Annotated in this window: 55 protein-coding genes, 3 pseudogenes and 1 riboswitch (1 of these 59 running past the window's edge); of the genes and pseudogenes, 52 read left to right on the top strand and 6 right to left on the bottom strand. The window is 42.0% G+C overall.

Features of this window, described 5'->3' with window-relative positions; translation table 11 throughout:
- The 32 genes and pseudogenes from ACWJAF_RS03450 to ACWJAF_RS03605 form a co-directional block, all read left to right on the top strand.
- Positions 1 to 304, top strand: a 304-nt coding sequence (locus ACWJAF_RS03450) for a zinc ribbon domain-containing protein (protein WP_448862237.1), incomplete at its 5' end; no start/stop codon positions are given.
- 189 nt (positions 305 to 493) lie between these two features.
- The gene (locus ACWJAF_RS03455; protein WP_448862239.1) at positions 494 to 634 is read left to right on the top strand and encodes a hypothetical protein; all 141 of its coding nucleotides are present in this window, start codon (positions 494 to 496) and stop codon (positions 632 to 634) included.
- A gap of 56 nt (positions 635 to 690) precedes the next feature.
- Entirely contained in the window at positions 691 to 1,563 is an 873-nt protein-coding gene (locus tag ACWJAF_RS03460) for a YitT family protein (RefSeq protein WP_448862241.1), read from the top strand.
- A gap of 146 nt (positions 1,564 to 1,709) precedes the next feature.
- Complete coding sequence (locus tag ACWJAF_RS03465) at positions 1,710 to 1,919, top strand: DUF6219 family protein (RefSeq protein WP_296033678.1); 210 nt, start codon at positions 1,710 to 1,712, stop codon at positions 1,917 to 1,919.
- Positions 1,920 to 2,097: 178 nt separating this feature from the next.
- Positions 2,098 to 2,562, top strand: coding sequence for a YaiI/YqxD family protein (locus ACWJAF_RS03470; protein WP_448862242.1), 465 nt, complete (start codon positions 2,098 to 2,100; stop codon positions 2,560 to 2,562).
- A 108-nt stretch (positions 2,563 to 2,670) separates the two neighbouring features.
- Positions 2,671 to 3,273, top strand: coding sequence for an SAM-dependent methyltransferase (locus ACWJAF_RS03475; RefSeq protein ID WP_296033676.1), 603 nt, complete (start codon positions 2,671 to 2,673; stop codon positions 3,271 to 3,273).
- Between the two features lie 36 nt (positions 3,274 to 3,309).
- Positions 3,310 to 3,837, top strand: a complete 528-nt coding sequence (locus ACWJAF_RS03480) for a DUF1653 domain-containing protein (protein WP_448862244.1) — start codon at positions 3,310 to 3,312, stop codon at positions 3,835 to 3,837.
- 96 nt (positions 3,838 to 3,933) lie between these two features.
- Entirely contained in the window at positions 3,934 to 4,524 is a 591-nt protein-coding gene (locus tag ACWJAF_RS03485) for an HAD family hydrolase (RefSeq protein WP_448862246.1), read from the top strand.
- 299 nt (positions 4,525 to 4,823) lie between these two features.
- The gene (locus tag ACWJAF_RS03490; protein ID WP_296091972.1) at positions 4,824 to 4,985 is read left to right on the top strand and encodes a hypothetical protein; all 162 of its coding nucleotides are present in this window, start codon (positions 4,824 to 4,826) and stop codon (positions 4,983 to 4,985) included.
- Positions 4,951 to 5,172: pseudogene (locus ACWJAF_RS03495) on the top strand (L-ascorbate 6-phosphate lactonase); the annotation flags it as partial. The gene ACWJAF_RS03490 and the pseudogene ACWJAF_RS03495, both read left to right, overlap by 35 nt.
- A 27-nt stretch (positions 5,173 to 5,199) precedes the next feature.
- Positions 5,200 to 5,487 (top strand): PTS sugar transporter subunit IIA, encoded by a 288-nt coding sequence (locus tag ACWJAF_RS03500; protein ID WP_296091967.1) that lies wholly within the window; start codon positions 5,200 to 5,202, stop codon positions 5,485 to 5,487.
- Positions 5,488 to 5,508: 21 nt separating this feature from the next.
- Complete coding sequence (locus ACWJAF_RS03505) at positions 5,509 to 6,303, top strand: PTS transporter subunit IIC (protein WP_448862249.1); 795 nt, start codon at positions 5,509 to 5,511, stop codon at positions 6,301 to 6,303.
- A 410-nt stretch (positions 6,304 to 6,713) separates the two neighbouring features.
- Entirely contained in the window at positions 6,714 to 7,490 is a 777-nt protein-coding gene (locus tag ACWJAF_RS03510) for a DeoR/GlpR family DNA-binding transcription regulator (RefSeq protein WP_448862250.1), read from the top strand.
- 123 nt (positions 7,491 to 7,613) lie between these two features.
- On the top strand, positions 7,614 to 7,871 hold the full coding sequence (locus ACWJAF_RS03515) for an HPr family phosphocarrier protein (RefSeq protein ID WP_296033667.1): 258 nt from the start codon (positions 7,614 to 7,616) through the stop codon (positions 7,869 to 7,871).
- Between the two features lie 299 nt (positions 7,872 to 8,170).
- Positions 8,171 to 8,386, top strand: a complete 216-nt coding sequence (locus ACWJAF_RS03520; protein WP_296033665.1) for a hypothetical protein — start codon at positions 8,171 to 8,173, stop codon at positions 8,384 to 8,386.
- A gap of 100 nt (positions 8,387 to 8,486) precedes the next feature.
- Positions 8,487 to 9,062, top strand: coding sequence for a DUF4230 domain-containing protein (locus ACWJAF_RS03525; protein WP_448862252.1), 576 nt, complete (start codon positions 8,487 to 8,489; stop codon positions 9,060 to 9,062).
- 20 nt (positions 9,063 to 9,082) lie between these two features.
- Positions 9,083 to 9,895 (top strand): AIM24 family protein, encoded by an 813-nt coding sequence (locus ACWJAF_RS03530; RefSeq protein WP_448862254.1) that lies wholly within the window; start codon positions 9,083 to 9,085, stop codon positions 9,893 to 9,895.
- Positions 9,896 to 10,064: 169 nt separating this feature from the next.
- Positions 10,065 to 10,140: riboswitch (cyclic di-GMP riboswitch) on the top strand.
- 205 nt (positions 10,141 to 10,345) lie between these two features.
- Positions 10,346 to 12,553, top strand: a complete 2,208-nt coding sequence (locus ACWJAF_RS03535; protein WP_448862256.1) for a hybrid sensor histidine kinase/response regulator — start codon at positions 10,346 to 10,348, stop codon at positions 12,551 to 12,553.
- A gap of 170 nt (positions 12,554 to 12,723) precedes the next feature.
- Positions 12,724 to 13,149: pseudogene (locus ACWJAF_RS03540) on the top strand (ABC transporter substrate-binding protein); the annotation flags it as partial.
- Between the two features lie 180 nt (positions 13,150 to 13,329).
- Positions 13,330 to 13,914 (top strand): annotated as a pseudogene (locus ACWJAF_RS03545) (ABC transporter ATP-binding protein); the annotation flags it as partial.
- 174 nt (positions 13,915 to 14,088) lie between these two features.
- Complete coding sequence (locus ACWJAF_RS03550; RefSeq protein WP_448862258.1) at positions 14,089 to 14,445, top strand: Hpt domain-containing protein; 357 nt, start codon at positions 14,089 to 14,091, stop codon at positions 14,443 to 14,445.
- A 232-nt stretch (positions 14,446 to 14,677) separates the two neighbouring features.
- Positions 14,678 to 16,213, top strand: a complete 1,536-nt coding sequence (locus tag ACWJAF_RS03555) for a D-alanyl-D-alanine carboxypeptidase family protein (RefSeq protein WP_448862260.1) — start codon at positions 14,678 to 14,680, stop codon at positions 16,211 to 16,213.
- 463 nt (positions 16,214 to 16,676) lie between these two features.
- Positions 16,677 to 19,826, top strand: coding sequence for an isoleucine--tRNA ligase (ileS, locus tag ACWJAF_RS03560; protein WP_448862262.1), 3,150 nt, complete (start codon positions 16,677 to 16,679; stop codon positions 19,824 to 19,826).
- A 35-nt stretch (positions 19,827 to 19,861) separates the two neighbouring features.
- The gene (locus ACWJAF_RS03565) at positions 19,862 to 22,339 is read left to right on the top strand and encodes a glycogen/starch/alpha-glucan phosphorylase (protein ID WP_448862264.1); all 2,478 of its coding nucleotides are present in this window, start codon (positions 19,862 to 19,864) and stop codon (positions 22,337 to 22,339) included.
- 188 nt (positions 22,340 to 22,527) lie between these two features.
- Entirely contained in the window at positions 22,528 to 23,472 is a 945-nt protein-coding gene (locus ACWJAF_RS03570; protein WP_448862266.1) for a SpoIID/LytB domain-containing protein, read from the top strand.
- Between the two features lie 164 nt (positions 23,473 to 23,636).
- Positions 23,637 to 24,503, top strand: coding sequence for a M23 family metallopeptidase (locus ACWJAF_RS03575; RefSeq protein WP_296030499.1), 867 nt, complete (start codon positions 23,637 to 23,639; stop codon positions 24,501 to 24,503).
- Between the two features lie 161 nt (positions 24,504 to 24,664).
- Positions 24,665 to 24,934 (top strand): GIY-YIG nuclease family protein, encoded by a 270-nt coding sequence (locus ACWJAF_RS03580; RefSeq protein WP_296030494.1) that lies wholly within the window; start codon positions 24,665 to 24,667, stop codon positions 24,932 to 24,934.
- Between the two features lie 9 nt (positions 24,935 to 24,943).
- A complete protein-coding gene (locus ACWJAF_RS03585) occupies positions 24,944 to 25,660 on the top strand; it encodes a FadR/GntR family transcriptional regulator (protein WP_296030492.1) in 717 nt (238 codons plus the stop codon).
- 270 nt (positions 25,661 to 25,930) lie between these two features.
- Positions 25,931 to 27,298, top strand: coding sequence for a GntP family permease (locus ACWJAF_RS03590; protein WP_448862269.1), 1,368 nt, complete (start codon positions 25,931 to 25,933; stop codon positions 27,296 to 27,298).
- A 73-nt stretch (positions 27,299 to 27,371) separates the two neighbouring features.
- Positions 27,372 to 29,117 (top strand): dihydroxy-acid dehydratase, encoded by a 1,746-nt coding sequence (gene ilvD / locus ACWJAF_RS03595; RefSeq protein WP_448862272.1) that lies wholly within the window; start codon positions 27,372 to 27,374, stop codon positions 29,115 to 29,117.
- A 123-nt stretch (positions 29,118 to 29,240) separates the two neighbouring features.
- Entirely contained in the window at positions 29,241 to 30,272 is a 1,032-nt protein-coding gene (locus tag ACWJAF_RS03600; protein ID WP_448862274.1) for a sugar kinase, read from the top strand.
- Positions 30,273 to 30,406: 134 nt separating this feature from the next.
- Positions 30,407 to 31,033, top strand: a complete 627-nt coding sequence (locus tag ACWJAF_RS03605) for a bifunctional 4-hydroxy-2-oxoglutarate aldolase/2-dehydro-3-deoxy-phosphogluconate aldolase (protein WP_448862276.1) — start codon at positions 30,407 to 30,409, stop codon at positions 31,031 to 31,033.
- Positions 31,034 to 31,138: 105 nt separating this feature from the next.
- Here ACWJAF_RS03605 and trhA read toward each other — a convergent pair whose 3' ends face one another.
- From trhA to ACWJAF_RS03620, 3 genes are all read right to left on the bottom strand, one after another.
- Entirely contained in the window at positions 31,139 to 31,801 is a 663-nt protein-coding gene (trhA, locus tag ACWJAF_RS03610; protein ID WP_296091945.1) for a PAQR family membrane homeostasis protein TrhA, read from the bottom strand.
- Positions 31,802 to 31,991: 190 nt separating this feature from the next.
- A complete protein-coding gene (locus ACWJAF_RS03615) occupies positions 31,992 to 34,004 on the bottom strand; it encodes a diguanylate cyclase domain-containing protein (protein WP_448862278.1) in 2,013 nt (670 codons plus the stop codon).
- Between the two features lie 12 nt (positions 34,005 to 34,016).
- The gene (locus ACWJAF_RS03620; RefSeq protein WP_448862280.1) at positions 34,017 to 34,886 is read right to left on the bottom strand and encodes an AraC family transcriptional regulator; all 870 of its coding nucleotides are present in this window, start codon (positions 34,884 to 34,886) and stop codon (positions 34,017 to 34,019) included.
- A gap of 234 nt (positions 34,887 to 35,120) precedes the next feature.
- On the opposite strand from ACWJAF_RS03620, the gene ACWJAF_RS03625 reads away from it, so the two are divergent.
- From ACWJAF_RS03625 to ACWJAF_RS03650, 6 genes are all read left to right on the top strand, one after another.
- Positions 35,121 to 36,404 (top strand): ABC transporter substrate-binding protein, encoded by a 1,284-nt coding sequence (locus ACWJAF_RS03625; RefSeq protein WP_448862281.1) that lies wholly within the window; start codon positions 35,121 to 35,123, stop codon positions 36,402 to 36,404.
- A 45-nt stretch (positions 36,405 to 36,449) separates the two neighbouring features.
- Positions 36,450 to 37,328, top strand: coding sequence for a carbohydrate ABC transporter permease (locus ACWJAF_RS03630; RefSeq protein WP_448862283.1), 879 nt, complete (start codon positions 36,450 to 36,452; stop codon positions 37,326 to 37,328).
- Positions 37,328 to 38,170: a carbohydrate ABC transporter permease gene (locus ACWJAF_RS03635; RefSeq protein ID WP_055283300.1), complete on the top strand. Its 843-nt coding sequence runs from the start codon at positions 37,328 to 37,330 to the stop codon at positions 38,168 to 38,170. The genes ACWJAF_RS03630 and ACWJAF_RS03635 overlap by 1 nt, the downstream gene beginning before the upstream one ends.
- Positions 38,171 to 38,214: 44 nt before the next feature.
- A complete protein-coding gene (locus ACWJAF_RS03640) occupies positions 38,215 to 40,401 on the top strand; it encodes an alpha-galactosidase (RefSeq protein ID WP_448862285.1) in 2,187 nt (728 codons plus the stop codon).
- A gap of 9 nt (positions 40,402 to 40,410) precedes the next feature.
- Entirely contained in the window at positions 40,411 to 42,255 is a 1,845-nt protein-coding gene (locus ACWJAF_RS03645) for an alpha-amylase family glycosyl hydrolase (protein WP_448862287.1), read from the top strand.
- A 113-nt stretch (positions 42,256 to 42,368) separates the two neighbouring features.
- Positions 42,369 to 42,956 carry an ECF transporter S component gene (locus ACWJAF_RS03650; RefSeq protein WP_296091938.1) on the top strand — a complete coding sequence of 196 codons (588 nt, stop codon included), beginning with the start codon at positions 42,369 to 42,371 and terminating at the stop codon, positions 42,954 to 42,956.
- A 94-nt stretch (positions 42,957 to 43,050) separates the two neighbouring features.
- On the opposite strand, the gene ACWJAF_RS03655 is transcribed toward ACWJAF_RS03650, so the two are convergent.
- Both ACWJAF_RS03655 and ACWJAF_RS03660 read right to left on the bottom strand, forming a co-directional pair.
- Positions 43,051 to 43,593, bottom strand: coding sequence for an NADH peroxidase (locus ACWJAF_RS03655; protein WP_296030451.1), 543 nt, complete (start codon positions 43,591 to 43,593; stop codon positions 43,051 to 43,053).
- A 169-nt stretch (positions 43,594 to 43,762) separates the two neighbouring features.
- Positions 43,763 to 44,170, bottom strand: coding sequence for a Fur family transcriptional regulator (locus tag ACWJAF_RS03660; protein WP_448862290.1), 408 nt, complete (start codon positions 44,168 to 44,170; stop codon positions 43,763 to 43,765).
- A 257-nt stretch (positions 44,171 to 44,427) separates the two neighbouring features.
- On the opposite strand from ACWJAF_RS03660, the gene ACWJAF_RS03665 reads away from it, so the two are divergent.
- Together ACWJAF_RS03665 and ACWJAF_RS03670 are read left to right on the top strand one after the other, a co-directional pair.
- Positions 44,428 to 45,201 carry a C40 family peptidase gene (locus ACWJAF_RS03665; protein WP_448862292.1) on the top strand — a complete coding sequence of 258 codons (774 nt, stop codon included), beginning with the start codon at positions 44,428 to 44,430 and terminating at the stop codon, positions 45,199 to 45,201.
- Positions 45,202 to 45,649: 448 nt separating this feature from the next.
- The gene (locus tag ACWJAF_RS03670; protein WP_006427234.1) at positions 45,650 to 45,871 is read left to right on the top strand and encodes a DUF1858 domain-containing protein; all 222 of its coding nucleotides are present in this window, start codon (positions 45,650 to 45,652) and stop codon (positions 45,869 to 45,871) included.
- 222 nt (positions 45,872 to 46,093) lie between these two features.
- On the opposite strand, the gene ACWJAF_RS03675 is transcribed toward ACWJAF_RS03670, so the two are convergent.
- Positions 46,094 to 46,840, bottom strand: coding sequence for an adaptor protein MecA (locus tag ACWJAF_RS03675; protein ID WP_296030441.1), 747 nt, complete (start codon positions 46,838 to 46,840; stop codon positions 46,094 to 46,096).
- Positions 46,841 to 47,408: 568 nt separating this feature from the next.
- Between ACWJAF_RS03675 and ACWJAF_RS03680 the strand changes: the two genes are divergently transcribed.
- The 12 genes from ACWJAF_RS03680 to ACWJAF_RS03735 all read left to right on the top strand — a co-directional run.
- Complete coding sequence (locus ACWJAF_RS03680) at positions 47,409 to 47,624, top strand: hypothetical protein (protein ID WP_296030439.1); 216 nt, start codon at positions 47,409 to 47,411, stop codon at positions 47,622 to 47,624.
- Between the two features lie 168 nt (positions 47,625 to 47,792).
- Positions 47,793 to 49,721 (top strand): glycosyl hydrolase family 18 protein, encoded by a 1,929-nt coding sequence (locus ACWJAF_RS03685; protein WP_296091933.1) that lies wholly within the window; start codon positions 47,793 to 47,795, stop codon positions 49,719 to 49,721.
- A 76-nt stretch (positions 49,722 to 49,797) separates the two neighbouring features.
- The gene (locus ACWJAF_RS03690; protein ID WP_296091931.1) at positions 49,798 to 50,478 is read left to right on the top strand and encodes an N-acetylmuramoyl-L-alanine amidase; all 681 of its coding nucleotides are present in this window, start codon (positions 49,798 to 49,800) and stop codon (positions 50,476 to 50,478) included.
- A 20-nt stretch (positions 50,479 to 50,498) separates the two neighbouring features.
- Positions 50,499 to 51,551 (top strand): L-threonylcarbamoyladenylate synthase, encoded by a 1,053-nt coding sequence (locus tag ACWJAF_RS03695; protein ID WP_296030514.1) that lies wholly within the window; start codon positions 50,499 to 50,501, stop codon positions 51,549 to 51,551.
- Positions 51,552 to 51,575: 24 nt separating this feature from the next.
- Entirely contained in the window at positions 51,576 to 52,205 is a 630-nt protein-coding gene (upp, locus tag ACWJAF_RS03700; protein ID WP_296030432.1) for a uracil phosphoribosyltransferase, read from the top strand.
- 28 nt (positions 52,206 to 52,233) lie between these two features.
- A complete protein-coding gene (locus tag ACWJAF_RS03705) occupies positions 52,234 to 52,722 on the top strand; it encodes a deoxycytidylate deaminase (RefSeq protein ID WP_296030430.1) in 489 nt (162 codons plus the stop codon).
- Positions 52,723 to 52,821: 99 nt separating this feature from the next.
- Positions 52,822 to 52,977, top strand: coding sequence for a hypothetical protein (locus ACWJAF_RS03710; RefSeq protein ID WP_296091930.1), 156 nt, complete (start codon positions 52,822 to 52,824; stop codon positions 52,975 to 52,977).
- A gap of 166 nt (positions 52,978 to 53,143) precedes the next feature.
- On the top strand, positions 53,144 to 53,353 hold the full coding sequence (locus ACWJAF_RS03715) for a pro-sigmaK processing inhibitor BofA family protein (RefSeq protein ID WP_448862296.1): 210 nt from the start codon (positions 53,144 to 53,146) through the stop codon (positions 53,351 to 53,353).
- A gap of 202 nt (positions 53,354 to 53,555) precedes the next feature.
- Positions 53,556 to 54,473, top strand: coding sequence for a hypothetical protein (locus ACWJAF_RS03720; RefSeq protein WP_296091926.1), 918 nt, complete (start codon positions 53,556 to 53,558; stop codon positions 54,471 to 54,473).
- 28 nt (positions 54,474 to 54,501) lie between these two features.
- Entirely contained in the window at positions 54,502 to 55,866 is a 1,365-nt protein-coding gene (locus ACWJAF_RS03725) for a CpaF family protein (RefSeq protein WP_448862298.1), read from the top strand.
- A complete protein-coding gene (locus tag ACWJAF_RS03730) occupies positions 55,763 to 56,440 on the top strand; it encodes a type II secretion system F family protein (protein WP_330645858.1) in 678 nt (225 codons plus the stop codon). Before ACWJAF_RS03725 ends, ACWJAF_RS03730 begins: the two co-directional genes overlap by 104 nt.
- Positions 56,437 to 57,671 carry the 5' portion of a hypothetical protein gene (locus tag ACWJAF_RS03735; protein WP_448862300.1) on the top strand. It continues 1 nt past the right edge of the window, so only the first 1,235 of its 1,236 coding nucleotides appear in the window; its start codon is at positions 56,437 to 56,439; only part of the stop codon is in view: it crosses the right edge, with 2 bases visible at positions 57,670 to 57,671. Before ACWJAF_RS03730 ends, ACWJAF_RS03735 begins: the two co-directional genes overlap by 4 nt.

The raw sequence follows: 57,671 nt of genomic DNA on the forward strand, positions 1-57,671 counted from the left end.
AGAAGATATTGACATGAAAGCAATGAGCCAGTGTATGCATTTTGGGAAAAGTGTCATGGACAACAGTTATGGAAAGTTCCGGGAATTGCTGGAATATAAGCTGACATGGAGAGGAAAGAGACTGGTACGTGTAGACCGTTTTTTCCCTTCCAGTAAAAAATGCTGTAAATGTGGCAATATAAAGAAAGAACTGAAACTTTCGGACAGAGTATATCTTTGTACATGTGGAAATCGGATAGATCGGGATCTGAATGCGGCAATCAATATACGTGAAGAAGCACGCCGTATGTTGTTGGCAGGATAAATGGGAAGTGTCTGTATCCAGACAATGAAAATATTCCATAACTGGGTAAAAATGAATCGCGGGGCACGCGAGGATAGCTTGTAGATACTTGGCTCAGTAGAGCCATTGAGCAAGAAGCCCTCACTTCAAAATCTGTGATTTAAGTGGTGGGAGCATGTCACAGCAAATCTGATCTCAGATGAGACATGGATGGAAATGTTGAAAGTGAGAAATCAATTAGCACATGATTATGATTGCGATATTGTAAAAGAACATTGTAATACAATTATCGGAACATATATTGATTTACTTTATGAATTTGAGAGGGCAGTAAAAGAACTGTTGGCATAATAGCTGAATAAGTACTAATATAAAAATTGGACTAAAAAAAAAGTGGGGAATGAAAAATGAACGAAAAAAAGAAAGTAGTCTGCACCCCGGAAAAGGTAAGAGAAGTAGCAGTCATGACGATAGCAGTGGGGATTATCGCAGCGGCTGTGTATTTTTTCTTAATCCCGAGTCAGACGTCTATCAGCAGTATATCTGCACTGGCGATCATTATGGCGCATTATGTGCCGCTACATGTGTCTACGATTACGATGATTCTGAATGTGGTGCTGCTTGTGATCGGATTCCTGACGTGCGGAACAGACTTTGGGGCGAAGACGGTATATACGAGTATTCTGCTGCCGGTATATCTTGCGGTGTTTGAACATGTATTTCCGGACTTTCAATCACTGACGAACAGCACAGAGCTGGATGTGTTGTGTTACATTCTGGTGGTCAGTGTCGGACTCAGTATATTATTCAATATGAATGCATCGTCAGGCGGGCTGGATATTGTGGCGAAGGTCATGAATAAGTATCTGCACATTGAACTTGGAAAAGCAATGTCGATCTCAGGGATGTGTGTGGCACTTTCGTCAGCACTGATCTATGATAAAAAGGCAGTGGTTTTAAGTGTACTTGGTACTTACTTTAATGGAATTGTGCTGGATCATTTCATTTTCGGTCAGAATGTAAAGAGACGTGTCTGCATCATTACGAAATACGAAGAAGAGGTGCGGCAGTTCATATTGCATGAATTACATAGTGGTGCGACATTCTACGAGGCAATCGGTGCTTATAACATGAAAAAATATAGAGAGATTATTACGATCGTGGATAAGAGTGAGTATCAGAAGCTGATGAACTATATCGTCCAGAAGGATCCGGACGCGTTTGTGACGGTATATACGGTATCAGATATGCGGTACCGGCCGAAGACGAGAGGATTTTAGCAATAAGAAAAATTCAGAAATAAGAGTTTTGCGGAGTGGTTTTAAACACCATGCATTCGGAAGAAGCTGGGAATATTGAAAAATGTATTTGCTTTCATGGAAGAAAGCGGTAAGATAGAATAAAATATATAACAGGGGGTATGGCAATGAAGGCACATAAAAGATGGTCAGTTGGAGCGTTGATCGCAATGATCGGAGCGATGTATACAGGATATCGTAATTCAAAAGAGGCACATAAGTATTTTGCTTTTGGTGCGCTGGTTTGTATGATTATGGCGGTGTATTCCGGTCACAAGATGATAGGCGGAAAGAGCAAGGCTAAGAAAGCTTTGGAGACGGAAGAGACAGCAGAATAAAGAAAATTATGTGATATACGAAAAGGCCATTAAGTGAAAACTTAGTGGCTTTTGAGTATATCAAAGCAAGTAAGAAAATGGTAAACTTAAAGAGATTCATCGAAAAAAGCTTGTGAAAATGAGTTATAAAAATAGGTTATAAAAAGAAAAAAGGAAGTACGAGGCTGATTAAGAGAATATGAAAATATATGTAGATGCAGATGCCTGCCCTGTAGTAGGTATCGTAGAACAGCTTGCAAAAGAATATGAACTTCCGGTAACACTTCTGTGCGATACGAACCATGTCCTGCACTCGGATTACAGTGAAGTGATTACTGTTGGTGCCGGGGCAGATGCAGTAGACTTCAAACTGGTGAGCCTGTGCCGGAAAGGGGATATTGTTGTGACGCAGGATTACGGCGTTGCGGCTATGATTCTGGGAAAAGGAGCCTGCGGAATCCATCAAAACGGTAAATGGTATACGAATGAAAATATTGACCGGATGCTGATGGAGCGTCATCTGGCAAAGAAGGCAAGAAACACAAAGAAGAAACATCACTTAAAAGGTCCGGCAAAAAGGACGGAAGAAGATGATAAGCGCTTTAAAGAATCATTTGAGAAGCTTATTTTGAAACGAATAAAGGAAGAAAATATTGCAGAGTAGAATCAAATACAGGTAGTAAAATAATAAAAAATGTAAATAGCAAAAAGCAGCAAAAGAGCAAAGAAAGCTGTAAATAGCAAAAGTAACGAAAGAGTATAGAGTAACAAGATGAAAGAAGATAAAAATGAATCAAGATGGGATAAGCTTCTGCATATCCACACAATGGGAAGAGACGACACACATGCAGACCAGTACCGCTATCCATATGAGCCAACACCATACTCTGTACTGGAGCGGCTTGCGAATTCAGGATATATCCGGAAAGGAAATATATTACTGGATTATGGCTGTGGAAAAGGACGGGTAGATATGTTTCTCTCTTATCAGACGAGATGCAGATCCATCGGAATCGAATATGATGAAAGAATATACGAGAAGGCTGTAGAAAATAAAAAAGATGCAGTATCATCAGCGAGAGTCGATATAAAGCTTGCGAACGCAGAGCTGTTTGAGATACCGGAGAGTGTAGACAGAATTTACTTTTTTAATCCATTTTCAGTGGAGATACTTCGAAAAGTGATGGCAAGAATCCTGAAATCGTATTACGTGAAACCAAGGCAGATCCAGATGTTCTTTTACTATCCGTCAGACGAATATATTTCGTATCTGATGACGGTGGAAGCGCTGATGTTTACAGATGAGATTACGTGTATGGATCTGTTCCCGGGAGAAGATCCAAGGGAGCGGATTGCTGTATTTGAAATACAGTAGTGGAAAGCATAAATTAAGGAAGAACAGGAGAATCATATGGCTAAGATTAAGATTATAAAAAAGAATGACGAATACACACAGGAATATGATATTGATGACATCTTTGAAACGACAGGTACCTGGTACGGCGGAGTGCATATTACAGGGAAGACAGGCATTCCGGTATCGCTTGATAAGGATGAGTATGTGGAATTAGATGTGGAGAAAACAAAACAGGAAGAGATGCCGGATACGGTTATAAAAGAAGATGAAGAACCTGCAAAGCAGGATACAGAAGAGGAAAATGTAAATGACACAGTGACCGTCGAACGTGACATACACGTAGGAGACATTGTACGCCATTTTAAGCGCGAATGGGTAGAAGAGGGTACATCTCAATACATTTATAAAGTTCTGGCCTTTGCGGAGCATACAGAGACGGGAGAGAGGCTGGTAGTCTATCAGGCAATGTATGCACCATTTAAAATCTGTGCCAGACCGTATGATATGTTCATGAGTGAAGTGAACAGGGTGAAGTATCCGGATGTGAAGCAGAAGTACCGGTTTGAAAAGGTGGAAATGTAAAAGAGAAAAAAGTCATTGGTAATGTGAAATGCAATGAATGTTATACTCGTAAGAAAGCAACTCGTGAGTTGCTTCTTTACGAGTATATTTTTTTGAATGTTAAAGCATGCAAGAGAAGAGATGGAGAATTATTATAAAACAGCAGGAAAGATCATGAATAAGAGAATTGGAAGCGATACAGCGGCGATTCATAACCGTCTTTTAAGAATACAATGTATGCTGGAGTTGATGAAACAACCTTTGTTTCCACATGCATTTAATATGTATCATACATATTGGGATACATTGATCCAAAGAGCCCGTCCATCTAAGGGAGCTGTTGATTTTATAAAGGAATTAAAAAAGCGAGGTATACGCATCGGAATTGGAACGGATATGACAGCTTATATTCAGTACAAAAAACTGGAAGCGTTAGGAGTAGCACCCTATGTAGACTTTATTGTTACCAGCGAGGAAGCTGGTGTAGAAAAACCGCATCCTCACTTTTTTGAACTTTGTGTGCAGAAGGCAGATGTTAAGGCTTATGAATGTGCATTTATCGGGGACAGCCTTACAAAAGATGTTGAAGGTGCTTGTAATAACGGACTAAATGGAATCCTGTATACGCAGGAGCAAAGTTTGGATGCTAAAATAGATTATTTGAAAATACGATCGTTTGATGATATAAATATGGATTATTTTGATTAAAAATCATAATTATATGAACTTTGAAAACTGAAAAGAAAAGAAAAAAGAGAGAATTCAAGATTGCCTGCAAAAGCAGATATTTTGAATTCTTTTTTTGTGAGTACAAAATAGAGGTGAAAATGCACAAAACAGATAATTTGAAATTATGCATTATGTACGAAAATAACAGAATAGTCATATAAATAATAAACGGTCATATAAAAGCCTTGATATGATTCATAAAAGGTGTTATAACACATATAAAGAAACAAATAAATCACGAAAATAAAATTATATGAATTATTTAGAGGAGGATTTAAATGAGCAAAATTAGTGAAATGACAAGAGAAAGCTGGATCAACAGTACATTTCCTGAGTGGGGAACATGGTTAGTAGAGGATATTGAAAATGAAGTAGTTGCTCCTGGAAATGTAGCTATGTGGTGGCTGGGATGTATGGACAAACTTCCAGGCAGACTGTGATGAGATCAAAGTTCTGTATGACTTCAAAAAGGACCGTAACGAATATAAATTCCACCCATTCTTCTGGCAGGTAGGTGGAAAATATACTTATCCGGCAGACAAAGATAAGATTTACTATCATCACAGAAGAGGATTTGAGGATTGCTTCGAGGCTCCGCAGAACATTCCGTTCCGCTCATGCCTGTAAGAGAAGACGAATAAATAGGAGAAGACCATGTTAAAAGAATTTGTTGAGAGTAAGCATTATAAATTTGCAGAGAGTGCAAAGGACTGGAAAGATGCCATCCGTATGAGTTGTGAATCACTGGAAGCAGATGGTACAGTGGAAGCAAATTATAAGGATGCAACATTATTTTTTACACTTGCATCCTGTAATCCGGAACAGCATCTGGATAACATGTCAAGACTGGCAGAGATGTTGTCTAACGAGGAACTGATTGAAGATCTCAAAAAAGTAAAAGGACCTGAAGACCTTCTGAAGCTTCAGGAAAAATATCTGTAAGAAAATTAAGAGGAAAGAAAAATGAATATTTTAATGAATGTATGGTCGTATTTTGCGACAAATATTTTGGAACAGCCAGCATTCATGATCGGTTTGATTGTTATGATCGGTTATATCTTATTAAAGAAACCTTGGTACGATGTACTGGCCGGTGTGATCAAAGCGATCGTTGGATATCTGATCCTGACGGTTGGTTCATCCGGACTGGTAAGTAACTTCCGTCCTGTATTAGTAGGGTTGAAAGATGTATTTAAGATAGACGCAATGGTTATTGATCCGTATTTTGGGCAGAATGCAGTAACAGCGGGTGTGGAAGAAGTATTTGGTAAAGGATTTGGTGATGCGATGATCCTTCTTCTTATCGCATTTATCGTTAACATTTTACTGGTTCGTTTTAGTAAGTTTACGAAATTGTGTGCGCTGTTTACAACCGGTCATGTGCAGGTACAGCAGGCAGCAACTGCTTACTGGCTGATCATGTTTGCATTGCCAGGACTGCTTACGCATAATGTGGCACTGATCATAGTGATGGCAGTTATCCTTGGTGCCTACTGGGCAGTTGGTGCGAATATTATGATCAAACCTTGTCAGGAAGTTACAGATGGAGCAGGATTTACGCTGGCTCATCAGCAGATGTTTGGTGTCGCATTTAACTACTGGCTGGCAGAGAAACTTTTTGGAAAGAAGAAAGACGGTAAAGAAGTTAAGAAGATTGATGATGTTGAACTTCCGGGATTCATGTCTATCTTCAATGAGAATATGGTATGTACATCACTGTGCATTATCAGAAGGAAAAACGGCAGCTGCTCAGTATGATGTAGTATTCTGTGCACAGAACTTTGCAAATATGTTCAAAGATGCAGAGAAAAAAGGAACGCAGGTAATTGGACTGAGAAATATTATGTCTGCGCAGGAAATCGAGCAGAAAATGAGAGAACACGGCATTATTGATTAATTATGATTGTTTCAGCATAATAACAAAATCCGGGGGTGCTCAGCAAAGGAGCGGAGCACCATTTTTGTAAAAAATTATGCAGAAGAAGTTGCAGGAGGCAGGTCCTTCTGTATTTGGAAAAATCACTTAAAATGCCTGGGCTTATTTTTTTAACCTTTTTACGACAAATAATCAAAAAAAATAATGACAAAGTTCATAAAAGATGGAATAATGATAACGGAGCGGAACTCTAAAAATGAACTTAAAAAACAGAAAAATGAGGTTATGAATTATGAAAAGAGAAAAGGCATATGTAGACAGCAGACGGCAACAGATTTTTGATATACTTACCAAAAATCCGGAGATAAAGGCGGATGAATTGGCAGAGCTTTTGGGAGTATCGGTAGTAACGATCCGACGTGATCTGAGAGTGTTAGAAGAGGAACGTAAGATCAAAAGATTTTACGGTGGAGCAGCTGTGACAGATAAAAAAGAAGCACAGATGGACGAAGTAACACTGTACCGCGATCTGATTGCCCGTTATGCGGCAACACTTGTTGAGTCGGGAGACACTATTTTTATCAACACCAGTAGAAATGCACTGGAACTGATCAAATATGTACACGCTGAGAATGTGACAGTTATTACGAATAATGGAAAAGCCATTAATCATGATAAAGCCAGTGGTGTAAATATTATTCTTACCGGAGGGGAACTTAGATATCCGAAAGAGGCTATGGTAGGAGATTTTGCAGTAAGGACTCTGCAGAATATTTTCGCAAGAAAGACTTTTGTGGGATGTTCCGGTATCAGTGCAAAAACAGGGATGACTACAGAGATTATCAATGAAGTGAATATTAATCAGCTGATGATTGATCATGCGGCTCAGGAAGTATATATTCTGGCTGATCATACCAAGATTGGAAAGAATAGTAGTTTTACAAGCTGTGGAATAGAGAAGGTACAACATCTGATCACGGATGAACTGACTTCGGAAGAGGAACTGGAAAAACTCCGGGCATGTGGAGTACAGATACATATAGTAAGAAAAAGCGATTTCTGGAAATAAGAGTATAGGATTTTGAATTGTGCTGAATGCTGTAAAACAGGAGGAAGACAGCATGAAGGCATATTCGTTAGGATTGTATGAAAAATCCATGCCATCGGATCTGACCTGGAGGAACCACAGATTATGAAATCTTTTAATTATACAATCAATGACGAATTAGGACTGCATGCAAGACCAGCGGGACTTTTTGTAAAAGAGGCAAAAAAATATCAGAGTAAGATCACCCTGACAAAAGAAGGAAAAACTGTTTCCGCAACACAGCTTATGATGATCATGGGACTTGGAGTAAAGAAAGGTGCAGAAGTTACCATTACTGTAGAGGGTCCAGATGAAGAGGAAGCTTATGCAGCAATGGTAACATTCTTCAGGGAGAACCTGTAAGGGGGAGTCGGAAATGGAACGATATACAGGAAAGTCGAGATGAATTATCGGCATCTCCGACATTTATCTATCCTCTTAGAAAAATAATCCGGGAAATGGATTAATATGGATTTATATAGATAAAATAGCGAGACAGTGTTGGCTGCCTCGCTATTTTATTAAATTTCTCGAAAATTGAGAATTATGTCATATTATTTCAATAAATTTGTTGTATATTTATAGCTTGAAACTAAGTATAGTAGATTCAGACTATACAGAAAGAATAACAGTATAAGTGTAGAGAATAGGAGACGAAGATTATGTTAACGTTATTATTTATGATCTGTATGTTTGGAATATTTGGTAAACTGCTTGTGTTTGGATTAAAAGCCACGTGGGGATTATCGAAGTTACTTCTGACGGTGATATTCTTCCCTCTGATCTTAGTAGGAATGGTAGTTGGCGGACTGATCCATCTGGCGTTCCCGATTCTGATTATTGTAGGTATCGTATCATTGTTAAGCAGGAATTATTAATCAGGAAAAGCCACATAGAAGGTAAGGAAAAACGGATATAAAAGAGTACTTAACAGTAAGATGACAATAAAACGAACTACAAAAGAAAAGGGGGATGTCTGTGAAGACAAAGCTAAAAGTAATACTTGTGGTTATTCTTGCATTGGTTATCAGCATTGGTTCCATATCAGCGTATAAGTATATTATAACTCCAAAAGAGGAAAGTATCCCGCTGGAGACGACGCTTGAAGATGCGGCGGAGCTGACAACACAGAAGATGATCATCTCGGATGTATTCAAAAGCACGAAGGGAAACATTCCGCTGATCAACAAGAATAAAATCCTGGTACAGTATAAGACAACTGTGACCGCAGGGCTTGATGTGAAAGAAGCCCAGATAAAAGAGACCGATGATCAGATAAAAATTACGATTCCACATTGTACGATCAATGAGGATTCCATCAAGATCAAATCCAGTGACCTGAAGATCTATGATACGAATTTTGCAATTATGAGTATTGATAAGGAACAGATGCTGGAGATTGTCGGAGAGGCTGAGAAAAAAGCAAAAAAAAGAGCCGAATCCGATGAATACGGATTTCTTGAAAATGCAGATGAAAATGCAAAGAAGGTCATGAAGGGGATGTTTGAAAATGTAGCAGATGGCCGCAAGGTTATTGTAGAATTTCAAAAGTAAATAACAAGGAGGAAACCACAATGAGAATCGTGAATATGCAGAATGAAAACAGAAAATATATCAGTACAAAGGATAATTTCCACGTACTTGAGTACGAAAAAGATGCCAGCGTATCGCCGTTTAATGCAACGGATGAATTCTTCATGAGTAAGATGAATGTAAGAAGAAGACAGGTAGTAATCGATATCAATAAAGAGCATTCTGCAGTGATCCAGGCAGGTGCAATGCAGTGGATGGGCGGAGATGTAAGAGCTACGACAGGAGTAAAAGGTATCGGCGATCTGTTCGGCAAAGCAATCAAAGGTGCAGTGACAAAGGAAGCGGCAGTAAAGCCGGAATACGTTGGAGCCGGAATACTGGTGCTGGAGCCTACATATAAGTATATTATTCTGGAAGATGTATCTAAGTGGGGAGCAGAAGGAATGACGATCGAAGATGGCATGTTCCTTGCATGTGACGGGAACGTAAAAAGTAAAGTCGTAGCCAGAAAGAACGTATCGTCTGCGGTATTAGGTGGAGAAGGATTGTTCAACTTAAGTCTCCGTGGTAATGGTATCGTGGCGCTGGAAAGTAATGTGCCGGAAGAAGAATTGATCGAGATCGAACTTGAAAATGATGAGTTAAAGATTGATGGAAGTATGGCTGTATGCTGGTCTTCGAATCTTGAATTTACGGTAGAGAGAACAACGAAGACGCTGGTTGGTTCAGCGGTCAGCGGGGAAGGCCTGGTTAATGTATACAGAGGAACCGGAAGGGTACTGATGAGTCCGGTGGCTCTGACTGATTCCTTATATGATGCAACCAGCGAACTGGATGCAAAACCAGGAAGATAAATGATTATTGCTCACTGGTAGGAATTTTCTGAATTGAAAATTCCGTATGATGGGGTAATGGATGTGGATTTTGCCAATTTGAGTTAACTGACTTTATGCTGACTTTATTAACGCTCGTTCTTGACATGAATTTTAGGATAACGTTATAATAAAAGGCAGGAGAAAAGGAACATATTTACGGCAAAGCATCCGAAAGGTTGTGACGCAAAGCTATAGGACCTGTAAAATGGTAGCCAGTTGCAATAATAAATAGCAGGAAATGTTATAGTCGTCAAGTATCCGAAGGAAACCGCCGGTGGCGGTGGATGTAGGAGGTATGTCTATAGCATGGCCTGCTTTTTTTATCGGTATGCGTTCGGAAGAAAAATTGCCGGTGGCAGGTTTTCTGTATGATATAAAGGTTTTTGCATGGATATCAGAGGAGCGTAATTCCAGTTCTTGGAGGTGCACATGAGATTATCAATACGAAGAAAAAGACAACAACAGACAGAAGAATATAGACAAATGCAGATTGTTCAGGATGCGGTTGATGATGTGTTGGACAACATCTCGATACTGGATAACATTTCCAGTAAGGAGGAGTTAAATGAAGCGATGCCAAAGCTTCTGGCTTTCCTTGGAAAGTATTCGTTGTCAGACAGATCCTACATGTTTACATGGACAGAGGAAGACAGAAGCGTTATGAAGATGACGCATGAATGGTGTGCTGAGGGAGTTGAACCGACAATAGACAAGATGCAGAATGTGCGGATTGAGGATATGCCAAACTGGGCACCGCGGCTGCGGGCAGGAGAAGCAATCGTATCTGCGGACTGGGAAGAAGAGCGCAGGCAGACACCGGAAGAGTTTGAATTATTTGACGGACAGGATATTCATTCACTGATTGTGATCCCGATCCTTTCGAATAAGAAGTTAAATGGCTATATTGGATTCGACAATCCGGAGCAGAGTAAGACGGCACTTTCGCTGCGGCTTTTAAAAGCAGTGGGGGGTCACATCGGCGGTTTACAAGAGAATCTTCTTATGATGGAAGAGCAGGAAAGACAGAAAATAAAGCTTGAAAATGCACTGGCAGAGGCTACGCTAAACAGTGAGATCGTAGGATCAATCAGTAAAATCTACTGGCTGATCTACCGTATGGATCTGGTGCGGGGGACATACGACGAGGTGTCTTCCGGACAGGAGATGCACCGGCTGACGGGAAAAAGAGGGACAATCGCAGATGTATTTAAAAATGTAAGAGAAACGATCGTGGATGAGGAACATCAGGAACTTATGAGGGAATTCCTGGATACGTCTACACTGGCACTGCGCCTTAAGGATACGGAAAGCATTGCGGCAGAATACAGGGCTGCGAACGGATCGTGGCATCTGGGGCGGTTCATTGTAAAGAAGAGGGATAAGAACGGTGTAGTCACGAATGTATTATATGTTGTGTGCAAGATCGATAAGCAGAAACAGCTGGAGATTGAGTACAGGCAGAAACTTCTTGAGACTGCAGACGAAGCAAGGAGAGCGAATATCGCAAAGACTGATTTTCTGCGGAGAATGAGTCATGATATCCGGACACCGATCAACGGGATTCAGGGTATGATCGAGATTGCAGAGCATTATGCAGATGATAAAGACAAGCAAAAAGAGTGCCGGGAAAAAGTAAGAGAGGCAACGGGATTCCTTATGGAGATTGTGAACAGTGTCCTGGATATGAACAAGCTGGAATCCGGTGCGATCGAGCTTGAGCATGAGCCGTTTGACATTCTTAAAGTACTGGAAGAGACGAACAGTATTACAAAAATGAGTGCGCAGATGAAGGGGCTGACAGTGAACTTTAATCACAGTACCGTAGTCCACCGGCATGTAATCGGAAGTCCGGTGCATTTAAAACAGATCTTGCAGAATATTGCAGGAAATGCGGTGAAGTACAACCGGGAAGGCGGAGAGATACGGCTGTCCTGCGAGGAACTGAAAGGTGAAGAAAGGCAGGCCGTTTATTGCTTTCGGTGTACGGATACGGGACGCGGTATGAGCGAAGAATTCATCAAGCATGCGTTTGAACCATTTGCGCAGGAAGAACAAAGTGCGAGAACGGCATATATGGGAACCGGGCTTGGACTTGCCATTGCAAAACAGCTGACAGAGATGATGAATGGTAAGATCGAAGTAAAAAGTGTGGTAAATGTTGGGACAACATTTACGATTACGATACCGTTTGATCTTCATGTATCATATGAGGAAGAAGAACGGAAAGAAGAGGTCACAGGAACAGAACTGGCCGGCAAGAAAGTCCTTCTGGTAGAGGACAATGATCTGAATATGGAGATTGCGGAATTTCTTCTTGAAAAGGCAGGCATGGAAGTAACAAAAGCGCAGAACGGGGAGATTGCGGTCGAGATATTTAAGATATCGGAGGAAGGATATTTTGACGTTATTTTGATGGATGTCATGATGCCGGTGATGGACGGATTGACGGCAACGAAAAAAATAAGAGAGCTTGAAAGAAAGGATGCAAAAGTAATACCTGTCTTTGCGATGACAGCCAATACATTTGTCAGTGACCGGAAGAACTGCCGCGATGCGGGAATGAACGGGTATATACCGAAGCCTGTAAGTATCCAGACAATTACGGATACGCTGAACTGTGATGTGAATAAGTTGTAGAATGCAACGAATTTTGTAATTTTAAAATGCTTGCGTTATACTAAGAACAGTTCAATAAAAACCAGGGGAGCTTATGAAAGAAGCTGAGAGTAAGATCGTAACTTAGACCCTTGAACCTGTGTGGATAATGCCGGTGTAGGAAGTGTTTGTCGTAATAGGATAAAGTGAAGATGCCGGAAAGCCTGACTGGAAAAGGAAGGCGGGGGGACGGTATCGACAGCCCGAAGGGACTGGAAGGTAAGACATATTCTACATGGGAGTCTCCGATCGAGCAGGCAACACTGAAGACAGTTATGAAGGATGAAGGAGCAGATTTTGACAAGGTAAAACTGATTCCGAATAATATTACAGACGAGCCGGCAGCATTAAAGGCAAAACAGACAGATGCCATCTGGGTATTCTACGGATGGGGCGGCATCAATGCAGATATTGAAAATGTAGACTGTGATTACTGGAACTTTAAAGACATTGATCCGGTATTTGATTACTATACACCAGTTATTATTGCCAACAATGATTTCCTGAAAGATTCACCGGATACTGCGAAAGCATTCTTAGAGGCGACAGAAAAAGGATATGAGTATGCGATCGAGAATCCGAAGAAGGCAGCAGATCTCCTGATCAAGGGTGACGACACAGGATCCTTAAAAGGTTCTGAAGATCTGGTATATGCAAGCCAGGAATGGCTGTCAGAGCAGTATGTTGCAGATCAGGCAAAATGGGGCGTAATCGACGAGACAAGATGGAACAACTTCTATCAGTGGCTGCATGACAACGGACTTACAACACCGGAAGAGGGAAGGGTGCTTCTGAATGGGCAGGATATCACGTCCAGACCGGGAGAGATCAGTTACATGCTTCAGAAGGATCTTCTGTTCCTGCATAAGAAGATCATAGACAATGTGGCACTTCCATTGGTTCTTCACGGGATGAAGAAGAAAGAAGCAAGAGAAAAGGCGTCCGTATATTTTAAAGAATTCGGACTGGAAGGCACACAGTACCAGTATCCGTCGCAGTTATCCGGTGGAATGCGTCAGAGGGCCGCGCTGCTTCGGACATACCTTTCGTCTAAGGGAGTGGCACTTCTGGACGAACCGTTTAGTGCACTTGATACACTGACAAAGACTGCGATCCATAAGTGGTATCTGGATGTAATGCAGCATATTGATCTGGCAACACTTTTTATCACACATGATATTGATGAGGCAATTCTTTTATCTGACCGAATCTATATCCTGAATGGGAAACCAGGAGAGATAAAAGATGAGATCATTATAAAAGAAAAGAAGCCAAGGCCGGAGGATTTTTATCTGACAGATGCATTCCTGGCGTATAAAAGAGATATCATCGGAAGGTTATAAATTCCTGATCGAAAAATTCTATTTAAAAAATCTGTTAGCGTATGCTATAATGAGCTTTAGAATATAAGATGACCGGGAAAATGTGTGAAGTCTTGCAATACATATTTGGAAAATAGTATGGCAGAACGGCATTTCATGGGGCATATGAAGATTAGAGAGTAGGAGAAAAAGAATATGACAATACAGGAATGTTATGAAGCCATTGGCGGTAATTACGATGACGTATTAAAAAGAGTCCGCAGCGAAGCATTAATTCAGAGATTCACACTGAAGTTTCTTGCGGATAAGAGTTACCCACAGTTAAAAGAGTCACTCGAAGCAAAGAATTATGAAGATGCATTTCGTGGTGCGCATACATTAAAGGGTGTATGCCAGAACCTTTCGTTCGACCGCCTGTATGAGGTGAGCTGTGATCTGACAGAGCTTTTAAGAGACAGAACCGGTACACAGCCAGGAATTCTGGAAGCGATGGCAAAAGTTACGGAAGTGTATGAAGCGACAATTAAAGAGATTGAAAAGCTGGATCAGTAAAACTGGACAGGCAATCTTATTATTTATTATGTGAAATGTAAAAAATACCGGTGATTGTAAAATTGCCGGTATTTTTTGTTGCGCAGGTGTTACTGTATTATACGGAATTTTCTGAACTGAAAATTCCGTATGATACAGTAACGTTTAGGTATATCGGGCGGCATTGATTACAGACTTGAGATAATAGACAAGAAGGATTATAATATAGAGCAGAAAATGGAGGATAATACACATGTGGGGAAAAAAACGCATATCTGCCATGCTTATGGCAGTGATCGTAGGTGTGTCGGCGGGAATGTCGCAGACGGTTACCTATGCGGAACCAACGACAGATAATACTGCGGCGGCAACTGACGCAGCAACGCAGCAGGCACTGACACCGGAACAGCAGGCGCAGCAGGAGGAACAGAACGTATACAATATGGAAGTCCAGTCGAATGGCTGGGAGAACTGGCCGCAGGGACCTGGAACTTATGGAGAAGCAGCAATCGTGATGGATGCAGGAACGGGAAGTATCCTGTATGCAAAGAATATCGACGAACATGAATATCCGGCAAGTATCACAAAAGTGCTGACATCACTGGTTGCTTTTAAATATGGAAAGCTGACGGATAATGTAACCTTCAGTAACGACTGTATTTCTTTTATGCAGCCGGGAGATTCGTCTGTCGGATTAAAAGAGGGAAATGTCATTTCACTGGAGCAGGCACTGTATGCAACACTTCTGGCATCGGCAAATGAAGCAGCATATGCTGTAGCAGAAAATGTCGGAACGAATGCCGGACATGATTACAACTGGTTCATCGAACAGATGAATGAGGAATGTAAAAAGCTTGGAGGCAATAATTCTAATTTTGTGAATGCCAATGGATTGCATGATGACAATCATTATACCTGTGCAAGAGATATGGCGCTGATCGGACGTGAAGTGTGGAGATACCCGGAATTTACAAAGATCTGCCAGAACCAGAGTTATACGATTCCGGCAACCGCGACGACGGAAGAGCATGTATTTGCCCAGCATCATAAGATGCTGATCGATGTAAATAAGAATTATTATGAATATGCCGTAGCAGGAAAGACCGGATATACATCCAATGCATTATCCACATTGATCACGATGGCTGATAATGGCAATATGAAACTGGTATGTGTAGTATTAAGAACACATGGGGTACACATTTATACAGATACAAGAGAACTGTTCGAGTATGCATTTAACAACTTCCAGAAGGTGAATGTTGCAGAGCAGAAGAAGCCGGAAGGCGTCAAAGAATTCATAAGTGCGGGTGAATCTAAGGAAGCACAGACATTGGAAAAAGAGAACCTGTCCGGTAATGAATATCATGTACAGGATGACGGATATGTGCTGTTGCCAAACGGCGTGGAATTCTCGGATGTGAAGCATGAAGTCACAGATGTGGATCAGAAGAGTGGAGAAGGTACGATTAAGTATACCTATGACGGACACGAAGTAGGAAGTGCAACGGTAGTATTTACAAAGTCATATCTTAAGAAACTGTCGGATGAGGAAAAGTCCGGGGATTCTAAGAGTGCTAATGTGGATAACTCTGAGAATAATAAGAGCTCTGGTGGAAAACATTTTATAAAGCAGATCGAGAGCAAGATTCAGAAAGCATGGAAGCTATATCAGAAGAAATATTATGAAAAACCATTGAAGGTCAGAAGAATCATTGCCGCAGAGGAAGTGTTGTTAGTTGTTCTGATCCTGGCTTTTATCATATCATTGCTTCGCAGACGCAAATAAATCCTATTAAAAAAGGTAAAACCCCTTGACGGATTTTGCAGTTGTTGCATATAATAAGGAATGTGAAAAACGTTGACGAAGACAGTAAGATATAACAGAACGCAATAGCGAGCCGGGGATGGTGGAAGTCCGGTACAAGTAAGATATATCTGAATATCACTTCTGAGTTGCAGATTTTGAAAGGTTTTGAGACTGTGAACAAAAGCTTGATTGCCAAGTAAAAACTGACGGCATTCCTCCGTTACAGGGAAGACATATGATGGTATGTTAGGTGGTTATAAACGTAAGTTCAGCTTTCGTCCTATACAGGGCGGGAGCTTTTTTTTGTCTCGGGATTTAATATGATGTATAGAAGTCCGGAGGAAGAATCCATCCGGGGACAGGGCATTTTGAAAAAGGGACAGGACATTTTTAATTTGGGACGGAGTTTTTTAAAAAATCCTCCGTCCCCAAGGAGGTTAATATGTATAAGAAAGTTTCTACGGATCTTAATTTTGTAGACAGAGAAAAACAGACTGAAAAGTTCTGGGAAGATAATGACATCTTCAGAAAAAGTATGCGTGACCGTGAAGGCAACGAGATCTATATGTTCTACGACGGCCCTCCGACAGCTAACGGAAAACCGCATATCGGACACGTTCTGACACGTGTTATCAAGGATATGATTCCAAGATACCGCACAATGAAAGGATACGAAGTTCCAAGAAAGGCCGGATGGGATACACACGGACTTCCTGTAGAGCTCGAAGTTGAAAAACTTCTCGGACTGGACGGAAAAGACCAGATCGAAAAATACGGTATGGAACCATTCATTAAAAAATGTAAAGAAAGCGTATGGAAATACAAAGGTATGTGGGAAGATTTCTCTAATACTGTAGGTTTCTGGGCTGATATGGATGACCCATATGTAACATATGACAACAACTTCATCGAGTCTGAGTGGTGGGCACTTAAGAGAATCTGGGACAAGAAGCTCCTTTATAAAGGATTCAAGATTGTGCCATACTGCCCTCGTTGTGGAACTCCGCTTTCCGCACAGGAAGTTGCTCAAGGGTATAAGGATGTAAAAGAACGCTCTGCAATCGTTCGATTTAAAGTAGTGGGAGAAGATGCATATTTCCTCGCATGGACAACTACACCATGGACACTGCCATCTAATATCGCACTCTGCGTAAACCCAGAAGAAGATTATGCAAAAGTAAAAGCTGCTGACGGATATACTTACTATATGGCAGTTGCACTTCTTGATACAGTACTTGGAAAACTTGCAGAAGAAGGACAGAAAGCATACGAGATTCTTGAGACATACAAGGGTAAAGATCTCGAATACAAAGAGTATGAGCCATTATACCAGTGTGCTTATGACTGCGCTTCTAAGCAGAATAAGAAAGCATTCTTCGTTACATGCGATACTTATGTAACACTGACAGATGGTACTGGTGTTGTTCATATCGCTCCTGCATTTGGTGAAGATGATGCCAAGGTTGGACGTAAGTATGATATGCCATTCGTACAGTTAGTAGATGAAAAAGGTAACATGGGAGAGACAACTCCATTTGCCGGATTATTCGTTAAGAAGGCTGACCCGGAAGTATTAAAAGACCTCGACGGGCGTGGACTTCTCTACGATGCACCGAAGTTCGAGCATAGCTATCCACACTGCTGGAGATGTGATACACCACTTATTTACTACGCTCGTGAATCATGGTTCATCAAGATGACAGAAGTAAAAGATGATCTGATCGCTAACAACAACACAATCAACTGGATTCCGGAAAGCATCGGTAAAGGACGTTTCGGCGACTGGCTTGAGAACGTTCAGGACTGGGGTATTAGCCGTAACCGTTACTGGGGAACTCCACTGAATATCTGGGAGTGTGAGTGCGGACACCAGCATTCAATCGGAAGCATTGAAGAGCTGAAAGAAATGTCTGACAACTGTCCGGATGAGATCGAACTTCACCGTCCATACATCGACGAAGTAACGATCAAGTGCCCATGCTGTGGAAAACAGATGCACAGAGTACCGGAAGTTATCGATTGCTGGTTCGACAGTGGATCTATGCCATTTGCACAGCATCACTATCCATTTGAGAATAAAGAATTATTTGAAAAGCAGTTCCCTGCAGATTTCATTTCCGAGGCTGTTGACCAGACCCGTGGATGGTTCTACTCACTGCTTGCAATCTCAACATTGATCTTCAACAAAGCACCATACAAGAACGTTATCGTACTTGGACACGTGCAGGATGAAAATGGTCAGAAGATGAGCAAATCAAAAGGAAATGCAGTTGATCCATTCGATGCACTGGAAAAATACGGAGCAGATGCGATCCGCTGGTACTTCTATGTTAACAGTGCACCATGGCTTCCAAACCGTTTCCACGGAAAAGCTGTTGTAGAAGGACAGAGAAAGTTCATGGGAACACTGTGGAACACTTATGCGTTCTTCGTACTGTATGCAAATATCGATGATTTCGATGCAACAAAATACACACTGGAATATGACAAACTGTCTGTTATGGATAAATGGCTTCTGTCTAAGCTCAATTCAGCAATCAAGGCAGTAGACTATGACTTATCTAACTATAAGATTCCGGAAGCAGCAAAGGCACTTCAGAGTTTCGTAGATGACATGAGTAACTGGTATGTAAGACGCAGCCGTGAACGTTTCTGGGCTAAGGGAATGGAGCAGGATAAGATCAATGCTTACATGACTCTGTACACAGCACTGGTTGAGATCTGCAAGACAGCAGCTCCGATGATCCCGTTCATGACAGAAGAGATTTACCAGAACCTGGTAAGAAGCGTTGATGAAAGCGCTCCGGAAAGTATCCACCTGTGTGACTTCCCGGTTGTAAATGAAGCACATATCGATACAGAACTGGAAGCTAACATGGACAACGTTCTGAAGATGGTTGTTATGGGACGTGCATGCAGAAATACTGCTAACATCAAGAACCGTCAGCCGATCGGACAGATGTATGTAAAAGCTGATTTTGAAGTTCCGGAATTTTACAAAGACATCGTAAAAGATGAATTAAATGTAAAGAATGTAACATTTACACAAGATGTACGTGACTTTACTTCATATACTTTTAAACCTCAGTTAAAGACAGTTGGTCCAAAATATGGTAAAATGTTAGGAGGTATTAAAGCAGCGCTCGACAACCTCGAAGGAAATGCAGCAATGGATGAGTTAAATGCTACAGATGCCCTGAAGCTTGATATCAATGGACAGGAAGTAACTCTGTTCCGTGAAGATCTGTTGATTGAATCTGCACAGATGCCAGGATATGTATCTGAAAATGATAACGGAATCACAGTTGTTATGGATACAAACCTTTCAGAAGAACTTCTGGAAGAAGGATTCGTACGTGAGATCATCAGTAAAGTACAGACCATGCGTAAGGAAGCAGGATTCGAAGTTATGGATAAGATTGCAGTAACTTACGAAGGTACAGAAAAAGCAGAAAAAGTATTTGCAGATAATGCATCTACTATCGCAGACGAGACACTTGCACTGGAAGTTACAAAAGCCGCTCCTGCGGGATATACCAAAGAGTGGAAGATCAACGGTGAGGCAGTAACAATCGGTGTAGAAAAAAGATAATCAAAGCCCAAGTTTTATCAGAAGGGAAGTAGAAAATGTATAATCCAAGATTTGAAAAAGACGTATTTAAAAGAGATGTACGGAACAATGTAAAGACATTGTTCCGTAAGGAAGTAGAAGAAGCAACTCCTCAGCAGTTGTTCCAGGCAGTTTCTTATGCTGTAAAAGAAGCTATCATCGATGACTGGCTTGCAACACAGAAGCAGTATGAGAAAGACGATCCGAAGACCGTATATTACATGTCCATGGAATTCCTGCTCGGAAGAGCTCTTGGAAACAACCTGATCAACATGACAGCATATAAAGAAGTAAAAGAAGCTCTGGAAGAGATGGGAATCGATCTCAACGTGATCGAGGACCAGGAGCCGGATCCGGCACTTGGTAACGGTGGACTTGGACGTCTGGCAGCTTGTTTCCTGGATTCTCTTGCAACACTGGGATATGCATCTTATGGATGTGGTATCCGTTACCGTTATGGTATGTTCAAGCAGAAGATCAGAGACGGCTATCAGGTAGAGGCACCGGATAACTGGTTAAAAGACGGTAACCCGTTCGAGCTTCGCAGACCTGAATATGCAAAAGAAGTACGTTTTGGTGGAAATATCCGTGTAGAATACGATGAGAATGGTAAGACTCATTTCGTTCAGGAGAACTATGAATCCGTAATGGCTATCCCTTACGATTATCCAATCGTTGGTTATGGTAACCACATCGTTAATACACTCCGTATCTGGGATGCAGAAGCGATCGTAAACTTCCAGTTAGATTCATTTGACCGTGGAGATTATCACAAAGCTGTTGAGCAGGAGAACCTTGCAAAGAATATCGTAGAAGTTCTTTATCCAAATGATAACCACTACGCAGGAAAAGAGCTGAGACTGAAACAGCAGTATTTCTTCGTATCCGCAAGTATCCAGGCAGCAGTTGCGAAGTTCAAAAAGAAACATGGCGATATCAGCAAACTTCCTGAGAAGGTAACATTCCAGATGAATGATACACATCCTACAGTAGCAGTAGCAGAGCTTATGCGTATCCTTCTTGATGAGGAAGACCTTGGATGGAATGAAGCATGGGATATCACAACAAAATGCTGTGCATACACCAACCATACCATCATGGCAGAAGCACTTGAGAAATGGCCAATCGACCTGTTCTCTAAATTGCTTCCACGTATCTACCAGATCATTCAGGAGATCGACCGCCGTTTCATCGAGCAGGTAAGAGCACAGTATCCTGGTAATGAAGAGAAAGTAAGAAAGATGGCAATCCTGATGGATGGCCAGGTTAAGATGGCACACCTTGCAATCGTTGCAGGTTATTCTGTCAATGGTGTTGCAAAACTGCATACAGAGATCCTGAAGAATCAGGAGTTAAAAGACTTCTATCAGATGATGCCAGAGAAGTTCAATAATAAAACAAATGGTATCACACAGAGACGTTTCCTCATGCATGCGAACCCACTGCTTGCTGACTGGGTAACAGAAAAACTCGGAACAAAAGAATGGATCACAGACCTGTCTAAGATGGACGGACTGAAGAAATGGCTGGATGATGAAGAAGCTCTGAAAGAATTCATGACAATCAAGTTCAAGAACAAAGAGCGTCTTGCAGCTTACATCAAAGAGCATAACGGAGTAGAAGTAGATCCAAGATCTATCTTCGATGTACAGGTAAAACGTCTGCACGAGTACAAACGTCAGCTCCTTAACATCCTGCATGTAATGTATCTGTACAACCAGATCAAAGAGCATCCGGAAATGTCCTTCTATCCTAAGACATACATCTTCGGTGCAAAAGCATCTGCCGGATACATCCGTGCAAAAGAGATCATTAAACTGATCAACTCTGTTGCTGATGTGATCAACAATGACCGCAGCATCAACGGAAAACTGAAAGTTGTCTTCATCGAAGATTACCGCGTATCTAACGCTGAGCTGATCTTCGCAGCAGCTGACATCAGTGAGCAGATTTCTACAGCTTCCAAAGAAGCTTCCGGAACAGGTAACATGAAGTTCATGATGAACGGTGCACCGACTCTTGGAACAATGGACGGAGCGAACGTAGAGATCGTAGACGAAGTTGGAATCGACAATGCATTTATCTTCGGACTGAGTGCTGACGAAGTTATCAACTACGAGCAGAACGGTGGATACAATCCATACGATATCTACAACAATGATCCAGAGATCAGAAGAGTTGTAGACCAGCTGGTAGACGGAACATATTCTAACGGAGATAAAGAGATGTACCGTGATCTTTACAACAGCCTTTTGAACAACCAGGGTGGATCAAAAGCAGATATGTACTTTATCTTAAAAGACTTCCGTTCTTACGCAGATGCTCAGGCACGCGCTATGGAAGCTTACAAAGATACAGATAAATGGGCAAGAATGGCTCTTAAGAACAGTGCATGCTGTGGTAAATTCTCAGCAGACAGAACAATCCAGGAATATGTAGATGATATTTGGCATCTGGATCATGTCGTAGTAGAAGAGGCAGAACTGGACTACTAAGAGACTGTTGATATGAATATTTCAGTGACAGAGCTTTCGGGGTTCTGTGGCTGATGATAAGATGGAATAATAAGAAAAGCTTTCTCATACATTTGAGGTATGGGAGGGCTTTTTTGTGTGTTGTGAGCCACGTGTGAGCTACGGGGACGTGAAAAGGTGGACTTCATGTCGGGGGGAGGTGGAGAAGGGTGAAGTGGGATAAGGTAAATAATTATAAGATTCAGAGTTTGTGGAGCCGGTTAAAGCGGGCCGGGCGGTATATAGTTATCATCTTATTGTTTTCTTATATTATGACTTCGATGATAAATGGCCCGGGAGTGTTCCGTGTATCTAAATCAGATGCGATGACTGTGAAGCTAAAAAATGGCGGGCAGATACCGTTAGAAGATTACTGCGTTGGAATTTTGGCAAAAGAGATCCCGGCAGACTATGAAGCAGAAGCACTCAAGGTCCAGGCGGTTCTTGTAAGAACAGAAGTCTGCCGGAAGATACAGGAGACTGGAAATGACGGCACACTGGAGGAAGAATACTGGACTGCAAAGCAGATGAAAGCAGCCTGGGGAATGCAGTATACACAGAATTACAGAAAGCTAAAAGATGCATTGGAAGAGACGACAGGACAAGTATTGTTTTATGGAGAAGGATTAGCAATGACACCATTTTTTAAGCTGAGTAACGGATATACAAGAGATGCAAAAGAAGTCCTTGGAAAAGAAGATTATCCCTATCTGAAGAGTGTAGAGTGTCCGGCGGATGCGGAAGCGGAGAATGAATTGCAGACTGGAGTGCTGGGGGAGAATGAAAAGAAAATAGAAACAACAGATATAGAAATCCTAGAAACAGATTCTGTCGGTTATGTATTAAAAGTGCGGGTTGGGGAAGAGACAATCAGTGGTGAAGAATTCCGCAACAGATACAGCCTTCCGTCCAGCTGTTTCACGCTTCAACGCTATCATGACAAATTGTGGGTGACGACAAGGGGCATCGGACATGGAATCGGCATGAGCCAGTACACGGCAAATGAAATGGCAAAAGAGAAAAAGAGTTATAAAAAAATATTGAAATATTTTTTTGAAGGAACCGAGATCAGAGAAGTGACGGAGATTATAAAGAATGTAGAGGAGCAGAAATAATGACAATATATGTAAAATGATTGCAGGGGGAAGGCAGATATTAACAACGGAATGCTGCATAGATAATCGAAGAAATTCAGATAAAAATATTTGCAAAATAAAAACAGAACAAAAGAATAATGTCATCATAAACTGGCAAAAATAGTGTCAGAGGTGGTGATGAAATGAATAAAAATCAGAAACCGTCAATGTCCAAACGGCGTGCAACCGTAGCAGCAGTATTATGTTTTGTGGCGGCAATTGCGATAGCAGGAACATATACATTCAGTGATTACAAAAAGACGCAGAAAGATGAATTGGCAAAGGCGGAAGAGCAGACGAAACAAACAGAAGACAGCCAGAAGGCAGAAGAAACAGGAACATCCAAGATAAAAAATGAGGATACGGACGGTAACACAGAGGATACTGGATCAGAGAGTGGTGATGCAGGGACAGGTAAGAGCAGTACATCCGGAACCGGTACAGGAAAAAGCGGAGGCGGAACGGATGTGACTGGAACAGACGGTAATGAAACCGGAACAGATGGAACAAGTACAAGAGAAGACGGAACTTCGGATACAACGACAGGCGCAGTACAGACAACTTCCGGAGCCGGTCATAACATTAATTTTACCGAAGACAGCTACATCCTGTGGCCGGTGAACGGGGCAGTGATCATGAGCTACAGTATGGATAAGACAGTATATTTCCAGACGCTTGACCAGTACAGGTATAATCCGGCAGTAATCATCGAAGGAGCAGAAGGCGATCAGGTACTGTGTGGCGCACCAGGAGTCATCAAGTCCATAGACGTTAATGCACAGACCGGAACAACGGTCAATGTGGATATCGGCAATGGATATGAATTGCTATACGGACAGCTGAAAGAAGTACCTGTGAAGGTCGGGGATTATGTAGAAGCGAAGAGTGTGCTTGGCTATGTGAGCCAGCCAACCAAGTATTACAGCAAAGAAGGATGCAATGTGTACTTCGAGATGCGAAAAGACGGACAGCCGGTGAATCCGGTGGAGTATACGGCGGATCAGGATTAATAGAACCAACAAAAAGAACAAAAAGGGACGGAGTTTTTTTAAAAAATCCCCGTCCCTTTTTGAAGTGGGGATAACATTGACATCCAGGAGGATAATTTATAAAATATAGTGGATTATTTCAGAAAAAACGAATCCATATGTGGATAAAAGAAGGGAAACCAATGAACTATACATACATTGTAAAATGTGCAGACGGAACGTTATATACCGGATGGACGAACGACCTGGAAAAACGTATGAAAGCACATAACAGTGGAAAAGGCGCAAAATATACGAAGACCAGAAGACCGGTGAAGCTTGTATATTATGAAGCGCATGATACCAAGAATGAGGCGATGAGCCGGGAATATGCAATCAAGCAGCTTACGCGGAAGGCGAAGGAAGCACTGATCAAAGGCTGTGAAAATCTGTGTGAAAAGGAATGTGGATAAGGAGTAATTATGTACCAAAAGAAAACAGAAGTGAAGAAAACATTGGGTCAAAAAACAGAAGATCGTCTGATGAAATATATTTTAGATAGGCAGATTGAGATTGGAGAAAAGATTCCGAATGAATTCGAACTAGCAGAATTTTTCAAAGTTGGAAGAAGTACGGTCCGGGAGGCTGTAAAAGGATTAGTAAGCCGGGGAGTCTTGGAAGTACGACGTGGAGATGGAACATATGTGATCAGTACGGTATATATGGAAAATGATGTGCTGGGATTCGGGCAGATTAAAGACAGATATCAACTGGCACTGGATCTTTTTGATGTACGCTTGATGATAGAACCGGAAATTGTCATGTGGGCATGCAGAAAAGCAACGAAGGAAGAGATAAGACATTTGCAGACACTGTGCGAAGAAGTTGAAATGTTGTATAAGCAGGGACATGATCATATTTACAAAGATATAGAATTCCACAGCTATCTGGCAAAACTGAGCAGCAACATTGTAGTGGAAAAACTGATCCCGGTTATTAATACTTCGGTTGTGACATTTGCCAATATTACATACAGGAGTCTTATGAGGGAGACACTGGAGACACACAGGGCAATTGTGACTGCAATTGAGCATAGAGATGCGGTCGGGGCCAAGTGTGCGATGAATATGCATCTGACATACAACAGGCAGGTGATCATGGAACTTCTGGAAGAAAGAAGAAAGCAGAAAAATCAGTGAAAAGATACGTCTGACGTTTGCAATAGCGGAAAAACGTCTTACAAATGAATATGGTGATAATAGACAAAAACAGGCAGTGATCAGAACAAAAATCACTGCCTGTTTTGCGTATTATGTACAAATCGAATTATATACATCATATGTATTGAATAAAAAACAAGCGGTTGTTATATTGTAGTCACATTCAACAGAGGCGCCGGATGTAACAGAATAAGAACAGAATAAAATAAGTAAGAAAAAGAGAAAAAAGATATTTCAGGAGGAAGAACAATGAGTGATTTTACTGCTTCTCCAGAACGGCTGATCATAGGAGCTCTTCTGGGATTTGCTGTATTGCTATTTTTGATTATTAAAGTAAAGATACAACCGTTCATTGCGATTATGTCATCAGCGTTGATCATCGCACTGGTAGCGGGGATGCCATTTAGTATGATTACAGATACACTGGCGGAAGGTGTAGGAACTACGCTGCAGACCATTGCGATACTGATCGGACTTGGTTCCATGTTCGGAGCGATTCTGCAGGTGTCCGGTGGTGTGGAAGTTATTGCAGATACGCTGTTAAAGGTATTTGGTGAAAAGAAAGCACCGTGGGCACTGGGAATTACAGGATTGATTGTAGGTATGCCGGTATTCTTTGAATCGGGACTTCTGATCCTTATTCCGGTTGCATTCGGAATTGCACGTAAAACGAAAAAATCTGTATTTTGTTATTCGATCCCACTCCTTGCAGGTCTGGCGATCGGACATGCATTTGTTCCACCGACACCGGGACCGGTTCTGGTAGCAGAGATGCTGAATGTGGAACTGAGTTATGTAATTATGCTTGGAATCATCATCGGTATTCCGGCTATGATCCTGGCAGGACCAGTATTTGGACGATATGCCGGCAAGAAATTTGACTGTCCGGTACCAAGTTCTTATCTGGAGAATGAAAAAGAAGCACAGCAGAAAAGTACGGGAAAAAGACCGAATTTCTGTCTGATCGTCTGTATCATTCTTCTCCCGCTGTTCCTGATAATTTTAAATACATTATCATCAATTATTCCATTTATGAAACCGGTACAACCGGTATTGGAATTCTTAGGAACACCGGTAATTGCATTATTGCTCTCCACAATATGTGCCATGTTATTCCTTGGCCTGCCAGGTGGATTCAGTATTGTTGAAATCACGAATGTTATGACGAATTCATTACATTCCTGTGGAAATATTATTCTTCTGATCTCTGGTGGAGGAATGTTAAGATTTATCCTTCAGAATACAGGAATCGGAGAATTGTTCGGAAACTTTGTCGGAGGCTTACCGCTTCCAATGGTTCTGGTTGCATTCCTTGTAGCCGCAGTAGTCAGGGTATCGGTGGGATCTGCGACTGTATCCATGACAATGGCAGCAGGTATTATCGCATCCATGCCGATGGTAGCAGATCTGTCACAGCTTCAGCTGGCAACCCTTACGATTGCGATCGCAGCAGGAGGTACTGCATTCAGCCATGTCAATGATTCAGGATTCTGGCTCTCAAAGTCATTATTTGAAGTAGATGAAAAGACCAACCTGAAGACATGGACAGTAATGGAGACAATTGTTGGTATGGTAGGAATTGTCGGTGCAACGATCGTATGGTTCGTTGTTTCGTAGAAAATGTTTTACGAAGATTAGAGAATAAGCATTTTGTTTTACAGATAAATAATAAAACAGGAGGAAATATAATATGGAATTAAAAAGTCAGGAAATGAGAAAATTAGCACCGGAATTAGATCCACTCCGTATCGGAACAGGATGGAAAAAAGAAGACTTAAGTAAGCCGCAGGTTATGATCGAAAGTACGTATGGTGACAGCCATCCGGGAAGCGGACATCTGAATATATTAGTAGAAGAAGTAAGAAAAGGTGTGGAAGAAGCGGGTGGATTTGGAGCACGTTATTTCTGCACAGATATTTGCGATGGGGAAAGCCAGGGAACAGACGGAATCAACTACAGTCTGGCAAGTCGTGAAATGATTGCAAACATGATAGAGATCCATGCGAATGCCACACCATTTGATGCAGGTGTATACCTTTCAAGTTGTGATAAAGGTATGCCGGGAAACCTTATGGGACTTGCCCGTGTGGATATTCCATCGGTTGTAGTGCCGGGGGGAACGATGAATGCAGGACCTGAGATGCTGACACTGGAACAGTTGGGAATGTACAGTGCAAAGTATGAACGTGGCGAGATTGACCAGGAAAAGCTGGACTGGGCAAAATGTAATGCCTGCCCAAGCTGCGGAGCATGTTCATTTATCGGTACAGCATCCACTATGCAGATCATGGCAGAGGCACTGGGACTTGCACTTCCAGGTAGTGCGCTGATGCCGGCAACAAGCCCGGATCTCCTGGAATTTGCCAGAGAGGCAGGCCGTCAGGCTGTGAAACTTGCAACTATGGAACATATGCTTCCATCAGATATCGTGACGATGGATAGTTTTGAAAATGCAATTCTGGTTCATGCTGCAATCTCCGGAAGTACGAACTGTCTGTTACATATTCCGGCAATTGCACATGAATTCGGAATTGAGATCACAGGAGATACATTTGACAGATTACACCGTAATGCCAGATATCTTCTGGACATCCGCCCGGCAGGAAAGTGGCCTGCAGAGTGCTTCTATTATGCAGGTGGTGTACCGGCGATCATGGAAGAGATCAAAGAACATCTGCATCTGGATGTGATGACAGTGACAGGAAAGACACTGGGGGAAAATCTGAAAGAATTAAAACAGAATGGTTTTTATGAGAAATGTGACAAATGGCTGCAGGAATTCAACAAACGTTATGGGGTACAGGTTACAAAAGAAGATATTATAAGACCATACGATAAAGCAATCGGAACGGATGGAAGTATCGCAGTACTGAGAGGAAATCTTGCACCAGAAGGAGCAGTCATCAAACATACCGCATGTCCGAAAGAAATGTTCAAGTCTGTATTAAGAGCCAGACCATTTGACAGTGAGGAAGAGTGTCTGGATGCGGTATTAAAACATAAAGTACAGAAAGGTGACGCAGTATTTATCCGTTACGAAGGACCGAAAGGAAGCGGTATGCCGGAGATGTTCTATACATCAGAGGCTATCAGCAGTGATAAGGAATTAGGAAAGAGTATTGCACTGATCACAGATGGACGTTTTTCAGGAGCATCTACCGGTCCGGTGATCGGACACTGCAGTCCGGAAGCTGTTGATGGAGGCCCGATCGCACTGGTAGAAGAAGGGGACCTGATCGAGATTGATGTGATGGAGAGAAAGCTGAATATCATCGGAGTAGCAGGAGAGTGTAAGTCAATGGAGGAAATCGATAAGATTCTGGAAGAACGCCGTAAAAACTGGACACCAAGAGAACCGAAATATAAAAAAGGTGTACTTCGTCTGTTTAGCCAGCATGCTGCAAGTCCGATGAAAGGTGCATATCTGGAGTATTAGTATTGAGAATGACAATAGAATTGCTGAAAAGTAGAAGTGTAAAGTATAGAGTATAGAAAATAAGAATAAAAAGGGAAAAGAAAGATGAAACAAAGAATCACAAAAAAGGAAAGATTTCTCACAATGGGAGAAATTATGCTTCGTCTCACACCGCCTGATTGCGAAAAAATCAGAAATGCAACAAGTTTTGAAGCAATCTATGGTGGAAGTGAAGCAAATATAGCAGTATCTTTGGCAAATCTTGGAATAGACAGCTCGTTTTTTACAGTAGTACCGGATAACAGCCTTGGAAAAAGTGCAGTCCGTATGTTAAGAAGCAATGATGTAGATTGTGCTCCTGTAATCTTAAGTACACCGGAAGAGACTCCGACACACAGAATTGGAACGTATTATCTGGAGACGGGGTATGGAATCCGGCCAAGCAAAGTGATCTATGACAGAAAGCACAGTGCATTTGATGAATATGATTTCTCCCGGGTTGATCTGGAAAAAGTACTGGACGGACATACATGGCTGCATCTTGGCGGAATCACTCCTGCACTTGGGGGCTCCTGCAGACAACTAGTCATGGAAAGCTTGAAGATTGCCAAAGAAAAGGGAATGATGGTCAGCTTTGACGGTAACTTCAGAAGCACTTTATGGAGCTGGGAAGAAGCAAGAGATTTCTGTACGGAGTGTCTTCCATATGTAGATGTACTGATGGGAATCGAGCCATATCATTTATGGAAGGATGAGGAACATCATGAAAATGGAGATGTGAAAGATGATATTCCATACCAGCCAAATCTGAAAGAACAGGACAGTGTATTTCAAAAATTCGTGAAACGGTATCCGAATATAAAATGCATTGCCAGACATGTAAGATATTCCCCGAGCTGCAGTGAAAACAGTCTGAAAGCATATGTGTGGTATGGAGGGAAGACATATGAGAGCAGAACGCTTACATTTAATATTCTGGACAGAGTAGGCGGCGGGGATGCATTTGTCAGTGGGATCATCTATGCACTGATGAATGAATACCAGCCGGAGGATGTGGCGAACTTTGCGGTAGCCGCCAGTGCTATTAAGCATACACTTCATGGGGATGGAAATATTACGGATGATGTGTCATTGATCCGGCATGTTATGAATATGAATTTTGATATAAAAAGATAAAGGTGATATACGATATAAGATCTTTATATGAAGGATAAAGAAGGGACATAGTATAGAATCTTCAGATGAGAGATAAAATGATACACGATATAGAACATTGAGATTATTGAATAACAGGAAAACAGGTGGAAAAAATGAAATCAATAGAAGAATTATTTGCAGAGTTAAAAGTTGTACCGGTTGTTGTTTTAGATGATGCGAAAGACGCAGAACCGCTGGCAAAAGCTTTGGTAGAAGGAGGCCTTCCATGTGCGGAAGTAACATTCCGTACTGAGGAAGCAGCAGAGTCTATCCGCATTATGACAGAAGTCTATCCGGATATGCTGGTCGGAGCAGGAACTGTCCTTACAACAGATCAGGTAGACAAGGCAGTAGAATCCGGAGCCAAATTTATCGTAAGCCCGGGATTCGATCCGGAAATTGTTGATTACTGTATTGAGAAAAATATACCGGTATTTCCAGGATGTATCTCACCATCGGAAGTTGCACAGGCAGTAAAAAGAGGACTTAAAGTGGTAAAATTCTTCCCGGCAGAACAGTCGGGTGGACTTGCAATGATCAAGGCAATGGCAGCACCATATAATATGTTAAAATTCATGCCTACAGGTGGAATCAATACAAAGAATCTGAAAGACTATCTGGCGTGCGATAAGATCCTTTGTTGCGGTGGAAGCTGGATGGTAAAAGGGGATATGATTAAAGCAGGTGAATTTGAGAAGATTAAGAAGCTTACAAGAGAAGCAAAAGAACTGGCGGAATAAGAGAAAAAAATAACAGGACGAAAATAAAAAGAGCTCACATCAAGTCTGGAAAGATATTATATGAAATAATATCGCAGGCATGATGTGGGCTCTTTGGGGTTTGTATTAAAGTACGAAAGCATACATCACCACAAAGTGGCAGGCACTTCCGGCCATAACAAACAGATGAAAGATCTCATGGCTTCCGAAATATTTGTGCTTGCTGTTGAAAATCGGAAGCTTCAAAGCATAGATAACGCCGCCAACTGTATAGATGATACCACCGGCAAGAAGCCATCCAAAAGCCGCCGGGCTTAAGGAATTGAGTAACTGTGTGAATGCCAGTACGCAGGTCCATCCCATTCCGATGTAAAGCACGGATGAAACCCATTTTGGACAGAATACCCAGAATGCCTTGATCAGGATTCCGGCAATTGCAAATGCCCATACAATCGTAAGAAGGATGAGTCCGGTCTTACCGCCAAGTACCAGCAGACAGATCGGAGTGTAGCTTCCGGCGATCAATACGCTGATCATCATGTGGTCGATCTTTTTAAGAATGGTATTTACTTTTCGTGATTTGTTGAATGTATGGTAAGTTGTGCTGGCCGCATACAGCAGGATAAGACTGACCGCATAAATAGTAATTGCGATGATGTAGATTCTGCTTGGTTCACGCGCCGCTTTTATCAGTAGCGGAATTGCTGCGAATATTGCCATCAGCATTCCAATAAAATGTGTGATTGCACTTCCTGGGTCTTTGATGTGTTCTGTTAACTGCTCTGCCATAATCATGCACCTCCTGAATATCGAAAATGTGACATGTAGTTTTGAATACTATGTTTACTATATGTGTATATTATACCAGGGGATGAAAAAAATCAAGTGGAAAAAGGAAAATATTTTGAATTTAAAACTATTAAAAAATGAGAGTAAGGCCATAAATTGCAATACTCTCATTTTTTAAAGTGAAATAGAACTAAGACGCTTCAGGCCGCCGGATGGATTTCCTGCGGTGTTTCTTTGCTTCGTAAAGATCCTGGTCGGCAAGAGCTATGATTTCCTGCGTATCCATGCCAGGAGTTGGATGGAACCGGGCGATGCCCAGTGAAATTTCTACCAGGAATGGCTTTTCTGACTGCGCATTAAAAGTATTACAGGCATCTTTGATACGTTTACGGAAAATGCTGTCAAACTCGCCTTCTTCACAGTTTAGGAGGATCAGAAATTCATCCCCGCCTACACGGGCAAGTGTATCCTGCCGGCGAAGGCAGCCCTCCAGTATCCGGGCAACACCACGCAAAGCAAAATTGCCGGCAGGGTGTCCCCAGGTATCATTGATTTCTTTTAGGTGATCCAGATCCCCACATATAATATAAGCGCATTGATTCTGTTCATGCTTACAGAATTCTGTAAGCTGTTCGGTAAATCCTCTTAAATTCAGAAGCCCTGTAAGTTCATCGTAATTGGAAAGCTTACCAAGAATGCGGTTGCGTTCCCGGATCAGTTCCATATCCCTGGACATTTCCCGGTGGCGGAGCGCTTCAGCTTTGCTGATCTCCAGATAAGAAAGCGAAAGTCCGATCTGAAGACTGATCACAAAGAAGAAAGGGAATGCTTCCTGCTGTATATCACAGGCCAGCAGTCCATACTGCTTTTCACCGGAGAAAAGAAGGAACACCATAAATTGATGATTTTCTTCATCGGTCATTAGCTGGCAGAGGCCGTTCTCGGCAGTTACCGGCTGTCTGTCATAAGGATGAAAGGCTTTGATCTCATTATCCTTAGAATAGGCAGCAAGTTTTAAAGTCTGCGGACAGGCCCATTTTTCGTTTTCGTGGTATACGATAGGCTCATCCAGTAGAAAAAGGTAGATACATTTAGCCTGAAGCTCACGCATATTTTTCATGGCTTCCAGAAGAAATGCATGTTCGTCATCTTTACATGCATTGAGCTTTCTCGCAAGAAATGGGAAAAACCAGGATTTCCGCTGGAAACTGATTAGTTCAAGCTTCATATTGGTTATTGTGCGGTTCAGCCGTTGTATCTGTTCGGTCAGATCGACCGGGGGATGAAAGGATTCCGTGGATTGAAGCTGACAGCCGCAGGATTCTCTTACACACAGGGAAACAGGGACTATGCGCGACTGTACTTCTTTGCCATTGAGTTTGTCGAATAAGTCATATACAGCCATTTTCCCCATCAGTACGCCATCTTGCTGAACGGTTGTAAGAGAAGGATCCATACCGGAAGCCCGTTCACAGTTATCAAATCCGGTGATCAGGATGTCCTGTCCGACTGTAAGACCACGTTTTTCGCATACGCGGTAAGCGGTAAATGCCATCTCATCATTGGCAAATACGATAGCCTGTGCATCCGGATTATCATCCAGCAGTTGATTCACCTGCCTGTCTACAAACTCAGAATAATCACCCTGGGCAATCATAGCAGGGGTTACCGGAAGGTTATATTTGTGCATCATTTCAAGATAAGCGGTCTTTCGTTCAGTTGCATCTGTGTTCTGCGTAGGACCTGCTACAAAAAGTATTTTATGACAATGGTGCTTCTGGATTAAGTGTTCCATGACCAGATGTATCCCCTGTGTATTATCGCAGATCAGGGAATGGCAGTTGGGTGCATCGATGAGTTCGGTAAGGAATACAGTTGGAATCGAATTGAATTTCAGGGCAAATTGTTTTGCACTTTCATTTTTCATCCGAAGTCCCAGTGTTCCGTAGTTGATGATCAGTCCGTCAAGACCGGCCATGAGACTATAGTCATGGATGGTATTGAATTGATAATCAAAAGAGTCTTTATGGGTTTCACCAAGGATATCTTCAAAAAAATCTTTGGTCTGTGTTCCAAGGAAAAAGCAAATATTTATATTCAGTTCTTTTGCAGCATCGGTGATACCACGGATATGTTCCTTTGGAAAATAAGTATGGCTTCCCCCAATAAGGACTCCGATATTGTAGGTTGTTTTTTGGTTCATTGTTATCCTCCATTAATTATCTGCAGGAGCGAGTCGGTTTGCATTCTGCCAGCTTCTTGGTGAAGTTCCATATACATTTTTAAATGCGCGTGAAAAATGAAGCTGGTTCGGATATCCAACTGCATTTCCGATGTCAGCAATGGAAAGAGAAGTCAGCTTTAAAAGCTCAGCAGCTTTTGTCATGCGGTAGCTGATCAGAAATTCCTGTGGGGATTTTCCGATGGAGTCGTGAAAAATCTTTCCGAAATAACTCCGGTTCAGACCACAGAAAGAAGCAATGTCTTCAATGGTAATATTGTTCTGAAAATTTTGCTCAATATAAGATAATGCTTCTTTGATGTAAAAATCTCTGATCTTCCCGCTCTGGTTCATGCGCACTGTAGCAGCAGAACGCATGAAATAATCCAAAAAGAGATACAAATGTCCGATCATATGGAACGGTGATTCGGAGGAGGAACCGGGATGTCTGGCAATATATAACATCTCGTTCATCATTTCATTGCGAAGATCCTTCGAACCGGCATGATAGACCGGATGATCCGGACTGAGTCCGGCAGTAGAGACAATCTCTTTGGCACGGAGCCCGTCAAATTCAATCCAGGTATATTCCCATGGGAGATCCTGATCTGCGATGTAAGTATTGATCTGATTAGGAAATAGCATAAAGCCCTGTCCGCTTTTTACCTGATATTTTATTGTATTGCCAGAGGAATCGTCGGCCATTAAAGTTCCGGTTCCGGATATCACATAGTGAAAGATATAATGGTTTCTGGCGGCAGGCCCGAAAGAATGGGAAGGTTCACATTGTTCCCAGCCATACTGATAAAGTCCGATATCGACAAAATTTTCATTTGGGAAAACGGAAAATAAAAGATTACTCATAGGAATCCTCCTTTTTAAAACAGTATATACCAAAATGCTAGATAACTTCAATATATAACGGAAAAAATCGCATTTTACAATAAAACATATAATATAATGATATTTATAGACGCATAAGGGTATGTTACAATTCAATTGTAAATAAGAAATGAAAAAAACCTGACGATGAAAACAAGTAAATATCCCGGGAAAGGTTCAAAATCAGGAAGGAACGGAGCAAAAGGAGTTGAAAACATGCATAGGAAGTACAGGAAACTGGTAAGTGCCGGACTGGTTCTTACGATGGCTGGGGCTATGACACTGCAGGGATGCGGGCAGAAGGAGAAGACAGGAAAGACAGAAATAGAACTTGTGCAGTATAAGCCGGAAGCAGTAAAAACATTTGAGAAAATAGAAGAAGAATTCAACCGTACACATGATAATATTCATCTTACAATTGAATCTCCGAATGATGCAATGACTGTTTTGAAGACGAGATTTATCAGGGAAGATAATCCGGATATTATTGGAATCGGAGGAGACGTGAACTATTCAAACTTTATCGATTCTGACATGTTGATGGATATTTCCGACTATAAAGGTCTGGAAAATATTAAAGAGGCATACAAAGAAATTGATAAAAATCTGGAATTTGTTCCGGAAAAAGGAACTTATGCGGTGCCATACGTTGCAAATGCAGCAGGAATTCTTTACAACAAGGAAATGTTCGAAGAACATGGATGGAAAATACCAACTACATGGGATGAACTTATGAGCCTGTGTCAGGAGATACAGAATGCAGGAATCCAGCCATTTTATTTTGGATTTAAAGATACATGGACTTGTCTTGCACCGTGGAATGCGGTCGCGGTAGATCTTGCACCCGCAGATGTGTGTGCACAGGTGAACCGCGGAAAGACAACATTTTCGAAGGAATATAAAGAAGTGGCAGAACGTATGCTGGAGCTGCTTCCATATGGACCGGATGACCCGTTTGCATATGATTACAACGGGGCATGTACGGCGTTTGCAAAAGGTGAATCCGCAATGTATACGATCGGAAGTTATGCAATTCCACAGATCCAGACGGTGAATCCGGATATGGAGATTGATTCATTTGTAATGCCGGCAAGTAATAACAAAGAAGAAAATAAGTTGAACTCAGGAATAGATCTTCAGTTCTGCGTAATGCAAGATTGCAAAAATAAAGAGGCAGCATATGAAGTGTTAGATTTTCTCCTGGAAGATGAGAATGTACAGGCATATCTGGATGCGCAGAAGGCGGTTCCTTGTAAAGAGGGGGATTTTGAACTGCCACCAACCCTTGAAGGAATGAAAGAATATATAAAAGAAGGAAAAATGTCTGACTACCAGGATCATTATTATCCATCGGAAATGGCGGTAGACGCACAGATCCAGACATTCCTGATGAAAAAAGACAGCAAGGCATTTCTTAAGAAATTTGATACAGACTGGGTAAGATATAATCGTGATATTATCCGTAAAGTGGAAGATTACGAGAAATCACATAATGAATAAGACAGATAAGTTACTGGTAATACGGAAGTTCAAGGAGTTAGTACGATGAAAAAGAATAAATTAAATGATAGAAAGCGGACATTTCTTCTGATCACGATTCCGATTGTTGCATTATTTTTCTGCTTCAATACGCTGCCGCTGATCAAAGGTGTCATCTACAGTTTTACCAATTTTAAAGGATACGGAAATTACGACTGGGTAGGGCTTCGTAATTATAAAGATCTGTTTACCGATTCCAGAGTCGGAGGCTCATATATCTTTACATTTAAGCTGGCAATTGCGGCGACAATTTTGACAAATGTATTGAGTCTTTTGCTGGCACTCGGACTAAATAGTAAGATTAAGTTCAAAAGCGCACTCAGAGGTGCATATTTTATCCCGAATGTACTGGGAGCACTGGTGGTAGGATATATTTTCAACTATTTCTTTACGTATATCCTCCCTGTATTTGGAAAAATGATCGGAAGTAAGACATTTAGTTCCAGTATGCTTTCGAATACAAATCTTGCGTGGATCGCGATTGTGATCGTGTGTGCATGGCAGTCGATAGCAATGAACACAATCATTTATATTTCGGGACTTCAGACGGTTCCGGAGGATGTATATGAAGCAGGTGCCATTGATGGCGCCACAGGATGGAAGAAGTTCAGGAACCTGACATTTCCACTGATTGTTCCATTTTTCTCTATTAATATGGTTCTGAGTGTGAAAAACTTCCTGATGGTATTTGATCAGATCATGGCATTGACAAAAGGAGGTCCTGCCCAGAGTACAGAATCCATCTCATATCTGATCTATAATAACGGAATGAGTGGCGGACAGTTTGGATTCCAAAGTGCAAATGCAGTTATTTTCTTTATTGTGATTGTAGTGATTTCGGTAATGCAGTTGACTATCACCGGTAAGAAGGAGGAACAGTTGTAATGAAAAAAGTTGGGAAAGAAAGAATAAACTGGCCTGTAACGATTCTTTTGATCGCAGGGCTGATCACTGTAGTATTTCCATTATATATGACTGTTGTCATTGCGCTGAAGAAACCTTCGGAAATGACGAATGATGTCGCAGGAATCTTATCGCTTCCAAAACATTTCAGTCTGAGCAATTTTACAGAGGCGATGAAAGTGACAGATTTCTGGAACTCATTGGGAAACAGTCTGCTGATCACAGTTGTGACGGTAGTGCTTGCAATGCTGATCCATTCACTGCTTGGATATGCAATTGCAAGAAATAAGGCACATAGTAAATTTTATAAGTTTATTTATTTTTATGTTGTTAGTGGTATGTTCGTACCTTTTGCAATCCTGATGATGCCGGTCGTAAAACAGACGGCGCAGATGGGACTTGCGAACAGAGCCGGAGTGATTATCTTATATCTGGTATTTTATATGCCGATGAATGTGCTGTTGTATTCCGGATATCTGACAAACATTCCGGGAGCGCTGGAAGAGGCAGCATGCGTGGATGGAGCAAGTACATGGACCACTTATTGGAAGATCATCTTTCCGATCATGAAACCAATGCATGCAACGGTTGCGGTTCTGACAGCACTTGGAACATGGAACGATGTTATGACACCATTGGTTATTATGTCAGGCACAGGAAAGAACACACTGCCGCTGGCACAGCTTAATTTCCAGACACAGTTTGGAACGAACTATAACCTGGCATTTGCCTCTTACCTGTTGGCACTTCTGCCGATCCTGATTTTCTATCTGATCTGTCAGAAGCATATCTTGAACGGTGTGGTAAATGGAGCTGTAAAATAAAGAAAATACAAATCGGATCAAAGACATAAAAAGGAGACTGAAAGATGGGAATTGTTTACAGTAAATCAGACAGGACATTTACAATACAGACAAAGAATACAACGTATCAGATGCAGGTGGACCCTTATGGGTTCCTCCTGCACCTGTATTATGGAAAGAAAACAGATGGAAGCTGCATGGATTATCTGCTGACGTATTATGACAGGGGATTCTCTGGAAATCCGTTTGATGCAGGGGATGACAGAACATATTCTATGGATGCACTTCCGCAGGAGTATCCTTCCTATGGAACCGGAGATTACAGAAGCACGGCACTGATCATCGAAAATGCAGATGGAAGCACAGCGTGTGACCTGCGTTACCGTTCGCATCACATTTTCAATGGAAAATACAAGGTTCCAGGTCTTCCGGCAGTCTATGCGGATGAGACGGAGAGCCAGACACTGGAGATCGTAATGGAAGATGCGGTTACAGGCGTAGAAGTTACATTGCAGTATGGTGTGCTTCCTGATTATGATGTGATCACAAGAAGTGAGAAGATCGTTTATCGTGGCGAAGGAAAGATATGTATCAGGAAAGCGCAGTCTGCATGTCTGGATTTTGTTCAGGGGAAATATGATCTTCTGACATTTTACGGAAGACATGCAATGGAGAGAACGATGCAGAGAGAACCGGTCACACATGGAAGTCATGTGATCGGAAGTGTAAGAGGAACTTCAAGCCATCAGTATAATCCGATGATGATCCTCGCGGATGAGCATACGACGGATCAGTATGGAAATTGTTATGCGATGTCTTTCGTATATAGCGGAAATTTTAAAGGTGAGACACTGAAAGATCAGTTTGGACAGACACGTGCACTTATGGGGCTGCAGGATGAGATGTTCTCGTATCCGCTGGCAGAAGGAGAAACATTCTATACACCGGAGGTGCTTCTTACTTTTTCCGGAAGTGGAATGAACCTTCTTTCGCAGAATCTGCACAGATGTATCAGACAGCATATCTGCAGAGGAAAGTACAAAGAAAGTGTCCGTCCGGTTCTGGTGAACAGCTGGGAAGCTGCGTACTTTGATTTTGATGGTGACACCTTATATGAACTGGCAAAAGAGGCAAAGAATGCAGGCATTGATATGCTGGTGCTGGATGACGGATGGTTTGGAAAACGTGATGACGATAACAGCGGTCTCGGGGACTGGTTTGTCAATGAGAAAAAGCTTGGGGGGACACTGGGAGATCTGATAAAGAAGATCAATGACCTGGGTGTAAAATTCGGAATCTGGGTGGAGCCGGAGATGATCTCTGAAGACAGTAATCTGTACAGAGAACATCCGGACTGGGCACTTACTATTCCGGGAAGGAATCCGGTTCATGCAAGAAATCAACTGGTGTTGGATTTCTCAAGAAAAGAAGTTGTAGATCATATATTTGACCAGATCTGTAAAGTCCTGGATCAGGGAAATATTGAGTATGTAAAATGGGATATGAACCGGAGCCTTATGGATGTGTTCTCAAGAGGAACCGAAGATCAGGGAAGGGTCATGTATGATTACGTTCTTGGATTATATGATTTTCTGGAAAGGATCGTGACAAGATATCCGGATCTTTTGATCGAAGGCTGCAGTGGCGGCGGTGGAAGATTTGATGCCGGAATGATGTATTATACACCGCAGATCTGGTGCAGTGATAATACAGATGCATTGGACAGATTGCAGATCCAATATGGTACTTCATTCGGTTATCCGGTGTCCGCAGTGGGGTCACACGTATCAGCAGTGCCGAATCATCAGACCGGAAGGATCACATCTCTGCATACTAGAGGTGTAGTGGCAATGGCCGGAACATTCGGATATGAATTGAATCTTGGAAAACTTTCCAAAGAAGAGAAGCAGGAGATCCGGTTACAGGTAGAAGAATACCGGAAGTTCGCACCGCTGATCCAGACGGGACTGTACTACCGGTTGTCTGATCCTGCAAGGGAGGAATATGCAGCATGGGCATTTGTATCCGAAGATCAGAAAGAAGTTCTTCTGAATGTCGTACTGCAGGAAATTCATGGAAATATGACCGTGAATTATGTAAAGCTTCAAGGATTGAAATGCAGTGCAATCTATCGTGACACGGAAACAGGAAAGAGCTATAATGGTGCAGCACTTATGGAAGCAGGAATTCCGATGCCTGTGGAAATGGGAGAATTCAAGGCATACCAGATGCATCTGGCAGCAGAAGAGTAGAGTATAAAAATGGGAAAAAAAGTAGAAAAAAATAATAGTATTTTTCAATATAGGTTAGAGAAACATCATGATGAGCTCAGGTGGCTTTACATGGAACTTTATCAGAATGATGATATGTTCGCGGAACTGTGTTCCAAGATGTATGAGTATTACAGACACCGGAGTATCAAACTAAAAGAAAGAGATGCGAAAAGAGAGAAGGAAGCCGGCTGGTATCACAGGAAAGACATGCTTGGTATGATGCTTTATATAGACAATTTTGCGGGAAATATGCAAGGTGTAAAAGAAAAAATCCCGTATTTGAAAGAATGCAACATTAATTGTCTTCATCTTATGCCTTTCCTGGATACGCCAAAAGGAAGATCTGACGGCGGTTATGCAGTGGCAGATTTCCGTAAGGTACGTCCGGATCTCGGTACGATGAAAGATCTTGCAGAACTGGCAGAAAAGTGTCATGAGGAAGATATCAATGTGTGTATGGATTTTGTTATGAATCATACGTCAGAAGATCATGAATGGGCGAAACGGGCAAGAGATGGCGAAGGAGAGTATATGAGCCGGTATTTCTTCTATGATAATAATGAGGTGCCGGAGAAATACGAGGAGACAGTACCGCAGGTATTTCCGACAACAGCCCCTGGAAACTTTACGTATCTTCCGGAGAACGGCCATTATGTAATGACAACATTTTATCCGTATCAGTGGGATCTGAATTACCGCAATCCGAGAGTGTTTAACGAGATGATGTATAACTTCCTGTATCTGACAAATCAGGGAATAGATATTGTAAGAATTGATGCAGTGCCATATATCTGGAAAGAAATAGGAACCACCTGCAGAAATCTCAAACAGGTACATACAATCGTCCGTATGATGCGTATGATTGCAGAAATTGTATGTCCGAGCGTATTACTTCTTGGTGAGGTTGTAATGGAACCGGAAAAAGTAGTGCCGTATTTTGGTACGGTAGAAAAACCGGAATGTCACATGCTTTATAATGTGACTACCATGGCAACGACCTGGAACAGCATAGCGACACAAGATATCCGATTGTTGAAAAAACAGATGGATATTCTGAACCACCTGCCGAAACAGTATGTATTTTTAAACTATCTGCGCTGTCATGATGATATCGGATGGGGACTGGATTATGAGACCCTGAAACAGTGGGGAATGGAAGAAATCCCACATAAGCGTTACCTGAATGATTATTTTACGGGAAAAATAGCGGGCAGTGTAAGCCGCGGAGAATTGTATAATGATGATCCGGTAACACAGGATGCACGTTTCTGCGGGACAACTGCATCTATGTGTGGAATTGAAAAAGCCGGATTTGAACAAAACAAAGAAGCGATGGAAACTGCGATCAGGGAAGATCTTATGCTGCATGCATATATGTTGACACAGTCGGGCATTCCGATGTTATACAGCGGCGATGAACTGGGACAGGTGAACGACTATAGTTACAAAGAGGATCCGGAAAAATGTGCAGATTCAAGATATATCCATCGTGGTAAGCTTCGCTGGGAGCTTGCAGAGAATAAGAAAGATCACACAACCGTTCAGGGAAGTATCTTCTGGACTCTTGACCGGCTGGAAAAGATCCGCGGACAGGAAATAACATTTGATAAAGATGCAGATGTGTATACATACGATGTGCATGATGACAGTATCCTTTGCATATTACGTGAATATAAGGGAAGAAGATTTTTTGGAATATTCAACTTTAGCGATCAGGAGAAGACAGCGTGGATGCAGGAAGATGGAGTGTATCGGAATCTGCTGACGAGTGAAAAGATAGAATTAAAAGATATAAGATTAAGAGGGTATGACTTCCTTTGGTGTGAAAAATAAACTGGCCTGCATGGAAATGTTATAACTGGCTGTTTGGACGTATCCACTATCGTGCTAATATATTCAGCAGAATTTATTTTTCATTACATATTACAACAGGAAGGAAGAGTACAATGAGTACAAATACAGCAACAGGAAAGACCATGCATAATGATAAGGTGAAGAATCTGGTGATCACTGCATTCTTTACAGCAATTACATTTCTCGGGATCCAGTCTTTCAGGATTCCGCTTCCGGCGGCAGTCGGAACACCGTTTCTTCATTTCGGACATATATTTGTCGTGATGGGATTATTACTCCAGGGAGGAAAGAGAGGAGCTGTATCCGGAACACTGGGACTTACCATCTTTGATATGTTAAACGGATATATGCAGGATGCACCAAAGACTTTCGTTGAGACGGCGCTGAAGTGTCTGATCGTCGGAGCGCTCTTTGTGATGCTGAAGAAAAAGACGGCCGGTGATAAAAAGAAAGAATACGGAGCAGCTATGATCTGTGCTGTGGTTTACGGATGCATCAACGTGATCATGGAATTTATTATGGGAACCATATCTATGATGATCATGGGAAGTGGATTCGCAGCGGCTGCAGTGGGAGCATTTACATCACTCCCGGCTACGGTGATCAATGCAGTCTTTATGGTGATCGCAATTGCGGTTCTGTACCAGCCGGTGAAAAAGATCTATGTGCGCATGGCATAGATCCAGATAGTGGATAAAAATAATGAATGGAACAAAAAGAGCGGATACGCCGTAAGTGGTGTATCCGCTCTTCTGATATCTAAATCTGTTATTCTTAGCCGAAGTATCTCTTAAGAAGTCCTTCGAAAGCTCTTCCGTGTCTAGCTTCATCTTTAGCCATCTCGTGAACAGTGTCATGGATTGCATCCAGATCAGCAGCTTTTGCACGTTTTGCAAGGTCGAATTTACCAGCTGTAGCTCCATTCTCGGCATCTACACGCATCTCAAGGTTCTTCTTTGTGCTGTCTGTAACAACTTCGCCAAGAAGCTCTGCGAATTTAGCAGCGTGCTCAGCTTCTTCCCATGCAGCTTTTTCGTAGTATAATCCTACTTCCGGATAACCTTCTCTGTGAGCAACTCTTGCCATTGCAAGGTACATTCCAACTTCTGAACATTCTCCTTCGAAGTTTGCTCTTAAGTCAGCTAAGATGTCTTCGCTAACACCTTTTGCAACACCTACAACGTGCTCTGCAGCCCATTCTCTTTCGCCTGTCTGCTCTTTGAATTTGTCAGCTCCAACGCCACATACTGGACATTTTTCTGGTGCAGCTTCTCCTTCGTAAACATATCCGCATACTGTACATACAAATTTCTTCATAGTGTTAATCTCCTTTTCTTTTTTATATAAAAATTTTTTGGTGCTAAAGCCTTCATAAGGATTGGTTAGTGTTGGTTCCTTATGTTTGCTAAATTAATATTAGTAATTGTTACTGATATTAATTTAGCATAATCTTTTGTGTTTGTCAATTAGTTTTTGATAAATTTTATTATTTATTCTCATTCATTTTCTTTGCACATTCAGCACAGAGTCCATGGAAAAGAGTGGTGTGTGATTCGATGATTCCGTCGAAGCATGCGTTCGCTTCTTCGTTCACTTTCTGGATATAAGAATCACCCATCTCCAGATCGAATACATTTCCACAGCTTGTGCATACTACATGGTAATGAGGTTTGCATCGCCCGTCAAAACGGTCACCACCAACAGGGGTCGGAATCCGAAGTGCTTCGCCGATATCCGCCAGCAGATTCAAATTGCGGTAAACGGTTCCAAGACTGATGTTTGGAAATTCTTCTTTAATATGAAGATATACCGTATCAGCTGTTGGATGAGCGGTGGTATGTGCTAAATAATCTTTGATAGAGGCCCGCTGTTTACTATATTTTAAAGCAGCCATAAAATCCTCCTTTCGATAATGATAACAATTACTATAATTGATATATTTACAGTATAATCGGAATGATATTATTTGTCAATAAGAAAGAAATAATGTAATAAAATGTAACAAATTAAAAATAAACGGTATGCGAATAAAATGATTAAAACAAGATAAAACTTGACAATATAAGGATGAATGATATAATTAAAAACGTAACATATGTAACAATTCTGTAATAATTACAAAAGATAAGAAAACATAAAAGGAGGAAATTTATGGATTCTATTCTTAAAAAAGGATTGTGCCTGGTTACTTTAACTGGAATGATAGCAACATTTCCGGCATCTGCACATGCAGCGGATCTGGGAACAGGAGAGTATTCAGATATGGCATTTGCAAATGTTCACTCATTTTTATATGTAAGAAGTGAGCCGACAACAGCAAGCGAATGGGTTGGCAAATTATATCCGGATTACGCAGCGAAGATTATCGGCCCGGCAGGGGAGTGGACGAAAGTTCAGTCGGGAGATGTCACAGGATATGTATATTCACAATATATACGTGTCGGAGATGAAGCACAGCAAAAAGCAGAGGAACTTGTACAAAGAGTAGGAAATGTGGAGAACGCATTTACCTATGCTGTATCAAGAGAAGATGAAGCGGCGGGATTCCAAAGAGAAGCCGCTTTGGGACAGACGAAAGAGACAGGAACCGGACAGGCGGTTGTAGATTATGCATGTCAGTTCATTGGCAATCCGTATGTCTGGGGAGGAACCAGCCTTACGAACGGGGCGGACTGCTCTGGATTCGTCCAATCTGTATTTGCACATTTCGGAATATCACTTCCACGGACAACGTGGGATATGGAACATGTGGGGACTGCGGTCAGCTATGACCAGGCAGTTCCTGGTGATATCATCCTGTATAACGGACATGTGGGCATTTATATGGGAAATGGACAGATTGTGAATGCAATTAACAGCAGAAGAGGAATTGGAATACTGCCGGCGACGTATACGAGTATTGTTACGGTACGGCGGTTAATATAAACGAAAAGGGCCGGGGGATTTTTAAAAATCCCCCGGCCCTTTTCGTTATCCACACTATCCACATAAGAGACGAGGTTATCCACAATGTACAAATGTACCAAAAATATACTTTTATTTAATAAAATGAAGAAAATCCGGAAAACTTATCCCAAATTCGAAAAATAAGTTATCCACACGAAAATAGCAAAAAAATGTAGAAAAATGGGGATTTCCACAAAGTTATCCACGTTATCCACACCCAAAGTGGGAAAAACGGGGGATTATTCGGGGGATAAAAAAGAACGGACGTTTTGTAAGGTTGTTATAAAAATGACATTTTGTTGAAAAAATACCGAAATCATATTGACTTTTAAGTAGTCAAATATTAAGAATAAATTTGCAGAAAATGTTTACACAATGATAAAAAGCTACTATAATGGAAACACTGAAACAAAAAGGAGGCGATAAGATGGCACAGATTACAAAAGACATGACATTTGGTGAGCTGCTTTCCAAATATTATTCTACATGTCCAAAGCTTGTTGATGATCTGATGGAAGCAGGAATGGGTTGCATCGGATGCCCACATTCTCAGATGGAGTCTATCGAAGAGGGAGCTATGGGACACGGAATTGATCCAGACCTTTTAGTTGCAAAATTAAATGCAACACTGGAAGCAAGCCAGGCATAATATAAAGAATCATACAGAACTGCCAAGCAGGATAATGTTTGGCGGTTCTGTTTTTTTATACCATAGTATGTAAGAGTAGCTGCTTAAGAAAAAAGACGGATCAGGAAATTTAAACATTTCCTGATCCGTCTTCAGAATTTTCGCTGCATATTACGAAAATATGATCCGTATTAAGTTCCGGAGTGTGTCATACATTTTGCAGAAAGCATGTTGAGACACTCATTAGATATTAGCGAGCTGCTGCACAGCATTGCCTGCAATAAATGTATCACAGTGTTCTTCCAGGAATGCAAAGGTTGCCCCGGAAGCCTTCTCCAATGCGCCGTATTCAGACAACATATTGCAGATACGGTTGAAATCTGCAGTTGTATGATCGGACTGTGCAAGCGCAAGAAGATACATATCTTCCTGTTCGTCTTTGTATAGCGTGTTGGAACCGTGGTACATAGGAGCCAGCAAGTGAGCGGCTTTCAGTACATTTTCCATAACCGGGAATGAGAAGAGACGGATACTGCTTCCGCTGCTTTCCTTTTCTCCGGTGTCATCAGAAGCCGGCTTTTTCGCCTCCACAGATTTTTCTGCGTGTGCTTCGAATGATTCCTGAACCTTTCCGAGCAGATCAAGTAAGCTGTCTGCTCCTTCCAGTTTGCCCGGTGCATTTTTCTTCTTGGCATCGGCAATGGAAGAAGGTGCAAATTTTGAAAATCTAGTATCGAGTTCCTCTGGGTCCTCGACTTTCGTAATTATCAGCACAATCGAGTCGGCGGAAGGTATCGCTTCAATCATCAAAGGAATATCTTCAGCTTCAAAGCCGAATTCGAAGGCTGCCTGTTGCATCATATCGCGGAAAAGTGATTTGGCTTTTTCGGTTCCGTAGGCCAGTTCGCTGAGTTGGAGCTGACGGTCGGCCAGGTCGGCACGTGTCAGGGTACAACGGATCTGGTTGTCACTGATTTTTTCAATCTTCATAAACATCACTTCCTTCTAAAATAGTATATCATACAAAATGTTTGATGTTCAATAAATTTAATATAAAATAAAAAGGACTTGATTCTTAAAAACTTATCGGATATAATGGCACTACTAGAAGATAGTTTTCCCTGATAATTGTGTTTTAGAACAAAAGGAGGGAGAATTTCTTGAATTAATTTTAAGATCCGGTTAAGAACCAGGATCGCACATTTTTATTTCCGTTCCACGTTCCGGGTGGAGCAGATCTATCAATGGCAAATCAGATAAACAGCCGTTTCAGGCAAAGATTTCAAAAGAATTACAATACTCAATATTATAAGCAAAATCTTAGAGAATTGCGAATACTCATTTACACAAGTCAGAATATTAAAAATTATTATTACTCACTATTTTTATCTCGTATCACATGATGATAACTTTATGAACCAATGTATATAATGCCGGGACTATTTTCTAGTACACGAATTGTTGCATAAAAGGACGAAGATTGTATCACGAGCATCTCCATGACCAGAAATGTATGTGACAGTCACAATTATCGGCCGGCATAAAAGGAGGAACTCACATGGGGGATAACAATGAACTCAGAAAAATGTTCCAGGAATTAACAGGCTATGAACAAAAGAACATCAGTCTGAAGATCGATGGACTGCCAGCCAGCCCCATGCAAATTGTACAGGCGCATACGATGTGCGAGACACAGACGTATATGAGAGATTATGTACTCAATGATAAAGGTGATGTAAAAGAGTTGTGGTTTCACAATATTGAAGAAAAATAATAACAAAATAACGGAAAATATGTAAATACCCCGCAGATAAAAACAAAAGTTTTTACAGTAAAATATGCCAGAGAAAGCCAAAAATAACAGGTTTTCTATATGAAAATGTCGAAATATAATGACGTGCAACCTTCGGTTTGTTATAATGAGACCTGTAGGAGGTGCAGCATGAAAGACAAGAAAAGTTATGGCCGCACGCATGACAGCAGAAGGAATGCAGGTGAAAACTCTCGAAGAAGATCTGGTGCGCAGACCAGTGCAAGAAGAAGTTCTCCGTCAGACACAAACCGGCAGATAAGAGACAGAGATATGGAAAGACGTCAGGCAGAAAGAGCTGCGCGGATACGACGAAAAAGAAGAAGAAACCGTCTGATAAAGCTTGTCCTGTTAATCATATTAATAATTTTGGCAATAGCAGGAATATTCTTATGGAAACGGTATAGTCCAACAAAAGAAACATATGATATGAAAAAATATTATGGAATAGAAAAGAGTGGACAGCTTGGAATTACGGTTGACAATCAGGTTGTAGATGCACAGGGAATATTATCCGATGGAAAAGCGTACGTCTCATATGAAATCGTAAGAGATTATATCAACAGCCGTTTTTACTGGGATTCGAATGAGAACAAACTTTTATATATGCTTCCAAAAGATATGATATCTGTAGATGTAGGAAGTAAAGATTATCTGGTATCCAGAGAGAAGAAGAGCGAAGATTACGTCATATTAAAAACAGATGGAAACACAGCATACATTGCATTAGACTTTATCCAGCAGTACACCAATATGGATTATGAAGTGTCCAATAAGCCAAATCATGTCATGATCCGTACAAAGTGGGGCAAGACAGATGTAGCAACGGTCAAGAAAGATACACAGGTCCGTTACCGTGGCGGAGTTAAGAGTCCGGTGCTGACAGAGCTTAAGAAAAAAGACGAAGTAGTGATCGTAGAAAGCGAAGAGAACTGGAAAAAAGTCCGTACAGAAGACGGTGTGATCGGATATGTACAGAACAGAGCTCTCAAAAACGAAGAAAAGAAGAACATTACAAGAGACTTCGAAGAGCAGGATTACACAAGCATATCCAAGGATTATAAGATCAATCTGGCATGGCATAATGTAACAAATCAGACAGCTAATAATGCACTTGCCCAGAGACTTTCGCAGACAAAAGGAATCACAACACTTGCGCCGACATGGATCCATGTGGCAGATACTTCAGGTAATATCACATCGATCGCATCGGCTGATTATGTAACTTATGCACATCAGCAGAATGTAGAAGTGTGGATGACAGTCAGGGATTTTGACGGCGGAATCAATACCGAACAGGAATCCTATGATCTGTTAAGTCATACATCCAGACGAGATACACTGATCACACAGCTGATCGCTGAAGCACTTCGTGTAGGTGTCGATGGTATCAATGTTGATTTTGAAAAAATAACGGAAAAATGCGGAGAGCACTACATAGAGTTCATCCGTGAATTATCCGTAAAATGCAGACAGAACGGTCTGGTCCTGTCAGTAGACAATTATGTTCCGAAGAGTTATAACACGCAGTATGACCGTAAGGAGCAGGGAATCGTAGCAGATTATGTAGTGATCATGGGCTATGATGAGTATTTTGCAGGTTCATTAAAAGCAGGTCCGGTATCTTCCTACAATTATGTAAAAGAAGGTATCGAAGAGACGTTAAAAGAAGTTCCGGCAGATAAGATCATAAGCGGTATTCCGTTCTTCACACGTCTGTGGAAAGAGACGCCGAAGACGGCCGAACAAAGATCGGGTGAAAAAGGAACCGAAGCAGCAGATTATTCTATGAATGTAGAAAGTGAAGCGTATGGTATGGATACAGCACAGTCACTGGTAACACAGGCCGGTGCTGAGACAAGCTGGGACAAAGACAACGGATGTAATTATGCAAGCTGGGAGACCGGCGGAGCAAAATATGAGATCTGGCTTGAGGATGAAAAATCCATCGAACCAAAACTCAAGCTCATACAAAAGTACAAGCTTGCAGGAAGCGCTGAGTGGGCTCTTGGACAGGAAAATACAGACATCTGGAACCTGATTCAGAAATATGTAAACTAATAAAAACTAAATAACAGATAAAATGCCTCCGGGAGACATATAGTAGAACTATAACACTCCTGGAGGTATTTTTATTTTGCGCAGAAAAATAGAACTGATGGTATTACTTCTGATCCTGGCAGGCCTTCTGTCACTTAGTAAGAATCTTCAAAAATATGTATCCAGTGAAAATGTTGTTGCAGCTGGTAAAGTGATCGTGATCGACAGCGGCCACGGAGGAGACGATCCCGGAAAGATCGGGATCAACCAGGCAAAAGAAAAAGATGTGAATCTGAAGATTGCAAAAAAGGTGAAAAAGAGACTGAAAAAAGAAGGATGGAAAGTCGTAATGACAAGAGAAGAAGATGTAATGCTTGGGGATGCCCAAAAAGGGAACCGGAAGATCCATGATATGAAAGCCAGAGTAGAACTGATCAATAAGACGATGCCGGCTATGGCAGTCAGTATCCATCAGAACAGTTACCAGGAGGCTGAGATTCACGGAGCACAGGTATTCTATTATTCACATTCGCAAGACGGGAAACGGATGGCAGAGACGATGCAAAGAGCACTTTTGATGGCAGATGAAGAGAATACCAGACAGGCAAAAGGCAATGATACATACTATCTGTTAAAACGGACAGAAGTCCCGACGATCATCGTGGAATGTGGATTCTTAAGCAATCCGCAGGAAGCAGAAAAACTGACAGAAGACGGATATCAGAAGAAGCTTGCCCAGGCAATTACATCGGGAATCATAGCTTGTGTGGGTAACTAGAGTGTAGTATAATGAGACACATGGAAACAATTATAAAAAAAATAGATAAAAACCATGAAAATACAGATATTATAGGAGAAGCAGGACGGATCTTAAAAGAAGGAGGACTGGTAGCATTTCCGACAGAGACCGTATATGGTCTGGGCGCAGATGCATTGAATGAAGACGCAGCAAAGAAGATCTATGCCGCAAAAGGAAGACCGTCTGACAATCCCCTGATCATCCATATCACGAACATGAAAGCACTGGAAAAGATCGTCTCAGAGATTCCGGAAAAAGCAAAAAAAGTTGCTGAAAAATACTGGCCGGGACCGCTTACGATGATTTTTAATAAAAGTGATATCGTACCATATGGTACAACCGGAGGACTGGATACGGTTGCTGTTCGTATGCCGGTGCATGAGATCGCAAGAGAAGTAATCGATGCAGGAGGCGGATATATTGCAGCACCAAGTGCCAACACATCCGGAAGACCAAGCCCGACAAAAGCAGAGCATGTGGCAGAAGACCTGACGGGAAGAATTGATATGATCGTCGATGGCGGACCGGTCCAGATCGGTGTTGAATCGACGATTCTTGATGTAACCGTAGAGCCTCCGATGATCTTAAGACCGGGAGCTATCACAAAAGAGATGATGGAAGATGTGATCGGAGAAGTAACTGTAGATAAGACCCTGATCAAACCAGACAGCAAGACAGTACCAAAGGCACCTGGAATGAAGTACCGTCATTATGCGCCAAAAGCAGATCTGACGATCATAGAAGGACCGATGGAGAAGGTCGTAGAAGAAATCAACCGCCGTGCAAAAGAAAAAACAGATGCAGGTTACAAAGTCGGCGTGATCGGTACCGAAGAGACGGTAGACAGCTACCTGTCCGGAGATGTAAAATGTATTGGAACCAGAGCCGATGAGACAACAATCGCAGCCAATCTGTTTGGCATTTTAAGAGAGTTTGATGACGATGCCGTAGACTTTATCTACAGCGAGTCATTTGACACTGCAGGTATCGGAAGCGCGATCATGAACCGTCTTTTGAAAGCCGCAGGACATCATATAGAAACATTGGTATAATGAATACAGTATAAGGAGGAAAAGATGTCAAAAGTACAGGTTATGGATCATCCACTGATCCAGCACAAAATCAGCTATATCAGAGATGAAAAGGTGGGCTCAAAAGAGTTCAGAGAGATCGTTGGGGAGATTGCATCACTGATGTGCTATGAAGCAACAAGAGATCTGAAATTAGAAGACGTAAAGATAAAGACACCAATCTGCGAGATGACAGGAAAAGAATTAAGCGGTAAAAAACTGGCCGTTGTTCCAATCTTAAGAGCAGGACTTGGTATGGTAGATGGTATGTTAAGAATGATCCCATCTGCAAAAGTAGGCCACATCGGACTTTACAGAGATCCGGAAACATATGAACCAGTAGAATACTACTGTAAATTACCGGCAGACTGCGACGAAAGAGATGTATTCGTAGTAGATCCGATGCTTGCAACAGGCGGATCCTGTGTAGCTGCAATCCAGATGCTCAAAGATAAAGGTGTAAAAAATATCCGCTTCATGTGTATCATTGCGGCACCAGAAGGGGTAGAAGCACTTAAGAAAGCACATCCGGACGTAGATATCTACATTGGAGCACTGGATGATCATCTGAATGAGCACAAATATATTGTTCCAGGACTTGGAGATGCAGGAGACCGTATCTTCGGAACAAAATAATCTTGCCAGATAATAAAAGGAGAGACATATGGGCGATAAAAGAACGGATTATATAAGCTGGGATGAGTATTTTATGGGCGTTGCAAAACTATCCGGAATGCGCTCCAAAGATCCGAATACGCAGGTGGGATGCTGTATCGTAAGCCAGGATAATAAGATCCTGTCGATGGGATATAACGGACTTCCAACAGGATGTTCCGACGATGTATTTCCATGGGCACGGGAAGGAGAGAATCCTCTGGATACAAAATATGTATACACCGTACACAGTGAACTGAATGCGATCCTGAATTACAGGGGAGGAAGCCTTGAAGGTGCCAAACTGTATGTTTCTTTATTCCCGTGTAATGAGTGTGCGAAAGCAATCATTCAAAGTGGAATCAAAGAAGTCATCTATGACTGCAACAAGTACGAAGGTACCGCAGCGGTCATGGCTTCCATGAAGATGTTCGACGCCGCCGGAGTGAACTATCATAAGTATCACCGGACAGAGCGGGAGATTAAGATTGATCTGTAGAAAAATGTAAATGTAGTTCGTCTGCAGGGAACTGCCGGTGGCAGGGACTCAGGACGGATGAAACATATGGTGAAAAGCAGGAAGTAGAAATTATGCTCCATGAAGGAGATAATTCTGCTTCCTGTTTTTATACCAAAGTATGCAAAAGAAGCTGCCGGTGGGAGGTTCTCTGCATATCTTAGAATGTGTCTTAAAATCTTTGTAGTTATTTATAAAAAATCCCAAGTTTGGAATGATGTAGATAAAAGAGAATAAAGTTTGATAAAAAAATATATAAAATTTTGATCGGACACTGTAATATCGGCATCGGGAAGGTATATATGGATAGGAAAGTGCTGTATAAAGTTATCTAAGAAACATGGGGAAGGACATAAAAAAGAGGGACGTGACATAAAATGAAATAAAAAAGTGGAGAAATTTTATGAAAAAATGGTGCGTAAAAATCGCAGTAAATTTCCTGATCCGGGCAATTGTAGGGCTTGCAATCATATTTTTTGTAAACGAATATCTTGACGGACAGGGAATTTCGTCCGGGGTAGGCATGAATCCGGTGACTGTTTTGACATCCGGAACCCTTGGAATTCCTGGAGTTGCATTGCTTTACGGGATAACTTTTTATCAATTTATGTAAGGGTTGCACAAAGATTCTAAAGATTCAAAAATGGCATAGACAAATGTAAATGTGCCGTTATATAATCGTCGTACAAGTTACGGAGGTAGCTTGTATCTGATTTGTAGTTCTTGTTGATAGATTCAAATGATTCAAGTAATTCTATGCCGTATCGGCAGAAGATTCAAACATTTTCGGAAAAATGTTGAAGGAGGGATAGTATGTGGTAAGCAGAAATCTGGTGATTTGTGACCAGGAAGAAAGGTATGCAGCCGCACTTGCCGGATTCTTCATGAAGAACCAGGAACTGGCACTTGGAGTGCAGGTATGCAGCAGCATCGCACAGGCTCTGAAGATTCAGGAAGCTGCACCGATCGATATTCTACTGATCGGAAGCACATTTCCAAAAGAAGAGCGGGCGAAGGTAGAGGCCGGTAACACATTTATACTTGTACAGTCAGAAGACGTGGTGTGTGAAGGCCGGGAGATGGCGGTCAATAAGTATCAGTCCGGAGAGATGATCATGGCGGAAGTCATCGGACAATGCGCGCAGGCAGGAGAGCCGGAAAAGCTCTTTCTTGGAAGTGGCAGAAGACAGGATGTCCGGATCATCGGAATATTTTCACCGGTACACAGAAGTAAAAAGACCGGGTACGCACTGCAGATGGGAAAGAGACTTGCGAAGACACAAAATGTGCTGTATCTGAATCTGGAAGTGTACGGCGGGATCGGAGGACATTTCCCCGGGAACGGGCAGACGATCGCGGATGCATTATATTATGCAAGACAGGAAAAGAAGCACTTAAGAGCTGCACTTGCAGGCATGGTAAAACATATGGGGGCGCTGGATTATCTCCTGCCTATGCGGATGTCGGAAGATCTGAAGGCAGTAGGGATCAATGAGTGGATGGCGTTCATAGAACAGATTGCAGCACAGAGCATATATGAAGTACTGATCCTGGATATTGATGAAGGAATCCGGGGCGTGTATGAGCTGCTCAGGATGTGCAGTGAAGTGTATGTAGCGACGATGAAAGATGAGGTAGCACAGGCCAAGGTATTCCAGTTTGAAGAGGAACTGCATCTGATGGGTTACGAAGATGTCAGAAGAAAACTTGTGAAAAAAGAACTGGAAGACTGAACACAGGAGATGAAGGGATGAAAACAGAATGATAGCAGCAGAACAGCTCCATGCGAGGATACTTTCAAGGCTTGATCTGTCACGGGATCTTGAGGATGAAGAACTGACGGAATTAATCTATGAAGTCCTGCAGGAAGTATCACAGGAAGAATATCTGACACTGGATCAGAAAACAATGCTTGGAAGAGAATTGTTCAATGCGTTCCGGAAACTGGACCTGTTACAGGAGTTCCTGGAAGATGAAGAGATTACGGAGATCATGATCAACGGGACGCAGAATATATTCATTGAAAAAGCGGGAAGACTCTTCCGGTCGGATAAAAGATTCCTGTCGAAGGACAAGTTAGAAGATGTCATCCAGCAGATCGTGGCGGGCTCGAACCGTCTGGTTAATGAAGCATCACCGATCGTAGATGCAAGACTTCCGGACGGGTCACGAGTGAATGTGGTGCTGCCGCCGGTGGCACTGAACGGACCGATCGTTACGATCCGGAAATTCGCAAAAGAAACCATCACCATGGAAAAATTAATAGAATGGCAATCCATAGACTCTGAAGTATCTGGGTTCCTGGCTGCGCTTGTAGCCGCCGGATACAACATATTCATAAGTGGAGGAACCGGATCCGGCAAGACCACTTTCCTGAATGCGTTATCGCAATATATTCCAAAAAGAGAACGTATCATTACGATAGAAGACAATGCAGAACTTAAGATTCAAAATGTAACGAATCTGGTCAGTCTGGAAGCCAGGAATGCGAATGTAGAAGGAACCGGTGAAGTAACGATCAGGGATCTGATCAAGTCGGCACTTCGTATGCGCCCGGACCGTATCATTGTGGGAGAAGTTCGCTCGGCAGAAGCAATCGATATGTTACAGGCACTTAATACCGGCCATGATGGGAGTCTTAGTACAGGCCATTCCAACAGTCCGAAAGATATGTTAAGCAGACTGGAAACGATGGTGCTTATGGGAATGGACTTGCCGCTGCCGGCGATTCAAAGGCAGATCGCATCGGGGGTAGACATCATTGTACATCTTGGAAGACTACGCGATAAAAGCAGAAAAGTCCTGGAAGTAACGGAGGTGCTGGACTATCACGAAGGAGAGATCCGGCTTCAGACCCTGTACCGGTATGAGGAGGTGACGGATGCGGGAACAAAAGAACAAGGACATGATGGAGGAAGTGTCAAAGGATACTGGAAAAAGGTTCAGGAACTTACTCACTGTGAGAAGCTCATGGCAGCAGGATATTACCAGAACGGAGCGGTTAAGAGCAGGTGCGAAGGCAATGATGATCCAGATGGTGACGGCGTGGCTCTATTACCGGAGTGTCTGGGCAGTGATCGTACTGATGCCGGCAGGCATATGGATGTACCGGGAATTCCTGAATGAGGAATGTAAGAAAAAGGAACAGGAATTCCAGAAGCAGTTCCGGGAGATGATCCAGACCGTATCGTCAGCTCTGGCAACCGGATATTCGGTAGAAAATGCATTTTATGAGACGCAAAAAGAGCTTCAGGTCATGTATCCGCCGCAGGCACGTGTTTCCAAAGAATTACTTATAATCGCCCGGAAGCTGCGTATGAATATACCGGTGGAACAGGTACTGGAAGAGTTCGCCTGTCATGTGCCGTCAGAGGATGTCAGAAGCTTCGTGACCGTATTCGTAACGGCGAAAAAAAGCGGCGGGGATATGATCGGCATCATCAGGAATACGACAAACCAGATTGGTGACAAGATCGAAGTAAAACGGGAGATCGACACACTATTATCGGCAAAAAAGTATGAATTCCAGATTATGTCGGCGGTGCCGTATGGAATCATTGGATATATGTCGCTTAGTTTCCCGGAATTCATGGGACAGCTGTATGGAAATGTATTAGGAATCGGGGTGATGACGGTATGTCTGTTGGTTTACGGAAGCGCTTATTATCTGGGTGTCAGGATCCTGAGAATCGACGTATGATCCTGGTGGTTCTGGCAATCGTTATATTGGGGATCGTACTGGTATGTGCAGATGGAGTACATTCAGCAAAGCAGATAAAACCAGCAATAGAACGAAAGACCTATGGAAAAGGAACACGTACAGAAGAATTAGATATCAGGATCGGATCAGATGATAAAGGCAAAACAGAAAAGATAAGAAGCAAAGTAGAAATATCAGAACGCCGGTATACAGAAAAAGAAGTCCAGGAATTATTTGACCGTATCATACGACGGATGGACCGTATGATCCAAGGGGAGAATGAGACACTGGAACACGTAGATCACGATCTGGATCTTATGACGGAGGTTCCGGGAGAACCGGTGAAGATACGCTGGATACTGGACCGGTATGATGTAATGAACAGCCGGGGAGAACTGCAGGAAACAAAGATAAAAGACGAAGGAGTAGCAGTAAATATCACGGCGGTTCTTAGTTATACTGGGGATGAAAAGGAACAGAAGATTTATCAGTTCTGCGTTCCGGTGTATCCCAAAGCAATAACTGGAGAAGAAAAACGTATTCAGACAGTAAAAGAAGGATTAAAGGAAGCAAATGCAAAAGATCCTGCAAAACCGGTAGTACAGCTTCCAAAAGAGCTGGATGGAAGAAAACTTACGTATTACCGTCCATTTCAATACAGGGGGATCGTGGTTATCGTGATGGGAATCCTGATCGGAGGATTACTGATCGCACTAAAGAAGCAGAACCAGGTCAAAGCACAGGAAGAAAGAAAAAAGCAGATGTTAAGAGACTATCCAGAGATCATCAACAAGCTGACGCTCTATCTGGGGGCAGGCATGACGGTCAAACGTGCATGGAGAAATGTAGTAGAAGCATATGTAAAAGATATCAAAGAGACAGAAGATATAGAAGCAGACAGAAGGTATGCGTATGAAGAAATGAAAAAGACCTGCTATGAGATGGACAGTGGTATGACGGAAGCGCAGAGTTATGAGAATTTCGGAAGAAGATGTGAGGTGCAGGCGTATATACGGCTTGGGGCACTGTTATCACAGAACCTGCGAAAAGGTACGAAGGGATTGACACAGCTTCTTAAGATGGAAGCCGTGCAGGCATTTGAAGACCGCAAGGCACAGGCAAAACGACTGGGGGAAGAGGCCGGAACGAAACTCTTACTTCCGATGTTCCTGATGCTGGCGGTGGTGCTTGTGATCGTTATTGTACCGGCGTTTTTCTCGATGCAGATATG

The sequence above is a fragment of the Dorea sp. genome (assembly GCF_977044405.1).

Bases quoted from the DNA above. Each gene is read 5' to 3' on its own strand.
- upp (WP_296030432.1), top strand. From the start codon at position 51,576: ATGTCAAAAGTACAGGTTATGGATCATCCACTGATCCAGCACAAAATC.
- ACWJAF_RS03715 (WP_448862296.1), top strand. From the start codon at position 53,144: ATGAAAAAATGGTGCGTAAAAATCGCAGTAAATTTCCTGATCCGGGCA.
- ACWJAF_RS03585 (WP_296030492.1), top strand. From the start codon at position 24,944: ATGTACCAAAAGAAAACAGAAGTGAAGAAAACATTGGGTCAAAAAACA.
- ACWJAF_RS03455 (WP_448862239.1), top strand. From the start codon at position 494: ATGGAAATGTTGAAAGTGAGAAATCAATTAGCACATGATTATGATTGC.
- ACWJAF_RS03680 (WP_296030439.1), top strand. From the start codon at position 47,409: ATGGGGGATAACAATGAACTCAGAAAAATGTTCCAGGAATTAACAGGC.
- ACWJAF_RS03625 (WP_448862281.1), top strand. From the start codon at position 35,121: ATGCATAGGAAGTACAGGAAACTGGTAAGTGCCGGACTGGTTCTTACG.
- ACWJAF_RS03580 (WP_296030494.1), top strand. From the start codon at position 24,665: ATGAACTATACATACATTGTAAAATGTGCAGACGGAACGTTATATACC.
- ileS (WP_448862262.1), top strand. From the start codon at position 16,677: ATGTATAAGAAAGTTTCTACGGATCTTAATTTTGTAGACAGAGAAAAA.
- ACWJAF_RS03565 (WP_448862264.1), top strand. From the start codon at position 19,862: ATGTATAATCCAAGATTTGAAAAAGACGTATTTAAAAGAGATGTACGG.
- ACWJAF_RS03550 (WP_448862258.1), top strand. From the start codon at position 14,089: ATGACAATACAGGAATGTTATGAAGCCATTGGCGGTAATTACGATGAC.
- ACWJAF_RS03475 (WP_296033676.1), top strand. From the start codon at position 2,671: ATGAAAGAAGATAAAAATGAATCAAGATGGGATAAGCTTCTGCATATC.
- ACWJAF_RS03670 (WP_006427234.1), top strand. From the start codon at position 45,650: ATGGCACAGATTACAAAAGACATGACATTTGGTGAGCTGCTTTCCAAA.
- ACWJAF_RS03520 (WP_296033665.1), top strand. From the start codon at position 8,171: ATGTTAACGTTATTATTTATGATCTGTATGTTTGGAATATTTGGTAAA.
- ACWJAF_RS03640 (WP_448862285.1), top strand. From the start codon at position 38,215: ATGGGAATTGTTTACAGTAAATCAGACAGGACATTTACAATACAGACA.
- ACWJAF_RS03615 (WP_448862278.1), bottom strand. From the start codon at position 34,004: ATGAACCAAAAAACAACCTACAATATCGGAGTCCTTATTGGGGGAAGC.
- ACWJAF_RS03635 (WP_055283300.1), top strand. From the start codon at position 37,328: ATGAAAAAAGTTGGGAAAGAAAGAATAAACTGGCCTGTAACGATTCTT.
- ACWJAF_RS03650 (WP_296091938.1), top strand. From the start codon at position 42,369: ATGAGTACAAATACAGCAACAGGAAAGACCATGCATAATGATAAGGTG.
- ACWJAF_RS03535 (WP_448862256.1), top strand. From the start codon at position 10,346: ATGAGATTATCAATACGAAGAAAAAGACAACAACAGACAGAAGAATAT.
- ACWJAF_RS03675 (WP_296030441.1), bottom strand. From the start codon at position 46,840: ATGAAGATTGAAAAAATCAGTGACAACCAGATCCGTTGTACCCTGACA.
- ACWJAF_RS03575 (WP_296030499.1), top strand. From the start codon at position 23,637: ATGAATAAAAATCAGAAACCGTCAATGTCCAAACGGCGTGCAACCGTA.
- ACWJAF_RS03655 (WP_296030451.1), bottom strand. From the start codon at position 43,593: ATGAAGAAATTTGTATGTACAGTATGCGGATATGTTTACGAAGGAGAA.
- ACWJAF_RS03485 (WP_448862246.1), top strand. From the start codon at position 3,934: ATGTTAAAGCATGCAAGAGAAGAGATGGAGAATTATTATAAAACAGCA.
- ACWJAF_RS03730 (WP_330645858.1), top strand. From the start codon at position 55,763: ATGATGATCCAGATGGTGACGGCGTGGCTCTATTACCGGAGTGTCTGG.
- ACWJAF_RS03530 (WP_448862254.1), top strand. From the start codon at position 9,083: ATGAGAATCGTGAATATGCAGAATGAAAACAGAAAATATATCAGTACA.
- ACWJAF_RS03460 (WP_448862241.1), top strand. From the start codon at position 691: ATGAACGAAAAAAAGAAAGTAGTCTGCACCCCGGAAAAGGTAAGAGAA.
- ACWJAF_RS03660 (WP_448862290.1), bottom strand. From the start codon at position 44,170: ATGGCTGCTTTAAAATATAGTAAACAGCGGGCCTCTATCAAAGATTAT.
- ACWJAF_RS03505 (WP_448862249.1), top strand. From the start codon at position 5,509: ATGAATATTTTAATGAATGTATGGTCGTATTTTGCGACAAATATTTTG.
- ACWJAF_RS03470 (WP_448862242.1), top strand. From the start codon at position 2,098: ATGAAAATATATGTAGATGCAGATGCCTGCCCTGTAGTAGGTATCGTA.
- ACWJAF_RS03630 (WP_448862283.1), top strand. From the start codon at position 36,450: ATGAAAAAGAATAAATTAAATGATAGAAAGCGGACATTTCTTCTGATC.
- ACWJAF_RS03510 (WP_448862250.1), top strand. From the start codon at position 6,714: ATGAAAAGAGAAAAGGCATATGTAGACAGCAGACGGCAACAGATTTTT.
- ACWJAF_RS03705 (WP_296030430.1), top strand. From the start codon at position 52,234: ATGGGCGATAAAAGAACGGATTATATAAGCTGGGATGAGTATTTTATG.
- ACWJAF_RS03685 (WP_296091933.1), top strand. From the start codon at position 47,793: ATGAAAGACAAGAAAAGTTATGGCCGCACGCATGACAGCAGAAGGAAT.
- ilvD (WP_448862272.1), top strand. From the start codon at position 27,372: ATGGAATTAAAAAGTCAGGAAATGAGAAAATTAGCACCGGAATTAGAT.
- ACWJAF_RS03555 (WP_448862260.1), top strand. From the start codon at position 14,678: ATGTGGGGAAAAAAACGCATATCTGCCATGCTTATGGCAGTGATCGTA.
- trhA (WP_296091945.1), bottom strand. From the start codon at position 31,801: ATGGCAGAGCAGTTAACAGAACACATCAAAGACCCAGGAAGTGCAATC.
- ACWJAF_RS03605 (WP_448862276.1), top strand. From the start codon at position 30,407: ATGAAATCAATAGAAGAATTATTTGCAGAGTTAAAAGTTGTACCGGTT.
- ACWJAF_RS03645 (WP_448862287.1), top strand. From the start codon at position 40,411: ATGGGAAAAAAAGTAGAAAAAAATAATAGTATTTTTCAATATAGGTTA.
- ACWJAF_RS03600 (WP_448862274.1), top strand. From the start codon at position 29,241: ATGGGAGAAATTATGCTTCGTCTCACACCGCCTGATTGCGAAAAAATC.
- ACWJAF_RS03480 (WP_448862244.1), top strand. From the start codon at position 3,310: ATGGCTAAGATTAAGATTATAAAAAAGAATGACGAATACACACAGGAA.
- ACWJAF_RS03465 (WP_296033678.1), top strand. From the start codon at position 1,710: ATGAAGGCACATAAAAGATGGTCAGTTGGAGCGTTGATCGCAATGATC.
- ACWJAF_RS03620 (WP_448862280.1), bottom strand. From the start codon at position 34,886: ATGAGTAATCTTTTATTTTCCGTTTTCCCAAATGAAAATTTTGTCGAT.
- ACWJAF_RS03665 (WP_448862292.1), top strand. From the start codon at position 44,428: ATGGATTCTATTCTTAAAAAAGGATTGTGCCTGGTTACTTTAACTGGA.
- ACWJAF_RS03590 (WP_448862269.1), top strand. From the start codon at position 25,931: ATGAGTGATTTTACTGCTTCTCCAGAACGGCTGATCATAGGAGCTCTT.
- ACWJAF_RS03725 (WP_448862298.1), top strand. From the start codon at position 54,502: ATGATAGCAGCAGAACAGCTCCATGCGAGGATACTTTCAAGGCTTGAT.
- ACWJAF_RS03500 (WP_296091967.1), top strand. From the start codon at position 5,200: ATGTTAAAAGAATTTGTTGAGAGTAAGCATTATAAATTTGCAGAGAGT.
- ACWJAF_RS03695 (WP_296030514.1), top strand. From the start codon at position 50,499: ATGGAAACAATTATAAAAAAAATAGATAAAAACCATGAAAATACAGAT.
- ACWJAF_RS03515 (WP_296033667.1), top strand. From the start codon at position 7,614: ATGAAATCTTTTAATTATACAATCAATGACGAATTAGGACTGCATGCA.
- ACWJAF_RS03710 (WP_296091930.1), top strand. From the start codon at position 52,822: ATGAAGGAGATAATTCTGCTTCCTGTTTTTATACCAAAGTATGCAAAA.
- ACWJAF_RS03490 (WP_296091972.1), top strand. From the start codon at position 4,824: ATGAGCAAAATTAGTGAAATGACAAGAGAAAGCTGGATCAACAGTACA.